The organism is Candidatus Avelusimicrobium fimicolum (genome assembly GCF_021632165.1).
GTDB classification, from domain to species: domain Bacteria; phylum Elusimicrobiota; class Elusimicrobia; order Elusimicrobiales; family Elusimicrobiaceae; genus Avelusimicrobium; species Avelusimicrobium fimicola.
The window spans coordinates 1-57,671 of sequence record NZ_JAJWTS010000007.1 but is presented as its reverse complement, the minus strand read 5'-3'; the positions used below and the strand labels follow the sequence as shown (position 1 = coordinate 57,671).

Here is a 57,671-nt window from a genome sequence, read left to right as displayed (position 1 = left end):
GCGGCGGCAGGCGTATAAGCAACGTGTAAACCATCCGGCAAGGTAATATCGCCCAAGTTTACATCCACTTTCGGTGCAGGCGTATTGCCCGCAGGTTTAGCGGCAGGTTCGGACACTGGGCTCGCAACGACTTGGCCTTTTTTGGCATTTAACGCCACCCAATCCGCCGTACCTTTGGCGGATGCATCCAAGTGGCGCGCGTTCAAACGGTTCCAATACGTAAGTGCCTTACTGGCATTGGGAGCAATTTTGGCGGAACTCATTTGTGCGGCCGTTACGGTAGGAAGCGTTACGGGCAAATTATTCGCTTTTACATATTGGCTAACACCAGCCCAGAAATCGCCATACAGTTTGCCATTAATCGTGGAGAGTTGGGCCAATTTTTCAAGCCCTTCGTAAGCCTGCAACGTCAAGAGAGAGCGGCCGATAACCACCTCACTGAACGTCTTTAATGCTTGGGGAGTTTTATTATAAGTATCTAATAACAGGGAAGCATCCTGGACCGTGCCGTAGAAACCCAAATCTGCCGCAGCGGCCATAGTCTGCCCCCAAGCGGACAAATCTTTAAGACCCTCGGAATCAGCAGACAAGCGGCTGATATCGGCCATCGTTACGTCCCTATTTAAAGCAGAGGAAGAACGGTAATTGCGCAAAAGACGCACATAAGTATCTTTGGCAAGAGACGCTTGTTTAGAGGTCGTAGCAAAGCCTTTTTCCACGGTTACGCGCGTATAGGCGTCTAAAATCAGTTGGTCGTGTGCAGAGGGGGTGCGCTGAACATCAAAAATTTGCCTCATTACTTCGCCCGCGTCTTTGGAGGAAAATTCCTTTGAGGCTAAAAGCGTATCTACTTCCGTTATAGTTTTAGAAGAAAGGGAAGCGGCGTGGGCGGCATCAATGCTTTGGTCCAAAGCGGCCGACAACTGCGGGTTTACGACCCCCGCAGGAGTAACAATTCCGTTGGGAGAAACAGAACCCGGCACATTAGGCACGGAAACAGTAGGAACATTTCCTTTTACATTAATCTGCGGTATATTCGGTCCTTTGACTTTTACGCCCACAGCCCCACGGGCAGTACCCGCCACTTTGCCGGCTTGTTTTCCGGCGGCTTCGGCAGCTCTTTCTGCAGACTTTACCACTTTGCCAGCATTTTTTGGTAGTCTATACAATTGGGCAAAAGAAGGGGCAAAACTCCCGAAAATAAGAGTGAAACTTAAAACTAACGATATTAATTTATTCATATACTTGTCTCCCACGAAGTACACTTCTATACCTTCATACTATCACAAAACCCGACGGATAACAAGGGCCAAAGGACCCATTTTTTATATGGGTCCTTTGGCCTATCTTCGTCGGATAAGGTCTTTCATTTATTATTGTAACACAAATTCTCCGCCGTGTCAGCCCCCTATAACGCAAAAACCCCGCCTTGTGGGCGGGGTTTTGATAAAAGGCAATGCTATTTGGCTTTACCTTTGTTGTGGATGATAAACATCCAGTCCTCAGTAGCCGTAACCGACGGGTCCAAATGCAACTCGTTTAAGGCTCCGCGGGAAAGCAAGATTTTGCGCACTGCATCAGGCAGCGCCACTACATCCAGCCCCTTAGAATTATTTATAATATAGGAACGCTCAAATGGGATATTATGTGCCGTCGCATATTCTTGGATTCCCTGCCAAAAATCTTTATACAAAGTATCATTTAAAGCCACCGTAAAAAAGAAACCACCTAATTTGTCCACAGCCCCCATACTGAGTAATGCCCGGCCTATGATTACTTGGCTAATGGGTTTGAGAACGGCTGGGGCCTCATAATAAGCAGAAGACAAAGCATTTACGTTGTCCCTGGTGGCACTGCCAAACATACCCATAGTCGTAGCGGCGGCCATTTTATTGGCCCAAACATAAACCTGCGTGGACGGTAAGTTTTCTTCGCCAATCTTTATGCTGGTGGAAGATTCGTAAGAATAATAACGCGTCAATATCTCTTCCGCCTTTTTTACAATGGCTTCTGCATCCTTAGCCAAATAGGGTTTATGGCTGGCCACGAGCAACGGAAAATTATTAAAAGCAAATTCATATTCTTTGTCAAACGAAAGGTCTTTGTCCATATGGGCCATTCTGTTTTCGTAATACTTAAACAGGTCCGCCTCGGACAGCGGGAGTTCTTCGTTAAACAAGTAATACTGTTCCGAAGTGCCCTTTTCTGCCACAGTAGCCCGAATATCTTTAAGTTTCTCCATCGGGCGCATTACGTTTGTCTCTATTTCCTGTAAACGGGCCTTAGAAAGCGTGGGGGCATTCACCGCCGGTACCGCCGGAGCAAAAGCCGTTGTATTTATTCTAGGCGCGGCCGGAACAGCCACGTGCGGCACAGCCGTAGGAAGTTTAGGCGCAACCGGGACAGACGCCTTGGGTAATTTAGCCGCGGGAACTTTCACTTTGGGCACGGCAATAGGCTTAACGGCCGCAGCAACTTTTCCCGCCGCCTGCACCGCACCAGTGCCGGACTTAATCAAATTTTGCGCAAAAGTCGTTACAGCATTTACGCCAAGCAGAGCAACAACACTAAAAGAAACCAACCAAACGCGTTTCATATTTCCTCCCGGAATAATTCAATAACTCCTATATTTTATAGGATAGGCAAAAAAACCGTTTGTGTCAAGGCATAATTCAGTTTTTTGCTACCAATCGGCATCTTTTTCCATTGAGGAAACAGGTAATTCGTTCCCAAAGGTAAAAGAGCGGGGTAGTTCGTGTACGGTCAGCCGCTGGCCCAAATAAGTGCGGATAATGCCCAAATGCTCCGGAGAGTAGCCGTCGTTTAACACGATAAACGCCTTTAAGCGTTCGCCCTCCTCGGGGCGCATTAAGCGCACGCGGCAAGCCTTTACCGCCGGATGTGCGGACAAAACCGTTTCCACCCGTTTAGGAAACACATTGACACCTGCCACCTGTACGCAGGCATCACTGCGTTTTAACGGAATTAACAATCGTCCCTGCGTAGCCTCTACCTCGTCGGGCAGGGTAAGCCAAGCATTTTGACTTTTGCGCTTAATTTGCGGCTGTTCGTCAGTGAAAGAAAGATCCCAAAACGGGAATAATTCAAAGGCCTCTGTGCTCTGGTGGCGGCGGGCAATTGCACCCGTCTCACTGGCGCCATAAATTTCGGTAAACTGTGAGGCCCCCAATTTATAGAGCGCATCTATAATTTCTTTTTTGCAGGGTGCGGTGGAGGACATTGCGTGCACCCCCTTTGGAAAGGGTATTTCCAAGTGGACCCAATAGTTCCAAAACAGCGGAAACCCGACTATTAAATCGCCCTCTTGTAAAATATCTCTCCACGGTTGGGTGGGTAACGCCGGAAGCGCAAGCACAGGCACATTTAGCGCGTACGGCAGCGTAACAGTAAAGGAAAAGCCGTACATATGGTTAGAGGGTACGAGCGACACGACGCGCTTAACGTCTTTAAAATCGGAAGCCAAGCCGTTGGCTTCTTCTTCAATCATATTAAGTGTATGAATACAGGGCTTAGGCGTACCTGTACTGCCCGAGGTTAAAAAAGTCAACTTCCGCCCGTGCAAAAACGCGGCATAAGAATAATCTGTCATTAAATTTAAAGACGAAAATACGCGCGGCTCGTACCCGAAAAAGAGTGCCGCCTTGTCGGACACTGCCTTTAAAATTTGCTGCGGCAACCGTTCAAAAAAATCCTCTCCGCCTTTTTCGTCCAACAGAGCCAAAGAATCCACCTTTTTACGGGCCAATTCCGTGCGAAACATATCCGTCAATATGCGTTTTATATCCTTTAACAATAACATAAATTTCCGTCTCCCCGGCCGTTCCCGGCTGTCATAGTGCCCCTAATAAGCCCTTATTTCTGCCGGTTTTTTTCCACATATTCAGCCAAAGTACCAAAATCTTTAAAAATAGTGCGGCCTTGCTGCATATTTTCAACCGTAATTCCATATTTCTTTTTCAACAGCATAATAAGTTCCATCGCCTCTATGCTATCTAACCCCTGTTCGCCGAAAATCGGGTCGCTTTCGCCAAAGTTGGACAAATCGGCCCCGCCTAAATCAAGCCCCGAAGCAATCATCTCTTTAATTTCATCAATCATTTTCCGCATAGCAACTCCACGAATTAAAATAATTTTAAAATGGATTATGGATATTTTATACAAATTTTTTTCTTTTAGCACCCATTTCTTATAACTATAAACAACAATTAACCCTAAGGATAAAACGTATTTTTTCAACGCTCCGTCCGGCAAAATGGAGGAAACGGAGCCAATAACTAATGCAATTTCCGGAGGGTAGGCTCGTTGTAAACTCACTTCAAATTAACTAAAATAAGAATATAGGTATCTGGGCGCTTTATCATATACCCCGGACAATAAACTGTTTTCCAACAGTTAAAACTATCCTAATAATATTATGAAATTAAAAACACCCCACATTGCATACAAATGGCTGATTTTTTCCGTAACGGCTATTGGAGTCTTTATGTCCACGCTGGACGGGGGCATTATTAATGTGGCCCTGCCTGTTATGGCGAAGGACTTAAATGCCAGTTTGGAGCGTATCCAATGGGTTGTCAGTATTTATCTGCTAACCACAACCTGCTTTTTACCTGTATTTGGCAAATTGTCCGATATGTATAGCCGGAAATACCTGTATTTGACAGGTTTTTTGCTCTTTGGTATCGGTTCTTTTGCGGCTACATTTTCACAAAATTTAAGTTGGATGATTTTTTCGCGCGCCCTGCAAGGATTAGGGGCCAGCGCGATGATTTCCAACTGCCAGGCCATTATTGCCAAAGCCTTTAAAGGCAAAGACCGGGGCCGCGCCTTGGGCGGTATCGGGGCAATGGTGGCGGCTGGTTTTTTGGCAGGCCCGGCGGTGGGAGGATTTTTAATCCAACATTGGGGTTGGCAGTCGGTCTTTTGGATAAATGTACCTATCAGTATGCTGGGCATTTGGCGCGGCATACAAATTATTCCGCATTTTAAGCCCGTAACCCAAGTAAAACTGGACTGGAAGGGCGCGGTTTGCTTTATCCTGTTTTGTTTTTCCTTTCTCTATGCGTTGGACGAGGGGGAAAACCAACACTGGACGTCCTTTCTCATTTTAGGCTCGTTTACAGCCGCCTTTATCTTTTTTGCCGGGTTTTATTGGCGCGAAAGAACCAGCAAAACACCGTTTATCGGCTTGTCCCTTTTCAAAATACAGGCTATTTCGTACGGGTGCATAGTATCTTTGCTGGGATTTATTGCATTAAGTTGCAACAGTATTTTATTTCCGTTCTATATGGCAAACATTTTGCATTTATCTCCGGTACATATGAGTTTGCTGTTGATGCCGTTTCCGGTAGCGTTGGCCATATCATCGCCGTTTTCGGGGTGGCTGTCGGAAAAACACTCTGCAAGGCTTATCACCACCATAGGATTTGGGTTTATCATTATCGGTGCCGCTATGTTTGTGGGAATTGGCAAAAACCCCTCTTACACCTATATTGTAATTGCCCAAATGATTATGGGATGCGGTTCGGGTACATTTCAGGCCCCTAATAATAACACCATCGTCAGCGCCGCCCCCGCAAACCGCCTGGGTATGGTGGTTAGTTTAAGTGCCTTGGCGCGCAATATGGGGGCTGTAATGGGAATTGCGCTCTCTGTGCTTATCTTTTCCGCCGCGCGCCGCCATTATGTAAATCTTGGCGCGGACTATGCAACCGCTTTTATGAACGCATACCAATATTCAATGATTTTCTGCATTGTGGTTTCGTTGGCGGCGGCATACTTTTCCGCCGCGCGCGAAAAGCGCAAGAAACGCCAAGCACAGCCGAGGGGATTCTATGAAACAACGATGGCTTAACCTCTCACGCAAATGGCTTATTTTTACAGTAACCTCCACGGGAACCTTTATGGCTACGCTGGACGGCGGAGTGGTAAATATTGCCTTGCCCTCTATGGCGGGGGAATTTAACGCCGGTATTGAAAGCATACAATCGGTTGTCAGCGTGTATTTGCTCGCGGTAACGTGCTTTTTGCCCGTATTCGGGAAATTATCCGATATGTTCAGTCGCAAAAAAATGTATTTAAGCGGCTTTTTGCTCTTTGGTATCGGCTCGCTGTTATGCTCTTTGGCGGGCAGTTTGCCTATAATGATTGTATCCCGCGCGGTACAGGGGTTAGGCGCAAGCGCAATGATGGCAAACACACAGGCGATTATCGCCAAAGCCTTTGTGGGCAAGGACCGGGGCCGCGCTTTGGGCGGAGTTGGCGCCGTGGTGGCATTAGGCTCTTTGACCGGACCGGCAGTCGGGGGGTTTTTAATTCAGCATTGGGGTTGGCAATCGGTCTTTTGGGTGAATATTCCCGTTAGTTTAATTGGTATTTGGCGCGGCATACAAATTATTCCGCGTTTTAAGCCCAAGACAAAAATCCGTATGGACATCAGCGGTGCGGCCTTTTTTATCTTATCCAGTTTAAGTTTCTTATATGCTATGAACGAAGGCTCAAATAAAGCCTGGACCTCACCTGTCATTTTAGGGGCATTTGCGGCGGCTGGGCTGTTCTTTTTGCTGTTTTATTACCGGGAACGGGTATCCAAAACGCCTTTTATTGGATTAGACATTTTTAAAATTCCAGCCATTTCCTACGGTTATGTAGTAGCGGTACTGGGTTTTATGTCTATTTTTACAAATGCCGTTTTATTCCCTTTCTATGCGGCTTACATTTTGCATATTGACCCGGTACAAACCGGTCTTTTGGTATTGCCGTTCCCGGTAGCATTGGCCGTTTCTTCCACCGTTAGCGGGATACTTTCCGAGCGGTACCCGGCCCGGATTATCACTACCGCCGGCTTGGGGTTTGCCTTTATGGGATCGGTAATGTTTGCCTTTGTGGGCGAAAACCCATCCTTTGCCTATATTGTGTTTGCACAAGTGATTTTCGGCTGCGGTTCGGGTACTTTCCAAATTCCCAACAATAATACCGTTATCAGCGCGGCACCCAAAAATAAATTAGGCATTGTGTCTAGCGTAAATGCCCTGGCGCGTAATGCCGGGATGATTATGGGGATTGCCTGCTCCGTGGCTGTGTATGCGGCGGTACAAGGGCATTTTGAACAAGCGGGCTTGGATAGTAAAAACGCTTTTTTACGCGGGTATCAGGCTGCTATGTTTTTGGGGGCGGCTTTGGCTGCGGTGGGGGGAATCATATCAGCCAAACGCGCCTGACGCGCCCTTATATTTACAGACAAAAAAAACCCGCCCAAAAGAGCGGGTTTTTTAGTAAATCCACGGAGAACTTAGAAGTTTTCCGGATGAATCATAAAGTAAGCCTGCGGGTGGGCGCACACGGGGCACACCTCGGGGGCTTTTTCGCCGATGTGAATATGACCGCAGTTGGCGCATTCCCACATTACGATACCCGCTTTTTTAAATACTTCATTGGTTTCCACATTGTGCAGGAGTTTGCGGTAGCGTTCCTCGTGCATTTTTTCAATTTTGCCGACGGCTTCAAACAAGAAGGCGAGTTTGTCAAAGCCTTCTTCTTTGGCTTCCTTAGCAAAAGTGGCATACATATCTGTCCACTCGTAGTGTTCGCCATTGGCGGCATCTACCAGGTTTTCAGCCGTGGCAGGAATATTGTTATCGTGCAAGGCTTTAAACCAAAGTTTAGCGTGTTCTTTTTCGTTATTGGCGGTTTCTTCAAAGATTTTAGAAATCTGCACAAAGCCTTCTTTTTTGGCTTTGGAAGCATAATAAGTATATTTGTTTCTGGCTTGCGATTCGCCCGCAAAAGCCGCCATTAAGTTCTTTTCCGTTTTTGTTCCTTTCAGTTCCATAAAGTCTCCTATTTTTACCTATTTATTGCCACGGCACTTGTTGCAAAGGCCGCGCACCTGCAAATTAATCTGTTTTACATCGCCCCAATGTGCCATACCGGCAGGCAAAGGCAAGGACTCGCCGTCCTTTAAAAAGACATCATACACTTCCCCGCAGTTAGTACATACAAAATGACAATGGGGACGCAAATCCCCGTCAAAGCGGGCCTTGGACGACAGCCCCACACGCATAAGCAAATCCATTTCTTCCAACGATGCCAACGTGCGGTACACCGTATCCAAAGACACGTTAGGCATATTTTTCCGTACCGCAAAAAATACTTTCTCCGCGCTTGGATGCTCACACGAGGCCGCCACCGCGCGGAAGATTTCCCGCCGTTGGTTGGTTACTCTTAACCCTCTGGCGCGGCATTGGTCTTCAAAAAAGGCCAAGCGTTTCTGCAATTCGTCGTTCTGTGTATTGGTCTGCATATGCTCGTATTTATTAATAATAATTCTTATTAAGAGTATAGCATATTTGAAAATAAAATCAAATTTTTTCTTTTTGTATAATATAAGAAACCTATCCTATGAATTATAATGAACTGAAAAATACTGTTTTTCATACCGCCATTATCGGCGCAGGAGCCGGCGGACTTTTCTGTGCGGGCAGTTTCAACAGCCCCAAAGTTTTAATAGAACACAATACGCACCCGGGTAAAAAAATAAGTATCTCGGGCGGCGGAAAATGTAATTTTTCAAACCGTTTTGCCAAGTCAACGGATTATGATTGCGCCCATAAACATTTTGTAAAAAATGCCTTGGCCGCTTTTAAGCCGCAAGATTTTGTTTCTTTGCTTGATGAAGCAGGCTTAAAATGGGAAGAACGACAAGACGGACAACTTTTTGCTATGGACGCGCGCGATATCGTGCGCTTTCTCATCCGCCGCGCACGCGAGGCCAACACCCAAATTTTAACGGACACGCTAGCATTGGACGTCCGTCAGGAAAACGGCCTGTTTACCGTAAATACTTCGGCAGGCCCCGTCCGCGCACAGCGCGTGGTATTGGCAACCGGGGGATTATCTTTCCCGGCCTTGGGCGCAAGCAACTTTGGAATTAAAATAGCGCGCCAATTCGGCCTAAATATTATACCCCAACGCCCCGCGCTAGTAGGCCTGACCTTTGATAAAGCCCTGCGCGAGCAATTTTTTAAACTGGCCGGAAACACCTTAAACGCCCATATAACGTGCGGGAAACACGATTTTGAAGGATCCCTGCTCTTTACGCACGAGGGAATCAGCGGCCCGGCTGTATTGTCGGCCTCACTCTTTTGGAAGGAAGGGGAAAAAGTAACCGTAGATTTTCTGCCCGGTGAAGATGCACACGCCCTGTTTAGCGCGCAAAAAAATTCCGCGCACACCTTTGCCGCCGCTTTACACGGCAAAATAAGCACTAAAATTGTAAAAGCCTTATTGGGGGAATTAGATGACAAATTGCCCAACGCCTCCCGCGCGGACATAGAAAAGGCCGCCCAGTCCATAAACCGCTTTGTTTGCCTGCCTGCGGGAACAGGCGGATTTTCCAAAGCCGAAGTAACGGCCGGAGGAATTGACGTGCGCGAAATCAATCCGTCCACTTTCGGGGTGCGCCGCGTGCCAGGTTTGTATGCCATAGGCGAATTACTGGACGTAACGGGCCGGCTGGGAGGCTTTAACTTACAATGGGCTTGGAGCAGTGGCTTTTCAGCCGCCAAAGCATTAGAAAAAATGTTTTAATTTCTTCCCGCAACGCGCGCGTGTTTTGCTATAATGTGGGTGTACACTTTGAATAAGGAGCGGTAATAATGGATATCCGCGAACAACAAAATATATTTTCTCTCTTTTTTAATAGTTTTCGCTTACTGAACCGGGCGGGAACTGCTATCTTTGTACTCATATTTTCGGCAATTTTGCTATACGCAATGATAGCGGGGTTGGCAAAGATGGATGTGCCGCTTTTTTTGGTTAAAATAATGATATGGCCGCTTACCATTTTTTTCTCGGCTGTTTTTTTACGGCAGTTAGGTTGCAAAGCGCAAAATGAAGGGGAGTCTATTGCTGCCTCCTGCTCGGCGTCTGTTTTTCCTACCATTTATAGCATTATTTTAATATTGTTACTGAGCGTGGCACTCGTTGCCTTATCAGTTTTAATGGCCGCATCGCGCTCGGCAATTCTCATAACAATCGCATTTTTATTGATTCTTTTTTTGTATTTCCGCTTGTGTTTTGTTCCCGCGGCCATTGTTTTAAGAGAGCAAGGCCCCATTGCTTCCATCATTTACAGTTGGCAGTTAACCGGCCACCGTTGGGGCATCACTTTGGGGATGTTTTTAATTTTATGCTTTGGCCCGTCTTTACTTATTTCCGCCATAATCCGCGCCCTTTATGTGGGGATTCCGCTCTTTTTTGCGGACAGTTTCAATATAACCGCCTTATCTGCCCCTTGGTATATTGCGGGAGCGGTATTATTGGTGTTAATTTTCTTATTTTGGATATTGCTTGCTTGCTTTTATGTGTTAGTATTTTTAAATGTGGACTTTGGTGAAAATCGCGGCTCCTATACGCCGACCCCCGAAGTGCACCTTACCGAAGAACCGACCCAAATTTTTGGAGCGGATAACAATGTTTTGCCGCCCGGAATCGGCAAGCCGGTTACCGAGCAGGACCTGCAAAACCAGGTAGGGGTGCAAGTAACCCACGCAGCCTTTCAATCTGCCGAACCGGAAACAATTAACCAACATTTAGATAAAGTTTACCAACCGCCCAAGAGCGAGGATATCGTTCAATACGCGGATGAAGACCGTATGCCCACCATTTTGTTTGACGACGAAATGGCCAAGCAAATTGAAGCCAACCAGCAAATGTGGTCCAAACAGACCAAGCACGAAAAAACGGACAACCCGGATGACAACCAAACTTCTATCAAAATGTCCAAGTAACGCTTGCGTTTCTTTATCTATCCCCGCTGTACTTGCGGCGGGTTTGTATGTTTTTGTTACGGAAGGAGCCGAATAAACGGCTCTTTCTTTTTATATAAATAAGGAGAACTCCCACAAATGTCAACCCTGCTTGAAATTTTAAACTTACTCGGCGGCCTGGCCGTATTCTTATTCGGTATGAAAATAATGAGCGACGGCCTGCAAAAGGTATCTGGCGATAAAATGCGCCAACTATTGGGTATCGCCACCACAAACCGCTTCGCGGCCACAACCTGCGGGGCCTTGGTAACCAGTATTATCCAATCGTCCAGCGCCACTACGGTAATGGTTGTCGGCTTTGCCAGCGCGGGTTTATTAAACCTGTACCAATCCTTAGGCGTTATCTTTGGGGCCAATATCGGTACCACAATGACGGCCTGGATTGTCAGTTTGTTCGGCTTTAAAATGCAAATTTCGCTCTTTGCCTTGCCCGTTATTGCTATTGGCTTTTTTGCCCAGTTTATTCCTAAATTTGCCATTGTCCGCCGCATTGGGGAAACATTAGTCGGGTTTGGGCTTCTCTTTTTGGGATTGGACCTGATGAAGAACGCTATCCCGGCCGATTTTGCACAAAATCCGCAGGTGGTGGCTTGGATTTCCCGCTTCCGCCCGGATAATTTATTTAATTTACTTACCCTTATTTTCAGCGGTACCATTTTAACTGTTATTCTCCAATCGTCCAGTGCCGTTATGGCAATGACACTCACCTGCGCCGCCGCCGGAATTATTGACTTTCAAACCTCGTGCGCGTTAGTATTGGGGGAAAATATCGGCACCACTATTACCGCCAATTTGGCCGCTATCGGTGCCAGCAAAACCGCCAAACGCGCCGCCCTCGGACACTTTTTATTTAACATTATCGGGGTATTCTGGGTCGTGTGCATTTTTAAACACTTTGTCAACTTGATAGATTGGCTTGTGCCCGGTTCCCCTTATACCCAAGATCCTGAACAATTAACCGCGGTGTTGCCTTACCACATTTCCGCGTTCCACACCGTATTCAATGTAATCAATACAATTTTAATGTTGCCGTTGCTTAAACAACTGGCGCAATTAACCTATCTTATTATCCCAAAATCTAAACGCGAGGATAAAAAGGAACACGAACTCATCTTCTTATCCACCCGCTTTACTAACACGCCGGAACTGGCCTTAATCGCCGTGCGCAAAGAAGTGGAACGTATGATGAGTTTTGTAACCAAGATGACGGATAAACTGATTCACGCCGTAAAAATTGATGACGACAAAATGTTCACCCGCCTGATTGATGACGTAAAAGCGGCCGAAAAAACGACTGACGTATTGGAGCATAAAATCAATATTTACTTAACCGCGCTGACGCACGGGAACTTATCCCGCCAGGCGGTAGCGCAGGCGTTCTCGCTCTTTGATGTGTTAAACAGCATTGAACATATGGGCGATTGCGGCGAAAAGATTGCCCGCATTTTGGAAAAATTCCACGATAAACAACCGTTTACCGAAGCCGATATTGATGATTTGGAAGAAATCGCCAAACTGACAAAGAACATCACCAAACGGACCCGCCGAATTTTGGTGGATATCCAGCAGCCCACCAGACAATGGCACCTGCAAGCGGAAAAAACTTTTGACGAAGCCCTCCAAGATGAGGAAAAATTAAACTCCTTGCGCAAACGCTTTCTGCACGATTTGCGCGAACGCATCAACGCGGGCCAAAGTTCCACCCCGGACGCCATTACCGCCTATGCCGATATTTTAAATAATTTTGAAAGAATCGGCGACTATGCGCTGCGCGTAAACGAAAACATTTTGGGTATGCGCGCCGAGGAGCGGGCAATGAACGATACTCCGGCCGCTGTGCAAAAATGACAGAGGGAAAAATGAAATTCAGCCCATTAGCGGTATTTAAAGATTTTGCCAGTTTCTTTCCTATGCTATGGGCTGTTTTACGCGGTAAATACAAAATGCCTTGGGCCACGCTTTTCTGGGCGCTGTTGTGTTTGGTATATATGATTTCGCCCATTGACCTGTTGCCCGACGTACTTCCCGTTTTAGGCATTACGGATGACGGAGCCTTTGTCCTTTTGGTACTGGCTATGCTTCATAAAGATTTAGAAGGCTTCCGCCGTTCCCGCACCAAACAGGAAAATGTGATAGAAGCCGAAATCGTCTCCGACGATACGCACCCGCAGAAATAACCCTTTTGCGCGCTTGCCGGACAAAAAATAAAAGAAATACAATATAGATATGAAAAAATTATTCAAATTACTTGTAAAAATTGCGGTCGTATGCGTAATTTTGCTGGCGGCGGGGTTAGTGGCCCTGCGCATAATGTTCCCGCCGGAAAAATTAAAAACAATGGCCGTGGATTATGCAAAAAACAATTTGCAACGGGAAATTTCCTTTGACAAAATTTCCTTTAACGTCATCGGGGTAACGCTGGATAACTTTGCCTTGTCCGAAAACACCTCCTTTCAAAACGGCACTTTTGTTAAAGCCGATAAGTTGGTAGTCAAATTGGCCTTAATGCCGCTACTTAAAAAGCGGGTGGAAATTGCCACCGTATCGGTGGACGGGCTGGACGTAAACGTCATTAAAAACAAAAACGGCTCCTTTAACTTTGACACCCTCATCCCGGCTTCGGACTCCGCCGCTACGTCCGCTGATAACAATAAAAATGACAGTTCCGGCCTGTCCTTTGTTCTGTTGGCGGACAGAATCGTACTCAATAATTGCAACTTTACTTATAAAGATTTGCAAACGGGTATGGACGCTTCGGTCAACAAATTACAGGTGGAAATCCGCGAGTTTGATTTGGATAGTCCCTTTGACATAAAAATCAAATTTACGACTGAATATTCTGCCGCCGGGCTGAATATGACGGTGCCTGTCAGCATTTCCTTGCGCACATTTCTGGCCAATTTAAATCTGCCCGAAGCGTATGTTACCGTCAATGATATTTCCGCCACTTACAAAACGGTAAAATTGCAATTAAAGGGCGGTATCAAAAACTTTGAAGCCCCGCAGGCCGACCTGTCGGGTACGTTAAGCGGTATTAGCAACACGACGGTTGCCGAAATTCTGCCGGACTTGCCGCAATTCTCGCTCCCGGTTATCCATATGGCGGTAAAGGCTGCGGCCGATTTGGAAAAATCTACTGCGGTTATTTCGCAAGCCAAACTCTCGGTAATGGACAGCGCGTTCTCGTTAGCCGGCACTGCCGGTTGGGCGGGGGCGGCCCCCACTTATTCCGTTCAGGCGGACCTTTCTACCAATCTGGGTCAAATCGTTCAAATGACCGATACGGTGGCAGACTTTCAACCCGGCGGGCTGATTACGGGCGCGTTTAAAGCCACTGACAAAAATGACGGTCAAGATATCAGCGGCCAAATCATATTAAAGAACGTAAGCGCAATGTATGCCCCTTTTACGGTAAAAGACTTGAACGGCACCGTCAAAATCGTCTCCATTAATGATATTGCCTGTCCGTCGCTTACCGGTCTGTTAAACGGAGAAAAATTTAGTTCCTCGTTCTCGTATAAAAACATTAAAGATGTACTGAATATTGTTTTTAATGCGGAACTGGATAAATTTACCTTAAAGGAATTTCCTTCCTATGCCACTGCCGAAACAGAAAATGACACGGCCACCTCTTCCGGCAACAAAACAGCCGGGCCTGAACTTTTAATGAACATTAAAAGCAACATTAAAGTCGGCCCTATCAGCGTGCCGTATTTCCGCGCGGACGGTTTTACCTTAAACGCCAACTTAACAGGCGTAAGCGAAACAATGAAAAAGGCTAACGGACAGGTTTTCTTTGTACTGCAACCCGGTGCGATTACGGATATTGATTCGTTTGTAAAAGGGAATAAATACGTTAAAATTTTGCTCCTGCCTATTACATTGGTACGAAATGTGGCAGGCAAGTTAAATGTGGATATTTTCCCGGCGGAGGCTAACGCGCAAAAAGGCGAAATTACCTTTACCAACGGCGAGGGGATTTATACCTTTACAAGCGGTGTTATGCAAGTGGATAAGACGACCTTTGCGTCCAAACTGACAAACATTAACGGAAGCGGCAATATCAATTTCCATACGCAGGCATTGGATATGAAAGTATCCGCCACCGTACTTACATCGCAAACTCCTGTTGTCATCAAAATCGGCGGAACAATGGATAACCCCTCCGGCAAATTAGATGTATTAAACACCGTAGGCTCCGTACTTGGCGGTATTTTAAATTACAAAACGCCCGGCAAGGTTGCCGCCAGCACGGCAAGTACCGCCGGAAACGTGGCCACCGGAGCCGTTAAAACCACGGGTCAAGTGGCGCAAACCGGAGTGGATACCGCCAAAAATGTTATCAAAGGTATCGGCGGCCTGTTTAAAAAGAAAAACACCGCAGACGCTGACTCCGCCAAATAAGCCAACAACTTCTTTACCGGCCCCGGCGCAAACCGGGGCTTTTTTATGCCCAAGTAGCCGACGGCCAGACAAATATCATATAATAAGATATATATGGGAAAACTCCTCTTATTTTTGACTAACCTCATTTTTCCTTTGGCCGCATTGGGTGTGGCACTGGGCTTTTTGTGCTCACCGCGGCGCGGCCTTTTAAAACACTTATACCAAGAATTAAAAGAACGCTTTGGCCTTGAAAAAGAGGGGGAAATACCCCAAGGGGCTTTATGGCTCCATTGTGCAAGTGTGGGGGAAGTAATGTCTATGAAAGAGGTTATCTCCCGCCTAAAAAAGTTTTATAAAAAAGAGGTTATCGTAACCACCACCACCGAAGCGGGAAAAGAAACGGCCTTAAAAAACCCCGACATTACCCAAGCCTTTTTGGCCCCGCTGGATTTTTATCCGTCCTGTAAGCGCTTTATCCGCTTGGCAAAACCGCACCGTCTGTTTGTGGTAGAGCGGGAAATTTGGCCCAATATGCTGGCGGCCGCCCACCAAGCGGGTGTGCCTGCGGCTATTATTAACGGGCGCATTTCTGCCAAATCAGCACGCGCGTATTCTTTTATCAAACCGCTTTTTAAAGAAATTTTTTCCACGCTTTCATTTGCCGCCTTACAAACGCAAGAGGCCGCTTGTCATTACGAGAAATTGGGTATGGATAAAACTAAAATATTTGTCTGCGGAAATGTAAAGTATGACACCTTAAACGATAACCCCGGCAAAGTGGGCGAAGTAGAAAAAATGCTGACGGAATTGGGGTGGAACGGACGTAAAATTTTGGTATTGGGCAGCACGCACCCGGCAGAAGAAACTATGCTCTTCCGCGCGGCACCGGATATTATTAAAACAGGGGCTAAAATTATTTTTGCACCGCGCCACTTGGAACGTAAACCGGAAATAGAAACCGCTCTGCGCCAAAGCGGCCTGCATTACGGATTTATCAGCACTGGGAAATTTGATAAAAACACCGATATTCTTTGCGCTGATGTAATGGGTCTGCTGCAATCTCTCTATGCCTGCGCTTCGCTTACTTTTGTGGGCGGCTCGGTCGTACCGAGGGGAGCGCATAACCTGTTAGAACCGGCGATTTTATCTAAAACCGTTTTGTTCGGCCGCTATTTTTACAATGCCCCCTTAACCGCCCAGTCTTTATTGGAAAGCGGCGGGGGAGTGTTGGTAAACGAGACCAATTTTAAAGAAACGGTGCTGCGGTTGCTGGCTGACCCGGCACAACTGGAAAATATGTCCGAAAAAGCGCGGAAAACGGCGCTTAGTTTTAAAGGAGCAACCAACCGTATAATGGAAGTGGTAAATAATTATGAACGAAAATAACCCGAATATTTTAGTTGTGCGTCTTTCTTCGCTGGGGGATATTGTTTTGTCCTCTCCGGTATATAAGAATATCAAGGCCCAATGGCCCAACGCGCGCATTACACTAATGGTAAAGCCGCAGTTTGCCCAAGTGCTCGCCGGACACCCGGATATTGACGAAATTATGGTCGCCAAAAAGGGGTTATGGGCCAATATCCGCCAAATCCGCGCGGGGCATTTTACGCACTATTTGGACCTTCACGCTACCTTAAAAAGTATTTTGATGGGCTTTTTCAGCCGTATTCCGCACCGCGTCCGCTACGACAAGAACTCCGTAGCGCGCCGTATGTTTGTAAAATTCCACAAAACTTCCCCGGTACTTGAAAAACACACCTTGGAAAAATACTTGGAAGCACTTAAACCGTGGGGCATTGAAATCAAATATAAAGAACCTAAACTGGGAGATTGGGCGTATGAAGATGCTAATCTGGCCGGTAAAAAAGTAAATAAAATCGGTATTTTCCAAACCTCGTTCATTGGTGACAGCGTACTGACGACTCCGCTTATCCAAAAGACGGCTAAACTCTTTCCCGAGGCTAAAATCGTGGTGATTACCCGCCCGCAGACGGAAGATATTTTTAGACCAATGAAAGAGGTTTCCGAGATTATTTTAAACGATAAACGCGGCTGGAATAAAATCGTCGGTGTGTGGAAAACGGCTAAGGCTATTAAAGCCTCCGGCATTGATATCCTGCTCGTGCCGCACCGCAGTTTTAGAAGTGCGCTCATCGCTTGGCTTTCCCGTGTGCCCGTGCGCATTGGATTTACGTCCAGCGAGGGGTGGTTTTTATACACTAAAACGGTACCGTTCTCTTGGATGATTCACGATGCGGAGCGCAATTTGTCGCTCTTGCAAGGCATTGTAAAGGAAAAATTCAAGGCCGAAAAACTCAATATGCGCTATGCGCCGTCTGCCGAGGAAAATGTCGCCCGCCTGATGAAAGATTTTAATTTAGAAGGCAAAACGCTTGTCGGTATCCACGCAGGGAGTGCCTGGCCGACAAAATGCTGGCCGATGGAATATTTTGTGCAACTTATCAGCCGCCTGCAAACAGAACTGGGTGTACAGGCCGTACTCGTAGGAGGGGGGAATAAAGATGCAGACCTCGGCGAAAAAATCTGCCAACTTTCCCAAGGGCACGCCGCCAACTTATGCGGCAAAACCAGTTTGGCTGATTTAATGGCTTTAATGAAGCACTTTAAACTCTTTATTACCAATGACTCCGGCCCGATGCACATTGCCACCGCCTTTGACGTGCCGACCTTGGCTATCTTTGGGCCGACCACACGCGAACTGGGCTTCTTCCCATATGGGGAAGGACACCGCGTAGTAGAGGTAAAAGATTTGCCTTGTCGCCCGTGTGCGTTGCACGGGGGGAAAAAATGTCCCTTGGGTCATTTTAAATGTATGCGGGATATTTTGCCGGACCGCGTATTTGAAAACGCCAAGGAAATGCTGGCGGAACATCACAATATCCCTGTTCCACACGAAGAATTACACAAATAGGCCTGTGAAAAAACCCCGCTTAAAAAGCGGGGTTTTTCTTGCACGGGAAAAAGTTAAAAATCATCCTCGGGTTTTTCGTCCAAGGCCTCACGGGTGGCCGCAAACAATTTTTTAATCTCCGGCAGTTTTTCCAGCGGCAGCCAAATGCCCTTTTTGGTAAAGCCCACATCCTCCTGCCATTGGCGCAAATCCAGCCCGCGGCGCCCCTTAAAGGTGCCGACAGAAGCCACAATGCAAATGCCCGGGCGTTTGGCAAACTTCCCAATCGTGCCGTCTTTTACCGCTTTAATATCATCAGGCAGAGCCTCTATCAGAGGGTCCAAGGCGCGCAGGATTTCCGGCGTCATAGTTACGCCGTCGCGAGTGGCCCCGCTGAAAGAATCTGTCAGCAGATACCGCCGCACAGACACATAGCGATACCCCCGGTAGGCATCAATACTAAAACGGACCTCCTCGTTATTTTCCAGCGGCAACGTGCCAATATCCCTAAGTAAAGTAAAACTGCTTTCGCTCATAAAATGCTCCCTGTAAAAAGCCTGTAACTATTCCCGTAAAATATGATAAGATTACTTATAACTATATTCTATTGCTTGGTTATCATAAAATCAAGCAGTTTTTGTAGCATCATTTAAAGATTTTTTAGTTGTAAAGGAACTTATGAATAATACTCCCTCGTTGGTTGGACAAGAAATTTCCGGTTGCGAAATTTTAAACAAAGTCGCCGAAGGCGGTATGGGTGCCGTTTATAAAGCACGCCACAAAGCCTTAAATCGCATTGTTTGCGTAAAAATTTTAAGCCCGGCCTTGGCTAATGATAAAAAGGCGGTGGAACTCTTTTTAACCGAGGCGCGCGCTATTGCGGAACTGGACCACCCAAACATTGTAAACGTATATAACGTAGGCAAGGAAAAAGGGTATTACTTTATTGTGATGTCTTATATTGAAGGCCAAACCCTTTCTATGATGCTAAAACGCAATAAGGTACTGCCTATCGGGATTATCTTGGATTTATTTGAAGGGGTCTTGCAAGGCTTATCCGCCGCACACGAAAAGGGAATTATTCACCGGGATATCAAGCCTTCCAACATTTTAATTAACCCGCAAATGCAGCCCAAGGTGGTGGACTTCGGTATCGCCAAAAAGGTGGATAAAAGCAAAGGCTCCACTAAAACAACCGAACTGGCCGGAACAGCGTATTTTATCGCGCCCGAACAGGCCTTAGGCAAGGATTTAGATACCCGCGCGGACCTCTATTCCGTAGGGGCCAGTATGTATTATGTGTTGACGGGGCAATTTCCGTACAATGGGAAAAACACCATTGACATCATCCAAAAACACATCAACGACCCGGTTCCCAATCCTGCCAAAATCCGTAAAGATATGCCGGGCTGGTTGGCGCTTGCGGTGCAAAAACTGATGAGCAAAAACCCGGACGACCGCTTTCAAACTGCCAAAGAAACCTATTTGTATTTCCAAAAAATGCGTGCCGAAGACCAACTGCGTGTAAAGATGGGCAACTCCGGCCGCGCGATTGATTTGGGCGAAGAAGGCCCGTTAAAAATAGCCAAAGAGGAACTGCCTACTACGCAAAGCATTACCAAGGCCCGCGCACAGGAAGTCGCCGCACGGCCCAAAACAACCTCTTCGGCCCGCCTGCCGTCGCTTATGCCCAGTATAAACGCCGCGGCGGATATTCCGAATACTCCTAAGGTTCCCCAAAGAGAACCCGCCCCGCAAATGTTGGCGGCACAGGACGTAAAACCCGTCAATGTATTTGTGCCTGCCAAACAGGTGCGCAAGCCGCGTGCCGCAGACCAAGGGTTAGATATAAAAGGAACCGCAACGGATATGGTTAAATTTATCCTCTTTGTGCCGCTCTTTATGGCATTTGCGGCGGGGATTATTTACGTCTTTTATTCTTTGGGTAAAATCTGCTCCGTACATACAGACTTAACAGCAGGATTTTTATCCAACCTGATACACCCCTTCTTTACCGCTCAGTACGAGCCAAACCAAGCCATGATGACGGGTGTAGCGGTCATTACCCTACTGCTCATCTTTGCCTCGTCTGCGTTAAAGGCTTTTTCGCGCTCTACCACGCTGTTAATAGCGTTGGCGGCAGTGTCGTATATGACGGGCTTATTCACGCCCGAAGCGGCCTTTATGGACTTATCCCAAGTCGGGCAATACCTCTTTACGCCGGAATATTACCTGTGCTACTTGGTACTGGCGGCCGCGTGGGGGCTTTCGCTCTGCTGGCGCATTAACCGAACCATAGGCCAAGGCGTTCTGGGTACGGCCCTGCTCATTTTTTCTATGAGCACCGCATTTTTGGCGGCGCATTTGTCTATTCCGCCAGCCAGCCAAAATATTACTGTACAGGTTATTTTTTATGCGGCACTATTCTGTGGCTTCTTATCGGCCTATTACCTCCTTGCCAGGCGGGAAAACAGCATTATCTTCCCGTTTGTGCTAATGGTGCTCGGCATTGGCGGAATGTGGGTATATGCGGTGTCCGGTCTGACGGTAACAACCAATAATACCTTAACCGCGTTAACCGATCATATCAAGGTGGCGGGAAATGGCAACACCGAATCCAATGCCCGTATGGAAAAACTGGTAGGTATTAAAACGCAACGCCAGACCTTTGCCGAACTTGATCACACTAACGAACTTTCCGGAAAGAACGCAGAGGAAACCTATACGTTCCTGGAAACCCGCATCAACCGTGTGGTACCCGGCGTGTTTGACGAGCAATCAATGCCGTTGTTTATCCATTTCTTGCAGCAATATTACCACGGCGGAGAAAACAAAATGGACCTCTCTGTATGGGATTATGCCATCAGTTTGCCGCTCTACAACTTCAACCGAAACGCGCAAGATAACAACGCTTACGGTTTCCTGATTTTGCTGTTATATATATTCGGCACGCTTTCGTGTGTGGGAACCCTTTTGTTTAAGGAGGAGTTATGAGCAGTTTTGACATAGAATTTGCTGCCGTAACCGACATTGGTAAAATTCGTGAAAAAAACGAAGACAATGTGCTCATCTCTTCCGACTTGGGGCTTGGTGTTGTAGCCGACGGTATGGGGGGGCACAGCGCGGGTGAAATTGCCAGCAACATTGCCGTTTCGGTACTGGCGGAAACTATCCGCAAGATAAACACGAACCAACTCAAAATTCCAGAGAACTTTCTTCCTAAATTAGACCTGACCGAACGCAAACTGTTAATGGCCGCCAATTTGGCTAATGCCGCTATTTATTCTACGGCGCAATCTTCCGATATTTACCGTATGATGGGCACCACCTTAACAGGCATACTCTTTGACGGAGATTTTGCAACCGCCGTACACGTGGGCGATTCGCGCCTTTACTTGTTTAGAGATAAAAAGATTGTCCAAATCACCACGGACCACTCTTTGGCAATGGAACACGTCCGCCGCGGTCTTTTAACCCGTGCAGAAGCCGACCACTCTAAAATCCAAAACGTTCTCACCCGCGCTATGGGCATTAAAAAGAACATTGAATTTGACCTGTTAAAATTCCCTGTTAAAATCGGCGATACGCTTTTGCTCTGTTCGGACGGTCTGTATAAGGGGCTTTCCGAAAACGATATGGGCGATATTCTGCGCAAGGGTAACCAGTTACCAATTGTTAAATTATGCAAGCAATTAGTGCGGGTATCTAACGATAAAGACGGGCAGGATAATATTTCTGCGGTACTTATCAAAATTCTTCCGGCTCACAAACCGACCTTTAAACAAAGGCTCAAAACTTTCTTTTCCAGAAAGTAATTTCCGCCTGAAAAAGCCTTATTTTAGCAACCCCTTTATTAGCACTCTAATAAGGGGGTTGACAATTTTAAACAGAAATGCTAAATTAGCATTAAGCCAAAGTGAGTGCTAACAACCTCACGGGCGTTATATTTGCAATATCTTCATAAGGAGTGAGTGAAAATGGCAGAAGTAAAAATTAAACCGTTGGGCGACCGTGTTATCGTAAAGCCCATTGAAAGAGAAACGATGAAAGGGGGAATCATCATTCCTGACACCGCCAAGGAAAAACCGATGGAAGGCGAAGTTTTGGCCGTCGGCGCAGGTAAATTAAATGAAAAAGGCGAACGCGCCCCGATGGATGTTAAAAAAGGTGACCGCGTGCTGTATGGCAAATATTCCGGCACCGAAGTAAAATTGGAAGATGAAACGTATTTAATCATCCACCAAGACGAAATCTTGGGTATTTTAGGGTAATAGGGGGAAATAAATAGTATGGCTAAACAAATTATGTATGGCGACGACGCCCGCGCCAAAATGAAATCGGGTATTGAAAAAGTTGCAAACGCTGTAAAAGTTACGCTCGGCCCCAAGGGCAGAAGCGTAGTATTGGAAAAGAAATTCGGCTCTCCTCTTATTATTGATGACGGTGTAACCATCGCCAAAGATATTGAATTGGAAGATAAATTTGAAAATATGGGCGCGCAGTTAATCCGCGAAGTTGCCTCTAAAACTAACGACGTCGCCGGCGACGGGACCACTACCGCCACCGTACTCGCCAACGCGATGCTGACCGAAGGGATTAAAAACATTACCGCCGGTGCCAACCCGACCCTCGTCAAAAAGGGTATTGAAATGGCCGTAGAAGCCACCAAAGCGGAACTGTCCAAAATGCACAAACCCGTAAAGACCAAAGAAGAAAAAGCCCAAATCGCTACCATTTCTTCCAACGACCGCGAAATCGGTAATATGATTGCCGAAGCGATTGAAAAAGTCGGCGCGGAAGGCGTAATTACCGTAGAAGAAGGCAAAACCGCCACCACCCAACTGGATATTGTGGAAGGTATGCAGTTTGACCGCGGCTACATTTCTCCTTACTTTGTAACCGATTCCGAACGGATGGAATGCGTATTGGAAAACCCGTATATCATTATTACGGATAAAAAGATTTCCTCTATGAACGAACTCTTGCCGGTTTTGGAAAAAATCGTACAAAGCGGCAAACAGTTCCTCATCATTGCCGAAGATGTGGACGGCGAAGCGTTGGCTACCTTGGTAGTGAACAAACTCCGCGGTACCTTGAAAGGCTGCGCGGTCAAAGCCCCCGGCTTTGGCGACAGACGCAAAGAAATGCTGGAAGATATCGCCATTTTGACGGGCGGTGAAGTGCTCAGCGAAGAACGCGGCATTAAGTTGGACAAAGCCGAACTCGCTATGCTCGGCCAATGCGCCCGCGTAGTAGTGGATAAAGAAAACACTACTATCGTCAGCGGTAAAGGCAGCAAAGAAGCCATCGCGGCACGTGCCGAACAAATCCGCAAACAGATTGAAAACTCCAAGAGCGAATACGACAAAGAAAAACTCCAAGAACGCTTGGCTAAACTTTCCGGCGGTGTAGCCGTTATCAGCGTAGGGGCTGCAACGGAAACCGAATTGAAAGCCAAAAAAGCCAAAGTGGAAGATGCCAAAAACGCGACCAAAGCCGGCGTGGAAGAAGGCCTTGTGCCCGGCGGCGGTGTGGCGTTGGCCCGCAGCCAAAGCGCTTTGGAATCTTTGAAAGCCGACAATGACGATATCCGCACGGGTATCAATATTGTAAAAAAAGCCTTGACGGCTCCCTTGAAACAAATTGCCGCCAACGCAGGTTTAGACGGTGCCGTAGTGGTGGATAAGGTGCTTAGTATGAAAGGCGCCGCTGACGGCTACGATGCCGAAAACAACACATACTGCGACCTCTTGAAAGCGGGCGTAGTGGACCCGGCAAAAGTGGTCCGCACCGCGCTTGAAAATGCGGCCTCTATCACCGGCACGGTACTTTTGACCGAAGCCCTGGTGGCAGATGCCCCCGAAAAAGAAGGCGCTCACGCCCCCGCGATGCCCGGTATGGGCGGAATGGGCGGTATGATGTAATTTAACAGCCTGTACACTGACCGGGGTACTTTAAGTGCCCCGGTTTTTTTATGTTAGCGGGCTAAAATGGGAGCGGGCTACGCTATTTTTTAGGTCCTTTGGCCCTGGGGGAAAGTAGGTCTTTTGGGAACTGGAAAAAATTTAAATAGTTGTATAAAATATATATAAAGAATCATTTAGGAGGATGTATGAAGAAACTTTTAGCAGTTGCTTTAATGCTCGGCGTATTAACCGCGGTGGTTTCGGCACAACCGTATAAACCTGCCGTAAATTCCACTTTTCCCCAATGGGTTCAACGCAATCAAAAGATTTTGTCGTATTTGGATTGGAAAAAAGCAACCGACAAACAAGCCGCCCGCAATCAGGCCGCCGCTAAAAAGGCTTACAACTCTATCCCGGCCAAAGCCAGAGCGCAGGCTAAAATTTCCTGGACTAACTATTATCAAAATCTTCGCACCAATAATACGGAAGTTTGGACCGAAAGTTATACTTGCAGCGTAATTTTAATGGATTACAATGAAAAAAACGGCTTGGGTACGGTCAATGTGGCGTTTAAAAACGACTGCTTTAAAGATATGCAAAAAAACGCCTTGCAAGACTGGTTTACCTTCCGCATTAACTTATATAAATTTGATGCGCCCAACCAAGAAGAAAGTTTTGAATATGAATACAACAACAATGGCGACGGTGCCGTAAGCAAAAATTTAAAGGCGTTCAAACACATTAAAATCGCCAATACCGATTATTACCAGTTTGCTATGCCGGTGCGCACTCCTGCCTTAAAAAACGGCTTCAAAGCACTCTTCCCAACGCACAAAAGTTTTATCACCGCGGAGAAAGCCGCACTGGCATTAAAATTACTGCCGAAACACTCCGCCATCTCAACGTATGAACAAAGATAACATCTTTATCTTTGGTATAGAAAAAATAATTTAAAAATATCCCTGGCTGATGCCGGGGATATTTTTTTGGTCCTATATGCGTCTAGGCCCTTTGACCCTGGAAATTTGATACTAAAAATCATATGATTAATAAAGAAGGATATTTTCAACACGAGGAAAACCTATGAAAAAATTATTAGTTTTACTGTTGGCTTTTTGCGGTTGTGCGGCTGTTTTAAATGCACAAACCCCAAATGTCTCCCAAAAACTTAACACCGCACTGAAAAAGAAATTAGCGGCATCTTCTTCTACCAATGCCCACGAAAAGGGTGTTATTATGATTAAAATGACGGTAGAAGCGCGCTTTACCGACGTGTACGCAAACAATGATCCCATTGTTAAAGAATGTCCCGCCGTCCGCATTGCCCCCAATACACTGTTGGCTTCCCGTGCGTGCATTGATTTAAGCGGAAAAGGCGAACACATTAAATATATGGGTGCGGGCGAAGCCCCCGAAGTTACCATCCAAAACGTACAACGCTGGATTTCTAATGTACGCGTGGCAGGGGTAACAATCCAGCCCAAAGATTTCCGCCAAAATGACAAATTACTGCTTATTGCCATTGACGGCACCAACGCCAAGTTAAAAGCCGCCGTTGAAAAATTGCCGATTTCTGACCTGTTTGTTGCGAAAAATGCAAAAAGATTGCAAGATACGTTTCCGGAAATGATTCTTAACCGCGACGATATGGTTTTCAGCAGCCGTGAGTGCGCAGAGGTGGACATCGTAAATGTCTGCACGGGCACGCAATGCTTTCAAGTCTGCTGGAAAGTTATTGACGGCGATACCGGGGATCCGGTCTTTGGCAGAAACCCCGACAAAAGCAATTTGGACTTTTTGTTAGGTTTTAACGCAACGAACTCCAAAAAAGACAAACGCAAATCTGGACGTTGGTATCATTTCTTGACACAAGGTTCATTGAATTTCTTAAAAACTAGTTTGCCCTCTACGGAATGGAATTACGTTGCTTCTCACGTTAAAGACGAAAGAATCTACAAATAAAGTTGTTTTTAATCAAAAACTTTAAACACCCGCTAATTTAGCGGGTGTTTTTCATTTATATTACCCATTTTTGCCCGATATTTTATAGAATAAAAGTAACTTAAAAAAGGGGGAAAATATGGCTAATAATCCTATGTTTAACGAAGCCGCTTTTGAACACGCGCAAGAATCTGCCCGTGCCGTGCAGCCAATGACGCTGCAAGGCACTATTAACAAAACCTTCTGCCTGCTGTTTTTATGTGTGGTGGGAGCAATGTTTACTTGGACAAACCCGCAAATTTCCGGTTTGGCAATGGGCCTATCTGCCATTGGTGCGTTTGTGCTGGCGATGGTAACATTCTTTAAACCGTCTATATCGGCCTTTACCGCGCCAATTTACGCATTGTTGGAGGGGGTCTTGCTGGGAGCAATTTCCGCCCAATACAATGCCCAATTTAAAGGCATTGTGTTTAATGCCGTGGCGATTACATTTCTCGTGTTTTTTGCGATGCTTTTTATCTACCGCACAAAAATTATTAAAGTATCAAGAGGGCTGATGATTGGCATTTTTTCGGCTACGCTTGCTATTTGTGTGTTATATATCGGTTCGTTTATTTTATCGCTTTTTGGCGTAAGCACGGCTTATTTAACGTCTAACTCGCCGTTGTCTATCGGCATTAGCGTAGTGGTGTGCATTGTGGCGGCCTTAAACTTTTTACTGGATTTTCATTTCATTGACGAAATGACCTCCCGCTTTGCCGCACCTAAATATATGGAGTGGTACGCCGCGTTTAGTTTAATGGTTACGCTCGTTTGGCTGTATATTGAAATTTTACAGTTACTGGCCAAATCGCAAAAACGCTAATCGTGCCGGAACCGTCCAAATTTTGTAAAATTAAAGAGTAAAGAAACCCCGCTGTCAGGGCGGGGGGAATTATTAAAGGAGCCAAAAGAAACTATGAATTTTGACAGCATCAAAAAAATTCAGGATATGGACCTGAAAAATAAAAAAGTATTGGTGCGCGTGGATTACAACGTACCCTTGAAAGACGGTAAAGTAGATAACAATAAACGTATCGTCGCTACCGAAAAAACCATCAAATATTTGCTTGAAAACAACTGCCGCATCGTGTTAATTGCCCACTTGGGCCGCCCGAAAGGCAAGGTAGTACCGGAATTTAGTTTGGCTCCCGTGGCCGCCGAAGTGGAAAAATTGTTCGGTGTACCGGTGCATTTCGCCAAAGATTGCGTAGGCCCGGAAGCCGATAAAGTAGTAGCCGAAACCAAAAACGGCGAAATCGCCCTTTTGGAAAACCTCCGCTACCACCCCGAAGAAGAAAAGAACGATGCCGAATTTGCCAAACAGTTGGCTAAACACGGTGAAATCTTTGTACAGGAAGCCTTTGGTACGGTTCACCGCGCCCACGCTTCCACCAGCGCCATTGCGGACTATTTGCCCGGCTGCGCGGGTTTCCTCGTACAGAAAGAAGTGGAATTTTTAGGTAAAGCCCTTGAAAACCCTGCCCGCCCGTTTGCGGCTGTGGTCGGCGGTGCCAAAGTATCCGATAAAATTATGCTCCTCAACAATTTGATGGACAAAGTAAACGTCCTCGTTATCGGCGGCGGTATGGCTTATACCTTCCTCAAAGTGCAGGGGCACGAAATTGGCAAATCTTTGTTTGATGCCGAAAAAGAAAACGAAGCCAAAGCCGTTTTGGCCAAAGCCCAAGAAAAAGGCGTTAAAATCTTGCTGCCCGTGGACCACGTTTGCGGTAAAGAATTTGCCGAAACCACCGAACCCGTATCCGTGGAAGATATCAATATTCCGGCTGATTTAATGGGCTTGGATATTGGGCCGAAAACGATTGCCTTGTTCCGCGAAGAATTGCTCAAATGCAAAACGATTTTCTGGAACGGCCCGATGGGCGTTTTTGAATTCCCGAATTTCGCCAAAGGCAGTTTTGCCGTGGCCCAGGCGATGATTGATGCCACCAAAGCCGGTGCGACCACCATTATCGGCGGCGGCGACAGCGTTAACGTGCTTAAAAAAGGCAAATTTAACCAAAAAGAACTTTCCCACGTTTCCACCGGCGGTGGTGCCAGTATGGAATTTGTGGAAGGTAAGGAACTGCCTGGATTGGTGGCGTTAGCCAAATAAGCCGGGCAAGTCTTTTTGTCCAACAGGAACAAAATCAACACAAACCGGGCCTGCTGTTTAGGCCCGGTCTATTTTTGCCAAAAAGGAACTGCCCGGATTAGTGGCGTTAGCCAAATAAGCCGGCAAGACTTTGCCAACTGAAAAAACTATCTACACAAACCGGGCCTGTTGTTTAGGCCCGGTCTATTTTTGCCAAAAAGGAACTGCCCGGATTGGTGGCGTTAGCCAAATAAGCCGGCAAGACTTTTTGCCAACTGAAAAAACTAGCTACACAAAAGAGGGGCTGTTGTTTAAGCCAGGTTTTAGCAAAAAGTTATAAGGACCGCGGGCACAAGTCGCCTCGTTGACCCTCGGCGCTCACGGCCCCGCCTCGCCATACTCGCCTTTCGGATTTCAGCCTCAAACTCGTATAAGGCTCCGGCTTTCTCGTCCCTACGCAGGCAAAGCGGTTTGCCTGCTCCATGCGTATAAATTAAAAAAACCGGACTTTCGTCCGGTTTTTAAATTTATTGCGCAGAGAGGGACTCGAACCCTCAAGCCTTGCGGCATGCGCCCCTCAAACGCACGCGTATACCAATTCCGCCACCTGCGCGAAAATCTTACTAATGAGGGTTTTAAAGAACATCTTTGCGACTACATATATATTTTACTAAAAAAATATGCACCGCGCAACTAAAATCACCGCCGAAAAAGGCGACAACCTAATTATTTGCCGGGTACCGCCGGGGCTGTAGCCGCCGGAACTTTTACCGAGTCCAATACCGAGACGGACGATTTTTTGTTGGAAGCAATCGTCAGCACGACGGAGGTGCACATCAAAATAAGGGCCAAAATAGCAGTAAATTTGTTAATAGCATTAAAGGCAGTAGGGCTGGCAAATAAGTTATCCGCTCCCGACGCGCCGAAAATACCCGCGGCGGAACCTTTGCCACTCTGCAAGAGGACGAGTAAAATCAAAAGAATACAAACAATAAAGTGCAAAATCAAGGTTAAGGTGTACATTTGTAAATCTCCTATAAAAAATAACACTTTTATTATACAATTTTTTTTTATTTTTAGCAGAAGTTCTTGGAGTTGTAAAAATAGGATATTTCTATTAGAATATAAATAGCCATATTTAAAGGAGGACCTTATGAACAAAGGGTTTACATTAATTGAACTGTTGGTTGTCGTTTTAATTATCGGTATTTTGGCATCGGTTGCGTTGCCGCAATACCAAAAAGCGGTAATGAAAGCGCGCTTGATGAAATGGATTCCTGTGGTGCGCAACATTGCCGATAATGTGGCGGTGTGCAAACTGGCAACGGGCAATAAACTGTGCACATTGGATGAAATGGGTATTGAAATAAAGGATAAAAACGGTAATATCATTACCACAGGTGGAGATAATACAATGTTAGATGAGTTCTTTTATTTCAAGCGCGAAGGCGATGCCTGGTATGCGGTAGGCACTTATCCCTATGCGGGGGAGTATATGATTCAGTTACTGGCAAGAGCAAACGGGGAGTTTAGAGTTCGCGCCAATTCCAACCACCCTAAGGGATATAAACTAGTTAGAAGTATGTGGAGCGATTGTCAGCAAGATGGCGGTTGGGTATATTGCCACTAATATTTAAGTTGTTTTAGACACCCCGGGATATTCAATATCCCGGGGTTTTTAGCATATTCTTACGGCAGTTCGTACATACGGTAACCCCAATTTGTCGCCACATAACGCCCCTGCATAACGCGCTCGCAAAAATCGCCCGGTTTGGCCGTATAATTGCTGCCCGTCCATTCCCAGCAATACATTTTGTCCGCACTCACCCCAGTTGCCACCGTATTCGGGTGCACATAAGTAAACCCGCCGCATTTATAGGGCCCTTTTAAAAACATAGAAGAAGATAAAAAGTGTCTGCTGCCCCAATTATTATTTACAATCAGTTCATAAGTATCATTTCCGCGGCTGTCCTGTGTGGCTAAACCGCATTGGGAAGACCTCCCGTGATTGGGTAAGTTAATGTCCAAATCCACTTCGTCAAACTGATGCGGATAATCGTTAGCGGCCAAATAAAAGGCTTCTTGCGCCGTCGCCAATGTACGCGTACTCGTCCGCAGTTCCGCCGCCCGGCTCTTCCAAACCGCCTTTTCGTATTGCGGTACAGCCACCGCCGCCAAAATACCGATAATTAAAACCACCACTAATAACTCAATAAGCGTAAAGCCGCCTAATCGGCCCGTAAACAAATTTTTCACACGACACCTCATTTTTGATAAATTTTACTACAACTCAAAATTTATCAAAAAAAAAAACAATAACAACCCTTTTAAAAAACGGCAGCCAACAAAACCAAAATTCAATATCTAAAATGGTATAATATAGTATCTTAATTTCCGTCGGAGTCTTACAAAAATGAAACCTTTACTGGCCGCCTGGGTCTGCTGGGCCATTGTGGGCCTTTCTCCCGTAGCGGGAAAATTTGCCGTAGGGGTAATCAGCCCCGCCTTGCTCGTGTTTTTAGGCACGCTTATCGGTGTACTTTATTTCACCCCGTGGATTACAAAAAACCACAAATGGGGAGAACTCTTAGCCAAAGAAACTTTATGGAAATTCCTGTTTATCGGCACCTTTGGCACGGCCCTGCCGTTTACCATTTCGCTTATCGCACTCCACTACACTACGCCGGGCAACGCGGCTATTTTACAGCAGAGCGAACTCTTTTATTCCCTTTTATTTGCCTGTATTTTTCTGCGCGAATTTCCCAGCCGCCAGCAACTGGCCGGAAGCGCATTAATTGTACTGGGTGTGCTGATTATCCTTATGAAAGAGCAATACACCCCGCGTTGGACGGGCGATTTGCTGATTGTCGGCAGTACCTGGATGTTGCAGGCCGGCTCCACCTTAGCCAAAAAACTTCCTAAAACGTTGGACCACCGCGTAATTGGTATGGCGCGCAATCTGTTTGCCCTGCCTGCGCTTGTGGTCATTTTGGCAGTTATGTGGATGATGAAGGAATCCTTTGTATTAAAACCCAATGTGCAAATGTTTTCCGTTTTAGCCTATACGGGTATTTTAAAATACGGCCTTGCGATGGTGGTATGGTACAAGGCTATCCGCGCACTTGATTTAAGCAAAGTAACCGCAATTTATCTTTCTTACCCCGTACTGGCACTGCTGATTTCCGCCTTGGTCGGGTTTGAAAACATTACCCTCCACCAAGTAATCGGCCTTACCGTAACGTGTGCGGGGGCATATTGGGTCAGCCTTACTGTTAAAAAAGAGGGCCATTAACCCTATAAATTAGGTAAAATATAATATATGTTTAATGTATCCCCGGTAGCCGCCATTTGGCTGGCTTGGTTTTTTGTTGCATCTAATGTCGTGGTAACCAAATTTGCCACGCCCTATGCGGCTTCGGCCTTGTATATGCTGGTCAGTTGTGTGGCGGCAACGGTGCTTTTTTTGCCGTATCTGCTCAAAACAGGCGGGCATAAAGTATTATTTAAAAAGGGTGTTTGGCAACAATGTTTGCTAATGGCTACCTTCGGCACGGCCTTGCCAATGACGATTTTTATGTTGGCCCTGAATTACACCACACCGACAAATGCCGCCGTTTTAAACCAGTTTGAAATGGTCTATTCCCTCATTATGGCTTACTTTTTACTGGGGGAAAAACCGACCGGCAAGCAGTTTTTCGGCTCTGCGCTCATCATTTTCGGTGTCGGCATTTTGCTGTGGCATACCGGGATGTCAGTCCAATTAAAGGGCGATTTGCTGATTTTGGGCAGTTTGTGGATGTTCCAATTAAGCCATATTTTCGCAAAAAAACTGCCCGCCGATATGCCGCCCGCGTTAATTGCGGCGGCGCGCGCTATTTTTGCTATTCCGGCGCTCGCGCTGCTGACGGGTGTGCTATGGGCCATACAGGGGCCGCAGTTGTTTGTTACGTCCTCGGGTATTTTGTGGGGGACCTTGGCGTTTAGCGCGGTGTGCAATTATTTTATCGGCAATACGTTTTGGTACACGGCTATCCGTAATATGCACTTGGGCAAGGCAACGGCGATTATTTTGTCTTACCCGGTGTTGACGTTTATTTTGTCCGTTTTGCTTAAACAGGATACAATTACGATTTACAAAGTGCTGGGTATGGTGCTTGCTATGACGGGCGCCTATATCGTTACCGGCATTATCAAAGGAGAAAAGAAATGAAAAAACTCGTTTTATTTGACTTGGACGGCACGCTCGTAAACGCGGGCGGTGCGGGACGCACCTCTTTGCGCAAAGCCATTAAGGAACTCTACGGAGTGGAGCCGGAGTTTGACCACAGTTTAATTTCGGGCCGGACGGATTTAGATAATTTCTCCATTGTCTATTCCCTTATCAAAAAAGGCAAAAAACCTACTGCCGCCGAAATGAAAAAAATGAAAGCCAAATATTTGGAAATTTTGCCTACCGAAGTACACGCCGTCGTCCGTTGCAAAAAATACGATTTAGTACCCGGTGTGGAAAAATTTTTAAAGATGCTCGCCAAGGATAAAGATGTTATCTTGGGGTTGGGAACCGGCAACTTGGAAGAAGGCGCCAAAATCAAATTGGAACCCAGCAAATTAGCCTCTTATTTTACCGTGGGCGGATACGGCGAAGACGGCCAAACCCGCGAAGAAATGCTCCAAGCGGCCGTTAAACGCGCTGAAAAGAAATTCAAAACTAAATTGGAACCCGACCAAGTGTACGTCATCGGCGATACGCACCGCGATATTTGCGCCGCCAAGAACTGCGGTTTCCATAGCGCGGTGCTGACCAACGGATTTGGAGATGCGCAAAAAATCCAACGCGCCGCCGCCGAACTGGAAACCAAAGATTTTAACGACCTTACCACGTTCTGCGTGTGGCTCGGTTTAAAAACCGACCCGAAGGGAGTAAAACGCGGCAGTTACATTATGCCCGCCAGCGCGATTGAACACGTTTTTTTCAGCCGCACAGGCATTGACGAAGACCGCCTGAAAATGCTGCGCATTAAAAAATATTCCGACCTTGAATCCGGAACCATTATGTAAGGGCGACCTATGGAATGGTACACCGCCGCTGACAGATTTACAGAAGCATTAGCCTCCCCGGACCCGACCCCGGGAGGGGGGGCTGCCGCCGCTATGGCGGGCGCGATGGGTTGTGCGCTTGCGATAATGGCGGTAGGCACGACGCTTAAACGCAAAGCCACGCCCGAAGATATCCGCCCAAAACTTACCCAAAGTTTAAAACGCTTGGCCGCCTTTAAAACGGAACTGAAATCTTATGTTCAAAAAGACGGAGAAGCATACGCCGCTTATTTAACCGCTAAAAAACTGCCCAAAGAAGCACCCGAAAGAGAGCAAGCCGTACAAGATGCCCTCTTGTTTGCGGCACGCGTTCCGGCCTCGGCGGCGAGTGCGGCACTGCATTGTTTAAAAGAAGTGGAAACCATTAAAGGCAATATTGCCGAAATTATTTTGTCGGACATTGCCTGTGCGCGCCATTTATTGCAAGCCTGCATTAAATGTTCGGTAGAGAGCATACAGGCCAACCTGGCATTTATCAAAAATGAAGACCGGGTAAACGAATTAAATAAGCAGATAACCACCTTGTTGAAAGCCTGCTGAAAGGATACGTTATGAGCGAAAAAGCCAACAAAAGAAGCGGTATGCTGGGTACTATTTACAATATGCTACCCGGTATTGATGACGACTATGCCGCCAAACTCGTCTATACGCTGGAAAACAAAAAATCACTGCCCCGCTTGCAGCAGGACATTGCCGATATTGCCGCCCAGTTAAGTTCCGATTCGCCAATGACGGATACGACGATTGCCAAAATTTTGTTGGACGAAATCACTATTCCGGCGGCCTTACGCCAACTGCGTATTTACAACAACGCAACTTCTATGACCGAACTTTGCGCCGCGTTGGAAACACCCGCCAAAGATACGGCTAAACTGCTGGAAGTGTATTCCTCTTTTTCCTCGCGTAAGTATTTTGACGAGGAATTTGCCGCCGCCTTGAAAGATGTGCAAGACTCCGATTTAAAAGACGAGGAAAAAGCCCAGCACGCCGTAAATAAACTTTTAGAACAGGCCAACGCGGTTTTGCAAAATTCGCCCAAAACCACCCGCCAGAATAAAAAAGATATTTTTAAAATGGCAGACAAATACCATTTAACCGTTAAATTAACAGCGGAGTTGCAACTCCTATATACGCAGCCGGCCAGCATTTTATTTAAACCGGAATTTGACCGTCTGCACAAACAGTTGCTCGCCATCAATCCGGACGGTCCGCTCTGCGCTTCTCTGGCGGCCCACACAATGCTCTGCCAAATTACACCCAAAGATGCACAAGATGTTGCCGAGTTATCCAAACGGTTAAACGGGCAATTATTAGAAGAAGATTTGCTGATTATCGCTTGCCGTTATTTAAAGGTAAAATCCCCGCGCGATATTGCCGCCACCTTTGAGGCCGTACTTAAAAAGTTGCCGCACGTTTCCAGCCCCGAAGAAAATCTGGGCCTTGCCGTGCGCGTACTTTTGGACGGTACCGCCGACAGTTTTGACAAAGCCTGCCGCCAAGCCTCTTTGGTGCGGGAAAAGGAAATTTTGCGCCAAAATTTGGCCAAAAAAGATTTATACAGCGGCTACGAATACGACCTGGCAGACCGCTTCGCCGGGAAAAAGACCTTCGTCCAGTTGGAACGCGAAATGGCTGATTTGCTAAAAGCCTTGCCCCATTGTTCCGACGAAAAAGACAACAAGGAACTTGCCTGCAAGGTGCTTTTGGGCACTATGAGCCAAGAAGAAGCCGCCAAACAGGCACAGTACCTGCGCGATATCAAAGCCAAAACTATCACGCAAGGTCTTGCACCGGAACTGATGAAAAGTTACCTCGGCACAAAACCCGCCGAAGAATTGCTCCAATTTTTTGATAAGTCGCTCGCGCCGTTTACCTTTTGGAAATCAGACCGGGAAAAACATATGTTCGCCCTGCGTACTTTGGTGGGGGAATTAAACGGCACTTACAACCGCCGTATTTCTCTATTTATATTGGAAATGTTGGAAAACGGCTCGTCGGTGGAACTCTTAACGGATATGTTAAGTAACATCCAACAGCGCAAAACTAGCCGTGCGGAATTAGAGGAACTGTTGGAAAGTTACAAACAGGCACGGGCCGCGTCAAAATAAAAAGATAAAAAAATACTGTTAAATTGTGCGATAATTTGCTATGCTTTTATCGTACCGTGTTATATTTATTTTATATAGGGTGATTACACAATGAGATATTGGGTCTATATCAATGATAAAGTAGAAGGTCCTTACGACGAGAATAAACTGGTAACGCTTAACGGCTTTACCCCTGATACGCTGATTTGCGCAGAAAATGCCGCTTCCGGCGGAAGCCAAGAGTGGGTAAAGGCTTCCAGCGTGTTTGAATTTGACGCCGTTACCGAGCCACAGCCGGCTCAAACGCCTGCGGCTGCCGAAACGGCCACAACTGCCGCGGCTACTGCCACCGCCGCACCTGCGGACGGACAAATTGCCATCTTACTGGAAAAGTTGGAACAATTAACCACCCAAATTACAGGGTTGCAATCCAAACTGGACAATGTACAATCCAAATTGGACGAAGCGATCGCCACGCAAAACGCCCGCAATTTTGAAACCAGCGACCACCCGGCCTATATTCCGCCGCAAGACGACGGGCGCGCAAACACCATCACCCTTACGCGCAAACCGATAGAAGAAGAACATTTAGAATCGGACTCCATTGAAAACACGGAAAACTTAGTTTCCCAAGCGGAAAATATTGTCGCGGCGGCCAACAAAGAGGAAAAACCGCTTGATATGTTGGGCCCCGTGGACTTGGGCGAAACCAAGCACGACACCCCGACCGAAGTATCCTTGGGTTCAAAAGCCGAAGAAGCCGTGGTACTCCGCTCCGCCTTGGATTCCTTATACGGTCAAAAACCGGTTCAGACCCAGGAAGAAAAAGAAAGCACTTTCCAAGATTTGCTGACTCCTCAGCAAGCCAAAATGTTAGCTGACCAAGCCGATGCTAACAAAAAAGTCCAAGAGGAAACTACCAAAGAAGTTTCCGGCCTTACCGCCGGGACCGTAGAAACAGCCCCCAAAGCGGACGAAGCCGCCAAAGAGGCGTTCCTGTCTGAAATCGGCGCCGCCCCCAAAGAAGACGTTTTAGACCAGGTTATTAAAGAAAAAGAAGAAGAAAAGAAAGAAAACACCTTTAAAATGGCCGCTGCGGCTGCTGCTGGTGCGGTAGCCGGCTTGGCCGCCGCCGAAGGGCTTAAACAAAAAGAGGAACAGCCCGCACAAGGCTTTGAAACGGTAGAACAAGCCGCCGCAGAACCTTTGCCGGAAAATAAAACATTAGATTTTACCAACGAAGAGCCCGCTCTCTCTATCGCGGCAGATAAAGAAGAACCTGCCAAGGAAGAGCCTGTGCTTCCGGCCAACCAGTTGCCAGCGGATATGCCTGCTGACACTCCGGCGCAACAACCGAAAGAACAGCCCGCTGCGGCCCCTGCGTTTAACGGCGATTTGCCGTCCTTAAATGAAGCAGGAGTAAAACCTGCTACACAAACGGAAGATACCGACGAAAAAGAAGAAACGATGCAGGAACTTGTGCCTGGTGCCAAGGCCGAAAAACCCGAAGGTGTACTGATTACCGACGACGACTTGAACGAAGCCTTTGCCGAGAGAGATAACCAACCCGAGCAATCGGTAGAACAGATGTTTGGCTTGGATAACCAACAAGCCCAAACAGAAACCCCTGCGGCACAAGAAGAACCGGTCCAAGATAATTCAGCGTCGCAGGAAGTACCGCAATTTAGCGACCAGACAGCGGATAAGCCTCTCCCGGTGGGCAACCCCAATGATTTGACCGAAATTGAACTTAAAGAAGGTTCTACCTATTTGATTTCGGACTTTGTTCCTCCGGCCCAGGCTTCTAACGAACTGCCTAAGGAACTGACGAATTTAAACACCAAAAAACAGGAACAAGATACTAGTGAGGGCAAAACCGAATTGCAGGAAATGGTGGCCCCGCTCAAACAGACCGAAAAAGAGGCCGAACCTGCCGCCGACGCGCCGAAAGACGTTACGGTTTCCCAAGTGATTTTGGAAAACACCATTAAAACCAAACGCGGTGCGAAACTGGACATCAAAACGGTGCCTATGGTACCGGAACCGGCCCAAACGGAACGATTGCATTTTGAAGGATTAGATGACGACATCAACACCCAGCACGACATAAAAAATGCTGATGTGAAGTCTTCCGGCAGTATGACAAAGGCCGTCGTGGGTATCCTGATTACTCTGTTGTTGGCTGCGCTTATTTATGTAATGCTCGCGTTTATGAACTTAATCCCGGCACAGTTTAACCTGTTGGCTGATAAGCACCAGCCGGCACAAACGGTAACGCAAAGCGCCGAAATGGACGAAATGTTGGGCAATCAGCCCCAACAACCCGCCCCTGTAACGGCTGCCCAACCTGCCCCGAATCCGCTTGATACGGTATTAAACGAGGTAAAAAACTACCGCTTGATGAACGGCTATACGTTACAACAGTTTATTGAAGCCAAGCACCCGGCTGCCAAAAACTTAATTACCTGGGATATTTCCACGGCCGTGGACCCGGACAATTATTCCATTTTGGTAAAAGTTCCGCCGGAGAATCCGCAGAGTTTCAAAATCTCTTACCGCTTTAATTACAATGCGGTAAGCCAAGCATTGGACCCGACAATTTCCGACGCTAAAAACCTGTTAGATTCCGCCAACCAAGGTACTATGCCCGCCCAACAACAGGCGGCCCAGCCGTACCAAGGCGCAAAATAAGTAACATTTAAAAGAAAAGTACCCCTGCTGTTAAGGCGGGGGTATTTTTTTATGTACTTTTTATAGTTTTCGGCAGACTAAAAAGGGGGATTTTCTCCATCAAAAAGCCCCGGAAAAATATCCCCGGGGCTGTACAATCAAAAGCACTACAAGTTATCTGGCCGCATCCTTAATCACGCTTTCTAATATGTGAAAGGCCTTTTCCGCCCAATTCATACTCACCCACTCATACGGACCGTGCGGATTTTCGTAACCCGCAAAAATATTAGGCGTAGGCAAGCCGCGCAAGGAAAGTTGGGAGCCGTCAGTCCCGCCGCGCGCCTGCGTCAGGCGGTAGGAAACCTGATTTTCCTTTAAGGCTTTTTCCAACAACTCCATAGATTGCGGATTTTTCTTTAAAATTTCACGCATATTGCGGTATTGTTCTTTAAATTCAATCTCAATTTTGGCCGCGGGATATTTTTTTCTTTTTTCTTCCACAAGAGCGCACAAGTCTTTTTTAAACTGCTCAAATTTAGCCAAATCGTGTTCGCGGACGATACCTTGCACGCAAGCGGTATCCAAGGCCCCGGTAATGTCTTTAAACAGTACAAATCCGTCCTCGCCGTCCGTGGTTTCGGGCAATTTATCTTCCGGCCAGGAAGAAATAATATCCGCCGCAATGCGCACCGGGTTTGCCATAAAACCCTTGGCGGAACCGGGGTGGCAGGACTTACCTGTAATGTTAATGGTTACGGTATCGGCATTAAAATTGCCGCAGTCAATGTCGCCCAAGGTCGCACCGTCAATGGTATAGGCAAAGTCAGCCGCAAATTTCTTTACATCAAAATAGGCAATGCCCGTGCCGGTTTCTTCGTCAATGGTAAAGGCGGCCTTTACCGGGCCGTGCTTAATTTCGGGATGTTGCAGCAGATATTCACCCAAGGACATAATGACAGCAATTCCCATTTTATCGTCTCCGCCAAGCAAAGAATTGCCGTCTGCGGTAATAATAGTATCACCCTTGCAAAGTTTCAAATTAGGGGCTGTTTCTGGCGATAAAAACATCTTTTTATCTGCATTGATGGTCAGCGTACCGCCGTCATAATTTTCGTGGATAACGGGGCGGATGTTGGCGCCGTTATAATCGCACACCGTATCCATATGGGCAAAAAGGCCAATCGTGGGGGCCTTTTTATCGGTATTAGCCGGGATAAGCCCGGTTACAAAGCCGTATTCGTCCACCTCTACCTCGGAAAACCCGATTTTACGCATTTCGTCAGCCAGTTTATGTGCAAAGGAAATCTGGCTAGACGTGGTGGGGGTTACGTTGCTGGTGGGGTCGCTAGTGGTCTCCACTGCAATATAACGGGCAAAGCGGTTGTAAATGATTTGTTGCAAAGGATTCATAAAATTCTCCATAAAAGGGTTAATTTATTATACAATTTATTATCTTGTAATTTGGGAGGATTAAGTGAAGAAACTCTTTTTATTTATTTTTTGCGCGGGTATGCTCGCCGCGTGCGCCTCGGTAAAGGAAGCGCAAAATGTAGCCAACTGCCAGTTCGCCTTAAAAAGTGTGGAACTGACGGATTACAATTTAACCTCGTTCGGCTTTGATGTGGTGGTAGCCATTACCAACCCCAATAAAACCGAAGCCGCCACGGTGAAACGCTTTGAAGGCGTATTAACTGCCAACGACGATAAAATGGCCGATGTTACGCTAAAAGACGTGCGCATTGAACCGCGCGCCACCAAGAACGCCAAGGCCAAAATCACGGTGCCGATGTCTGCCTTTAACAGCAAGTTACTGGGGCTTATCAGTATGGGCAGCGGTACATTGGACTATCATTTAACGGGCACGATGTATTTTGACGGCCCGCTGGGAACGGAAATTCCGGTGCCTGTGGATATCGGCCGTTACGGCAGTTACAATATTACGGATTAAGAGGATTTTGTAAGAAGGACCCGGGGAGGAATATCCCCGGTAAAAATTTATCTGTTTTTGGAACCGTATGCAGAATACGGAGAGCCGCTGAAAAACGGCACAGAAACGCTCCAAAAACAGCCGATTAAAGAGTGAAGCAAGCGGCCTAATTACCCGCGCGTTTCACTCTTAGTGTTTGCCGCCCGAAAGGGTGGCAAACCACGGCTGTTATATACTTGGGTTAGCGTTTCTGGCTCAAATATAGCAGCCGTTTTTTTTGCGTAAATTTTCCAAAAGCAGTTTAAAAAAGGAGAAACTTATGCAAAACAAAAATTCCGGCTTCACGCTGATAGAATTATTAGTGGTGGTACTGATTATCGGAATTTTAGCCGCCGTCGCCTTACCGCAGTATGAAACCGCCGTTTTAAAGGCCCGCTTGGCCCGCTTAATGCCCAATGTACGCACTATCAAAAATGCCGTAGAGGCTAATTATATGGCTACGGGTACTTACACACAAGATTTGGAATCGCTGGATGTGGGGGGAATAAACGGGTGCAATTACAATACGGCAGGGCATATGCATTGCAACGATTACTGGGTGGATATCTCTTCGGGCGTAATCAGCAGGGCCGGAAGCGCGGTAGTAGGGTTTGCTGGGAAATACGGTACTAGCAATATTCCGCTGGCATACGCAATGTATTATGATAATTCAGCCTACCCCGGGCGCATTGAGTGCTGGGCACACGCCACCAATGCGGCGGCTGTATCGGCCTGCAAAAGTATGGGGGGGACACCCGCCGAGCAAAATCTATCCCACTCCCAGCCTGGTGAAATGGGTACTCCTATGGATATTTTTATTTTGCAACAGTAATGAAAACCCCCGGTAAAAATGTTTGCCGGGGGTTTCTCATATCTTTTATCTGACAATTTTTATTACATCAAAATCAGCCGTAACACCCACGCCGATAAAAATGCCATACAAAGTGTTAAGGCAATCACTCTAAATGTGTCCTTCCAACCGCTTTCGCGCAACATTACAAAGAACGTCGCCACGCACGGCAAGTACATCGCCATAAACACGCACGACACCACCAACTCAGCCGGCGGCAGGTTAAACGGCTGTAACAAAGCGATAGACACGTCTTTACGCAGGCAGCCCAAAATCAGCAAAGGCGTCGTGTCCGCAGGCAGACCCAAAATATGCTCCACCGGGTAACGCGCAATCTGGGCTATCCAATTCGTCAACCCGGAAAGTTGCATTAAATCTACAAACAGCACGCCCACCAAAATAAGCGGCAGGGCATCCCCCAAATATTCCTTCATACGAATCCACAACTTGCGCAGTAAAGGCCGCCATTGGGGAATCTGCCAAGAGGGAATTTCCATAAACAATTCGGGCGTTTCGCCTTTCATCAGTTTGTTTAAAATCGTACCCGCCAAAATACCGTTTACAAACAGGGCGAAAAATACAATCAGCATATATTTTAAGCCGTAGGGGGACAAAATGGAAATAATCATCGCGGTTTGGGAAATGCACGGCGCCAACACCAAAATAAGCGCCAAGGCAATAATGCGCTCACGGCGGGTTTCCAACACGCGGATACCCATTACCGCAGGCACCTTACAACCAAAGCCCAACATAATAGGCAACGAACCGTATCCGTGCAAGCCTACCTTGTGGAGCAGGGAGTCCAAAAGTACAGCCAGGCGCGGCAGATAGCCCAAATCGCCTAAAAATCCCAACAGCGCATAAAACGCCAACACATAGGACATTACGTCTATCAGCGCAATATGCAAACCGTCGGTCAGCACGCCGAAATAGTTTTCGCCGCCATCGCCAAGCAACAGCATCCCCAAAGCATTGTCTTTTATCCCGCCGAAAATATGCTCCAAGAACGGAACATAATAATTTTCATACAGCGGGTCTAGAAGATTGATGAGGTGCTCTCCCACAAAGCGGACCAAAAAGAACGATACAACCAACACACACAAGGCTATCGGCAGACCCGTTACGGGTGTGGTCGCCCAACCCTGCAAATGCTCCCAAAAAGAAGCGTGCTTGTGTTTAACCGTTTGCACTTTTTGTATGATACGGCCGATAACGTGCCATTTTTCTTCCGGGTCGGCGGGAATATTCAAAGTGCTCAAAACAGATTCGTGCGAGGCAATTTTTGCCGCCTGATAGGAAAGTTCTTTTAAGCCCTCACCCGTCGTAGCGACAGTCGGAATAACCGGGATACCCAGTTGCTTTTCCAATTCCTTTACATTAATTTGAATCCCTTTGCGCACCGCCTCGTCGTATTTATTTAAAAGCAAAATGACGGGCTTTTTAAGTTGCATAATTTCCAACAGAAAATACAGGTTGCGCTCCAAGTGCGAAGCATCCGCCACGCACACAATAAAGTCGTACTCCAATTCCTTAAACAAATTATGCTTTTTCCCTTCCAAAGTCCATTCTTCTTCCAAACGGTAAAGACCGGGGATATCAATAATATCGTAAGAATCGCCGTCAAATACGGTTTGCCCGTAGTTCAGGCCAACCGTCGTACCGGGGAAATTGGAGGAAATAATACCAATACCTGTCAAACGCGAGAAGATAAGGCTCTTGCCCACGTTGGGGTTTCCGGCTAAAAGAAAAGTATTCTTTTTGGCAGTAACGATAATTTTTTTAGCAGTTTCGCGGCCGAGAGCCACCTCGGTACCGGAAACGCTGACAACCACCGGGCTGGACCCGGGTTTGCGGGTAATAAATTGTCCACGGACAAGCCCCATAGCCGCCAATTTTTCGGCCATTTTAGCATCCGTTTGAATATCTTTAATTTTCGCGGTGTTGCCCGGTTTTAAAGAGTGTAAAGTGCGAGAAGTTTCTTTTTCCATAAAAGTTAGTTTTTCCTTACTTTTATATTTTACCAAAACCATTCTGTTAATACAAGAGGACCGCGCCGACGGACTGGGGGCAGCCCATACCCGCCGCCAAACAATTTTGGTATAATTTATATACAAACTTAACCTAATAGGAGACTTATTTTATGGCTTATAAAGTAAACCCGGATGTTTGCATTAACTGCGGTGCTTGCGAATCTTCTTGCCCCGTAGCCGCTATTAGCGAAGTGGACGGCAAAAGAAGCATTGATGCTTCTAAATGCATTGAATGCGGTTCTTGCGCCGGCACCTGCCCGGTGAGCGCAATCGCTCTGTAAGAGCGACCGCGAACAGGGCAGCATTGCTCCCGCCGTCCGCAGGACCCCGGTGAGCGTAATCGCTCTGTAATTTAGTTGCATAGACCACTTGTGTTTTAAAAGCCCGCACTTTTACGAGTGCGGGTTTTTATATTAAGAAATTTTCGCTTGTAGTTGTTCTGCGGGTCTTGCCCGTTGGGGAGTGCGTATAATGCGGAGGAGTATTTTTATTTGTTTGAGCCTGTAAGGCGAGTTGTAAAAATACCCGCCGTTACTGCCTTTTATGAGTATTGACCCGCCACTCTTTTTCTTGTGCAAGAAAAAGAACAAGATATTTTTGCTTGGTTTTTCTGTTTAGAAAACCAAAAATAAAGAGCCGGGGGATGTGCCCGGCCCTTTTGTTCAGAACCGTTCGGGGGGTAAATCGAAGGGTTCTGGGGGATAAATCCGTCGGCCTTTACCGGCCTTTATACTAACTATAATACAACCTAGTTAAAAAAAATGCAAGCCCTATATCAAAAATTTAGAATTATTTAAACATAATTCTTTCAGATTACAAAAAAGCCCCACCACAAAAAATTTAAAACTTTTCCCGCCGCATTGGTTATAATATAATTGGAGGGAGAATACTTATATGAAAAAACTAGGACTCATTTTTGTCTTCACACTAGCCGTCAGTCCGCTTGTGGCGCAAAACGCCGACAGCCAAGACGACTACTACACAGGGTATGAAGGCGTAGTGTTGGGCGAACGCGCTCCGCGTTCTGCCACAGATGCCATTGCCCAACAAGCCACGCAAATCCCCGGCGACATTTACCGCGGAACCTTGTTTGGCGCCGAACAAAAGAAATACGAGGGCGACACGTTAGGCAATCGCCCGCGCGCCAAGACCAAATATGTGTATGATACATCTTTGGTGCGTGCCGTAAAAATCAGTGATGTGGACCGCGTGCGTACATTAATGTATGCTAACGTAAACGTAAATGAAAAAAACTACGCGGGTATCACTCCGCTCACGATTGCCGCCGAAAAAGGCAATATGGAAATTATCAAAATGCTGGTGGAGGACGGGAAAGCCGTCGTCAATGACGCGTCCAGTTACGGTGTAACACCGATTATTTCCGCCGCGGCCGCCGGCAATACGGATGTGGTAGCCTACTTGGTTAAACACGGTGCCGACGTAACCGCCAAGGACGATTTGGGCAAAACCGCCCTCATTTATGCCTCGGGTACAGATAACTCCAAATTAATTTCCAACTTAATCGCACTTGATAACACGGCCGTCAATCTGCCGGATAACTCGGGCAATACGCCACTTATTTACGCGGCGCAAAAGGGACTTGTTAATAATATTAAAGTCCTCTTGGCGCACGGTGCTATGGTAAACTACCGCAACCCAGCCACAGGCCTTTCCGCCCTGTCCGCCGCCGCGGCCGAAGGGCACAGCGATACCGTCCGCCTGCTCATCCGCTCGGGTAAGGCCGATGTAAATATTGCAGACCTTTCCGGTCGCACGCCGATTTTTTACGCCGTAGAACAAGGGCAAACCGACACCTTGCGCAATTTACTTTCCTTAGGCGCGGATGTAAACGCCAAGGACAATAACGGTGTAACCGCATTAATGCGTGCCTCTTCTAAAAAACAGCAAGAGTGCTTGAACGTACTCCTCAAACAAAAGAATATTAACGTCAACGAAAAGGATTTTCAAGACCGCACCGCTATCGTTTATAGCGTTTACGCTACGGACGTGGCCCCCGCGCAGGCGCTGTTAAAGGCGGGTGCGGACATCAATTCGCGCGACCGAGACAACAACACCCCGCTTTTAGCGGCTATCAAGGCCAAAAACGACAAAGCGGCCCTGCTCCTTATCCAACAAGGGGCCGAAGTCAGCGCCGCTAATAACAACGGCGACAACGCCTTCACGCTTACCGAGCAATATCTGCCGAACTCTTTAACGTCCAATGTACTGGGCGTTAAAAAGGCTGAGGTGGTTCAGCAAGCCTTGCAAATTCAGGCACAGAAACAAGCCGAAGTACAAGAACTGGAAAACCAACTCGCGCAAGATGAAGCCCGCGTTCAACAGATAAAAGAGGAAGAATTGGCCCAAGCCAAGGCCGCCCAAGAAGCCAAAGCCGCCGAGGTCCGCGCGCAAGTAGAGCAAGAATACCAAAACGACCCGGAATTAGAACGCTTGCAAAAACAGTTAGAAGAAGCCAGAGCGCAAAAAGAAGCGGCTATGGAAGATGAAATTAACCGCCGCTTATCCGCTGCTGACACGCAAGTAACCGAGGCCGCCAACGCGGTTAAGGCGCAGGGTGATAGTGCTGTACAAAAAGCACAAGACACCGCTTCCGCCGCCGAGGCCAAGGCCAAAGCCGATGCTGCCAAGGCACGCGCAACGGTTAATCAGGCCAAGGCAAAAACAACCGCCAACAGAAATACGGCCAAACGCCGCGCTGCGCAAGGCCGCAGAAAAGCGTCCGCCCGCAAAACGGCTGTAAAAAATTCCGCCGCCAAAACCAAGGCTGCTGCCAAGGCAACGGTGGAGGCCGCCACGGTCAAACCGCAAGAAGTAAAGATGGCGGATGTGCTGTAAAAAGTTTTAGATATGTGAAACTCCCTAGGCTTATGCCCAGGGAGTTTTTTTGTGTCTAAAAAACCCCGCTAAAAAGCGGGGGGAAAATCGGCAGGTAAAGGCTATTATTTTGGTTGCGCTTTGCACCAAGTTAAAAAGGCCTGCCACTTTTGGTGCAAGTTTTTTGCATCTTTCCCAGACAGGTTCGGCAAAAAGGAACAACTTTCCCCGTTTGTGCTGACTTGTAAGGACTCCTGTAAATAATCAGCAGCCAAATGCGCCGCACCCAAGGCTGTGCTTTCGCTTTCGCCGCGCAACACCAACGGCAACTGCAATAAACCGGCCTGAAACTGCATTAAATAATTTAAATGAGTAAGTCCGCCCGATACCGCCACCGGCCCGCTAACAGGCACCTTATTGGCCCGCAAGTAGGCCACAATATCCGCCAGCAAAAACGCAATTCCACGCACCGTTCCGGCCACCCAATCGGCCTTTTGCGTAAGGGGGGATAACCCCGCCACCACAGGTGACAAAGAAAAATCCCAATACGGCGCACCCAAGCCGCCCAAGGCCGGCAAAAACCATACAGGATTTTGCGAAAGAGCGCACAAACTATCTATTTTTTTAGCATCAAAAGAAATCCCCTGCGCACCCAACCATTGGAACGCGCTTCCCGCCGCATTGACGGGGGCTTCCAACAAATAATCGCTTTTTGGGGTTTTGCAAGAAGCAGAAAGGGAAGTTAATAACCCCGGCAGGCAAATATTTTTGCGGCCCGCATTATGCAGCAAGAACGCGCCCGTACCATAATTGATAAGCGTTTGCCCGTCCTTTAAACGGTTCCAAGCGGCGGCCTGTTGGTCTCCGACACACACGCAAAGAGGAATTTTTACCTGTTCAAATTCATACATTCCGTAATCTGCCGCACTCGGGCGGATTTCCGGCAAAGTTTCAGGCTCAACCCCAAAAGCCTTGCACAAGTCCGCGCTCCAAGTTTGCGTGCGGATATCCCATAACAGCATACGTTGGGCAAGTGTGGGGTCTGCGGCAAAGGTTTTACCGCCCGTTAAATGCCAAATAAAGTAAGAGGCCACTGGCCCGATAAGCAAATTGTTTTCGCCCAACGCTTGTTTTACCGGCGGGCAATTTTTAAGGCACCAGGCAATTTTAGGCGCGGAAAAATACGGCGTTTTATATAAGCCTGTTATCGTGTGAACTTCCGCCTGGCTGACGGGTGCGTTTTCCGCTTCCGCCGCCGCGCGGCCGTCCTCCCAGGTGAGCACCGGGGCCAACGGCTCGCCCGTTTTCCTATGCCACAACACAACAGTAGAGCGTTGGCAGGATACGGATATACTGCGGACATTTTGCGCGCCGACTTGCGTTAAAAGAGAATTTAAAACATTTTTTTGTGCGCGCAGGAGTTCGTTCCCGTCATAAAAAGAAAGACCGTTTTGGGGGCGTTTTGGCGCAAGAATCAGGCTTTTGCGCGCGAGGACTTCTCCGCTTTGGTTAAAGGCCAAAGCCCGGCAGGAGGATGTGCCCAAATCCAGCGCAACAAAAAGTTTCCCGCTCATTTTCCGGCCCCTGTTTCTTGTGGCTTATACCAACGGTTTTCTTTCAAAAGCGTATAGGCTGCCTTGTCCAAGGACAAGAGCGTTTCCTCTGCTTTTTCGGTATCCATACCGGGAGTAGCGGATAAAATTTTCCCGCCGCTATGGCGCATTTCTCCGTCTTGCGTAATAAGCCCGAGATTTACACCCTCCGATACCAGCGCCACGCGTTTAAAAGAAGTATCAAACATATCCCGCCCAAAGGCCGTATAAGCGGGCGTAAGGCCCGTCAAATGGTAGAGCGTGGGAATTAAATCTAATTGCGAAACGATTTGATTGGCTTCCTGCCCCTTAAAAAGTTTCGGCGCATAAATAACCAGCGGAATACGGAAGCGGTTTTTTAACGAATCATCTGCCGGACCGCCGGAGGTATGGTCCGCCACGAATACAAAAATGGTATTATCAAACCAACCGTCTTCTTTGGCGCGCTTTAAAAACTCGCCGATAGACCAATCGGCAAACGACAGCGTATTTAAAAAGCCGTGCTCCCAGGAATCGTACGGATATTTGTCAAACTGCGGCAAGGTGGAGGCAAACGGCTCGTGCGTAATACCCGTAAACACCATACCCATAAAATTTTTTTCTTGGCGGTTTTTAATTTTATCAGCCGCAAACATTAAGGCATCATAATCATAGCCAAAGGGAGCGCGGTCCTTGTATTTTAACCGTTCGGGAATATCCTCCCACCCGTAACTGTCTTTTACTCCCAAGTAGGAAGCCAATGCACACAGGCGGTAAGAATCGCGGTGCGAGGTCTGCGCAAAAAAAGTGTAATAACCCGCCTGGGCAAAGTGCTTAGGCATAGGGGAAAAGGCCGTCAGTTCAAGGCCATAGCCAAACATAGGCAGACCCGGTACAAGCGGCACACCCGCAAAAACTGCCGCAAAGCCAAAAATACTGCGCAGCCCCGCCGCATAGGCATTGGTAAAATTCACGCCGTTCTTTAAAATATCGTCAAATACCGGGGTTGCGCCAAAGTCTTGTCCGGATAAACCGTCCACATAATACGGGTGCCAGCCTTCCAAAAGAACAATCATTACGTTGTAACCTTTGGCTAGGGGATTTTTTTCCGGCTGGGCTTGGCGCATAAGCGGATAATTTTCGTCCGGCACCGTTTCGTCTGCGGCTACAAAGCGTTTTTGCGTTAGTTCCAGTGCTTTTTCCGCCGGGAACGTGTTGGAAATTTCCATTGCACCCTTTCTGCCCACCTGATAAGCCGTAAATGCGCCGTTTAGCGTAAGTGCCGCTCCGGCGGGGGAAGATGCGTAATTATATACGTCCGCCACGCCAATAGATTTGCCGCGCCCGATATGTCCGCGGATAGCTAAAAAAGTGAATAAAACAATCAAAAAAAGGATTTCTCCCGTACGGATTTTACCATAGCGGTTGGCCTGAAAGTGTTTATCCGTATAACAGCAAAACGCGCGCACCGCCCACGCAAAGCCGCCCAAAAGGATAATAAGCGGCAGCCAAACCTGCGTAAGCATATACTTTAACACATAGCCCCAATCGTTAGCCACCTGCACAATTTCCTCGGCAATATGGCGGTTTACTTTGGGAAAATAAATTAAATCGCCAATCAAAAAGCCCGTCGCAAAAATAAGTTCAGCAAATAGTACGACCGTCCAAAATTTCACCCAACCGCGCCCGCGCACAGGTAAATTTAATAAAAACAGTACCGGCCCCATAAAAAGGGCTATCACGGAAAAATCAAAGCGAAGGCCGTTTAAAAAGGCGGAAAAAATTTCCGCCCCGGACAAAACGCTAAAAAAATCCCGGTTGAGCACCAACAAGGCCAAGCGCGCCACCGTAAACAGCACCCCTGCCGCCAACACGGCTAAAAAAGACAGTTTTAAGCGAAAATCGGTTTTCCGTATCATAACTACTCCGCCTTGGTTAAATTAATTTGTATGTCCTCTTCTTTTTTGGCAAAGGCCCGCAACTTTGCTTTGGCTTCCGCCGGAACGGCTGCGTCCGTTAACAGCCCGGCCACCGTACTTTGCGTAGGTACCAGCACCTTGGCTAACAGTTTTAGCGTGCGCAAGAGTTCCACCACTTTTTCTTTATCGGTAAACTCCAACTTTTCCACGCGGGAAAGTTCAGCCTTGTACTGCTTGCCGAAATGGCGCTCAAAATTGTTTTTGCGCATTAGCGAAATAATTTCTTTTTGCAAAGATTTCGCTTCGTCCAAAAGCGCCCCGCAACGGTCAATTTTTTCGCTTAAAATTTCTTGCTCACTTTTGGGTTGTTCGGCAATAGCGGGAGCCGTCTTGCGCACTGAAAACCCCGTCGGGCCGGTGTATTCCTTACCCGTAAAAACAGGGCAGATGTTGCGGTAATCGCACCAGCGGCATTGGTTTTCGCCGGGGGTGGGGGTAAAATTGCCCGCGCGGATGTTGTCTGCTACCTTTAAAACGCCCTGCCAAAATTCAAAAATTTCCTTATCCTCTGCCCGTTCAAACGTCATTTCGTGCAAGGTGGGCAAATGGTAAAAACTCAGTTGCGCCACGCGGATTTCTTTTACGCCCGGGTCCTTTTGCTCAACAAGTGCGCGGATGGCGGGGGAGTTTTCGGCAACCTTTTGATACATATACAGTTGGTCCGGCTCACGCTGGACAGTTTTGCCCGTTTTATAGTCCAAAATTTTGATTTTTCCGTCGCCCAAATAGTCCATACGGTCCAAAATACTGATAAGGCTCAACCCGTCAATATCCAGTGTACTCTTCATTTCCACGGACAGCGGGTGCGCAAAAGTAGCCGCGTTTTTGGCATAATAGGACTCAATAATCCGCCGCCCCTCTGCATATCCGGCCAGTTCCTTTTCAAGCGACGCATAGCCTTTTTGTTCATAGGTTGTTTTGTTCCAATGGTTCTCAAAAAACACCAATGCTTCCGCCAAAGTGGGGAAAACCGGGTTTGCCGGGTTGTAAATGTATTCCATTACCTCGTGCAACGCAGAGCCAAACGCAAAGTAATACTTGGGTTGCTCGGGCAGCATATGGACATAGCGGAATTTGTACTTCTGCGGGCATTCCTTATACATACCCATTTTAGAATAGGAAAACGATAAATTTCTGGCCATAAAATACTCCCAAAATACAGTTAGTTTATTGTACCATTTTACAGAGCAACTCGCCGATAAAAACAAGCATCGTTAAAAAAGAGAGGGGAAAACCTAGCCCACAAAAAAAGCCCCGCCGTAAGCGGGGCTTTTTAAAACTATTCGGTTAGTTAAAACCAATTTTGCGGCGCGGGGCGTCTTCTTTCTTAATAGTAGAAGGCAAGCGCACTTTGCCACGCAAGTATTTTACAAAGTCCGTTTTAACCGGGTAGGTATCCAATTTGATAGCAACCAAAGCCAAGGCATCTTTGTACAAAGACGGATAAAGATTCATTAAATCCACCAAATCCGCCGCGGCTTGGGCTGCCTGCTTGGAAAGTTTCGCCAGTTCCCGGTCAGCCTTTTTTACTTGGTTGCGGTAGAAGCGTTTTTCCATTTCGGTTTCGCTCATTACAATCTTTTTGTTGGCAGCCAGTTTGACCTCTTTCAACTGGGTAATGGTTTGCTCCATAAAGCCCAATTTTTTACCCAAGGCCCCAGCAAGCATATTTACCTCTTCGGGAAGTTCTTCATATTCAGGCACCAAGGCGACCACTTCGCGGAAGAAAGCCGGAGACATGTCGGGATATTCCGTCGGCTTGGCCGATTCGGAGAGCATACCCGGAATGTCGGAATCTTTTTTAGGAAAGAAATTCGGATTGCGTTCTTGCAGCAAGCGTTCTCCCCATTGGGCTTGCGCCTTCATAGCGCGTTCGTTCAGGCTAGCCGTCAACTCAGCCGTTTCGGCATCCAATTTTTCCAAAACAGCCAAGCGATCTTTTGCGACGAGAGAAGCATCCGTCAGCACTTGGGCCACTTGTTGGCTATGCACTTGTTGGGCAATCGCCAAAGAACGGCTGACCAAAGCATATTGCTGTTTAAGCACTTTGCTGGACACATTCGGAACCGTAGGAACACGGGTTTTAAACGCGTTTGTAACAGTTTTTACTTGTTTTGCTGCAACGACAGGAGCTTTACCGGCTTGGGCAGAACCAGGGACCGCCAAACCCAGTAACAGCAGGGCTAATATGACTTGTTTCATTTTAAGTACTCCTTCTCTTGTTGTCATCAGTTTAATTCGGGTACCCTTTCAATATACAAAGTTATACCCAAAAAATCCACTATTTTTTATAACAAAATTCTAAATCATTTTTAATAATGTAGTCTTCTTATACAAAAATAAACAGGGCCAAAAGACCTAACCGCTTATAGGGCTTTGGGCCTATATTGAAAGAGAGATGGTATCGTTTCCGAAGAAAATAATAGAGAAATTTTTTTAATGAAACTCCCCGGGTTTACGCCCGGGGTTTATGGTGAGCAGTAGTTATAAAACGATTCCTACCGCCGCATAAAGCAGTTTATGCGGCTTTGGGGGCAAATAAAAAACCCGCTTCCGCGGGTTCTATATTTTCCTTTATTGTCATCGGCCACCAGTCGCCTCGTTGACCCTCGGCGCTCGCGGCCCCGCCTCGCCATACTCGCCTTTCGGCTTCCTGCCTCAAACTCGTATAAGGCTCCGGCTTTCAATTCCTACCGCCGCATAAAGCAGTTTATGCGGCTTTGGGCGCAAATAAAAAACCCGCTTCCGCGGGTTCTATATTTTCCTTTAAGGTCATCGGCCACTGGTCGCCTCGTTGACCCTCGGCGCTTGCGGCCCCGCCTCGCCATACTCGCCTTTCGGCTTCCTGCCTCAAACTCGTATAAGGCTCCGGCTTTCGATTCCTACCGCCGCATAAAGCAGTTTATGCGGCTTTGGGGGCAAATAAAAAACCCGCTTCCGCGGGTTCTATATTTACCCCCAATAGGAATCGAACCTATATCCCCTGCTTAGAAGGCAGATGCTCTATCCATTGAGCTATGGGGGCGCAAATCTTTTTATATAAATTATTTTACAAAAATTTCACGCAAGATTCAAAGTTTTCTTACAGGACGGGGAAACCTATATTCCGAACTTCTGTCAAACAATTCATTTCCCGGCTTATTGTAAATACGGATTTTTTCCAAAGAAAAGAGTCTCTTTGTCCAAATTAATATGGCATTTCCAAAAAATCGCCTGTACCCCCGCACGCAAAAACGCCCTCTAAAAGAGAGCGTTTTAAAAGGCTTGCACTAAAATTACTTCTTTTCTTCCGGAGCCGGGGAAGCCGTTTGGGTCGGCATCGGCATAAAGCCGGACGGGGTTCCGTAGGGTGTGCCCTGTTGGGGGGTAAACCAATTATATGTTTGCCCAAACGCCTGGCCGTAGGAACCAAAAACGCCCTTGGTTAACCCAAATGCACCCGTAGGAATTTGCTTGGGGAATAAGCCAATACTAGGCGCGGCTAATCCCATACTAAGCCCGATAGAGGTAAGCGGCATCCACAGCGAGGTCCTCGGCACATCTGCGCGGGTCTCAATTCCGGCTTTGATATGTCCGTCCGTATAATGGCTGACCATTAACGGCACGGCAGCCAAGCCCGTTTGGGAGAGTGAAAACACCGTCATTGCCGTAGTAGCAGCCTTATCGCGTACAACAGCGGCTTCGGCTGCGGCAAGGCCTTTTGTGCGGGCGGCCACATATCCGCCGCGAACCACGTTCATATTGGCCAATTTCTGCAAAGATTGCGTTACGTTGGCCGTACCCATACCAACCAAAGCAATACCCAAGAAACCGGGGCTTGTAAAACCGTCAAAGCCGAAGGTCATCATTGTAGCACCGCCCAAAATGTTCATTCCGTAAGAAAGTTTCAGCATACGCTGATATTCCAAACCGGGGCGGAGCGGGTCTTTTAACGCACCCAAGAGTGATTTGGCACGCAAGCGCACCAAAAGCGGGAAGGCTACTACCGTGCCGCTTGTAACCAAGGCTACCCAGTTATTGCGGTTATCCTCGTGAATATTATTGTTAATCCAGTCAAATCCTTTTACCGACGGACGGATTAACTGGTTGGCCGCTTTATTAAAGGTAGCGGCTTCAAAGCCTGTAAAGGTGAAAGCGGCAGCCGTCAGCGGCAGGAGTTCTTTACTGGCTAAAATCCGCAAGGAACCCCACGTTTCGCCCCATCCGTCACGCATAAGGGTACGGGTATTCTGCCAGGCATTTGTCAGGGCCGGATAGAAACCGCCGCGCAAAGCCACGGGTTTAAATTTCATAAACCCGGCCACCTTGCCGATATTGGGGTCAATGCGCGAGAAATACAAACTGCCGAAGGACAACGCGGAAATCGTGCCCAACACCGGGAACGCAAGCGAAAAGTCCGTCGCGCCCGGGGCAAAAGTATTGGCTAAAATGGGGGGCAGTAACATTACCATAGAACCCATATTTTTAAACGCCATACTGGTAAGCAGAGAACCGCCGCCGCCAATGCGGTCAATTAACAGGTTAAGCCCGGAGCGGTTTAAAGCGGAGGACAAACCAATGGCCGCACCGGAAACAAACAACGGCCAAATGGGGGGCAAATTATCCTCATTTACCTTACCGCCAAAGCCGGACACGCCCGCAAACAAGAGGCCGCCAAAGGCCGTTCCCAAGGCAATTTTAACGGTTTTTAACGCACCGATTTTCATTACCAGCGGAGAAAACACCGGCGTCAGCAAAGACGGGATATACGGCAATGCAAGAGAAATCATTGTTTTATCCGTCTCTGTAATACGGTCTCCGTAAATATTTTCAAGAGGGGCAATTAAACTGGACGAAGCGGAACTCAAACTAAGCCCGGTGGCGATATAGAGTGGCACCAGTTTGCTGGGTGTACCCTTGACGGTCAGGTCAAAGCGCATACCCGCAGGGGCTTGGCGAACAATGTCCATAAACGGCTTTAACTGCGTTTTGCGCACCCCATAAGAGAAAGGGGAAAGCCCCGTCAGCAACTGACCGCCACGGTAGAAATTTACCGAGCCGGACGGGCCTAACACCATTTGCGCATCTTTCAAGCCCAAATAGGTATCAGCCTTTAAGGTAAGCGGCACAGAAAGAAGTCCGCCCGCTTCCGTCTGGCGGAAAACCGGAATTGAGTGCGCATACATATCTTCTTTACTGCGTGTTAAAATGTTTTTAAACGACCATTTGCCCGTTTCTGCCTTTTGTGCCTGGAACAAATTCCAACGGTTTACAAAGGGGCTCTTTAAGGAATTAAAGAAGCCGGGTTTTCCGGTGGAGGTCAGTTTCAGTTCAAAGGGAGAAGTTAAATTGGCGCGTTCTGCGGCCGCCGCAAAAGCGGGAATTTGGGAATCCGCCAATGTCAATTTAAAGTTACCGGGAGTAGTTACGCTTGATAAATCGGTACCAAAACCAAACTTCACCCCCGACTTGCCTTGCGTAAATATCGCACGCTGATAACCTGCCTTCTTCGCACCGCCAAAGCCGGACGCCACATATACATTAAGCGGCAACTCCGCCGGAGCGGCTCCGTCCTCCACCAGCACACTTGTACCCAAGGAGGCTACCTTTTGTTTTTTGGCCGGAGCGGCTTTTTCCGCCACAATGCCTGCCAAAGAGGTGGGAGCCTTAACAGAAGCATCCCCATTAAGCGCGTGCATAAGGGCCTGGCCGATTTTGCCATAGGTTTCGTCGGTTAAAAAGAGTTTATCCGCATCCATAGTTTGGGCCAAATTGCTCATAAAGGCCTTTTTATAGGAACCGCGCGAAAACTTCCGTTTGAACCAACTCTTGGCGGCATATTGAGCGTTTGTTTTTTGAATCGTTTGGGTAAGCAAGTTTGTAACATAGGCCGTTTGTTGGGCAGTAGGCGCACTACCCAAAGTAGCGGATAATAAACTGTTAAGGGCCACTCCGTCCGGCTGTCCATTGGAAAGAAGCGGACGACGTTCAAAAGAGGCTATATTTTCGGGTACTTTTACCGTTTTTAAATTCTTTACTTCCGCCGCCAAAGAGGCCGTTTCGCCCGGCTTATAGCCCGGCAAAGAGCCCAACTGGGAAATTTCTTTGGCTAACATCTGGCGGTAGGCACCGTCCGCGCTTACCGTGGTTAATTTGGCTAATGTGCCACGGTTGGCAAACGCGGTATTGGCACGCTGGGTGGCTGCGGCTAACGAGGCGTTAAGGCTGGCCACTTCGCCCTCGTTTAACACCGTGGGGTGTACCGCTGCCGACTTCCCGACGGACAACACACCAACTTCGGCAGAAAATTTTAAATTGGAAGCCACTAATTTAGAGGCCGCCGGCACAAATCCGCCCGGAACTTTTAACAGTTCCGCCGTGGTGGGAACGGTAGCAAACTGCGGCAACTGCGCGAGCACAACCGGCTCCAACCCCTTGCGCAAGCGCACCGGGATATTGCGCATCGTGCGCAACGGTTTTACCACATTAAAGCGGCGGAGCATCATCGCGCGTTGGGTTACGGTAGCACCCGAACGGGCCATATTCATCGCCTTGTACATAGCACGGCCCAAGTTGGCTCCCTTTAAGGCAAGTTTGGAAATATCCACCAAACACCATACCAAAATGGCAATATCGGCATATTGCGCAGCCTTCAACCACCAGTTGGTGCGGTCCTGACGGACACGCTTGGCATTATAAGCGGCACTTCCGCGGCTGTAAGCGGAAATAGCATAGCCCGGTTTGGGAGCGCGCTTCTTGGCGGAAGAAGCATACACTTTATATAATTTTTGGTCTAAAAGCAGTTCACTTTCCGCGCTCAAATCGCCCATACTTTGCTTAAACAAATGCCGTGCCACGGCGGCAGAGGCGGAAAGACCTGTAATTGCAAGATATTGGTTAAAAAGGGCGCGGCGGGATTCCCAACCTTTACGGTTTTGAGAAGCCTGTTGGGGGGTAATCTGTACACTGCGTCCAAAGGAATCTAAATACGCACCAGGCTGTAAATAATTGCCTTGCGGGGTATAATTTTCCGCGCCGCTTTTACCACTATGCAAAGCACCCGCCAGGAACGGCACAATACCCGTGCAGGCCATTTTATATTCATTTTTAAGCGTTACGGTTTTGGAAACATATACAACGCAGCGGTCCACCCCAAATTCTTTAAGAATTGCCAAACTTTCTTTACTGCCCTCCGTTGCCAACAATAAGGCCAAATCTTCCCACGCGTTACCAAAAGCGGCGGTGTTGGATACGTCCTTTGTCAACGGATAAACGGCATATTTGGAAACCTCGCCCAAATACTGCCCGTTAATATTTTTAAGCACATCTACGGCAGTCGTTACGCTGAACAAATCTAAATGGGAAATATCCCGCTCTTTCTCGGTGGCGGAATGAATAAACCCGCGCAAAACGCCGTATTGCTTCATTGCCAAGAGAGCGCTTGCACCCGCCAGAAGCACCGGCACAGAGTATGCGCCCGCGCGCTGCTTCTCCATAAAGTTTTCCACTAATTGGGCATCGTGCACAGACGACCCCACCATACCAAGCCCCACTACCGCCGTCAGCGGGAAGGAACAGTCTTTATCACACTTGGCTGATTTTAAGGCATTCGTATATAAGGAGTGCAAGGTTTGCTTTTGTTGGGGGGTAAAAAAGGATTTTCCGTCGCGGGTGCGCAAGGGCAACACACGCAGGGACAAGGTCATTAACTTACGTTTGGCAAAGGGTGCTTTATCCTTTAAAACAAACAAATCTTTTACGGCTTGGAAAATTTGCTTTTCCAACTGCGCCAAAGAGTCCGCCTGCGCCTGGTTAAAAATCTTCTCGGCCTGTGCATTGCGTTTTTTGCTCCAAGCGTTTAATTGGGCAACGGAATCCTGCTGCCACTTATTAATGAGGGCTTCATTTCCTTTGCGCCACTCTTCCACTTGGGCCGTATCGTATTTGCCGGAGTCAATCATTTGGTTGGCTTGGGCCTTTAAATCCGCCTTGGCTTGGGCGGCGCGCTCGTTTACTTGGGCAAGTTGGGCTTTCTTCTGTGCGGCAGTATCTTTGGTCAGTTCCGTTTTAAAGGTGGCAAAAGCATCTTTGGCAGTTTTGGAGGAAAAGGTACTATTCGGATTTAATAAACCGTCTATCTGGATTAAACGGGCTTTGTCTTTATCACTTAGGCGGCCTTGGTCAATTTTATAGACTTGCTGTTGCAGGCGTTTTTCTTGTTCAATGCGGGGTAAAGAGGTGCTTTCTCGGGTGGAAACGGCTTCAAAAGTTCTTTGGTTTAGGGATTTATCTAATGCTTCTTTTTGCTTTTCGTTTAACTTAAAGCGGGGCTTTGATACTTGCGCCATTGCCGGGGAAGCAATATGGATAAAAAAACAAAAGGCAACAAACAAACAGGTAAAGCGTTTTAACAAATCAGCCAAAGCAGATAAATTATTCATAAATAGAAAATTCCCTTAATTAAGAAGATAAAAAT

The 57,671-nt window shown here is 47.3% G+C and carries 45 protein-coding genes and 2 tRNA genes (1 of these 47 running past the window's edge); 28 read left to right on the top strand and 19 right to left on the bottom strand.

Annotated elements, in window-relative coordinates; all coding sequences use genetic code 11:
- From ACQY2K_RS04175 to ACQY2K_RS04160, 4 genes are all read right to left on the bottom strand, one after another.
- Positions 1 to 1,241, bottom strand: partial view of a hypothetical protein gene (locus tag ACQY2K_RS04175; RefSeq protein WP_428040867.1) — the start only. The gene continues 3,349 nt to the left of window position 1, outside the view; the window shows 1,241 of its 4,590 coding nt (coding positions 1-1,241); it begins with the start codon at positions 1,239 to 1,241; its stop codon lies off the left edge, out of view.
- Between the two features lie 218 nt (positions 1,242 to 1,459).
- Entirely contained in the window at positions 1,460 to 2,596 is a 1,137-nt protein-coding gene (locus ACQY2K_RS04170) for a hypothetical protein (RefSeq protein WP_428040866.1), read from the bottom strand.
- Between the two features lie 87 nt (positions 2,597 to 2,683).
- A complete protein-coding gene (locus ACQY2K_RS04165) occupies positions 2,684 to 3,820 on the bottom strand; it encodes an AMP-binding protein (RefSeq protein WP_428040865.1) in 1,137 nt (378 codons plus the stop codon).
- A gap of 53 nt (positions 3,821 to 3,873) precedes the next feature.
- Positions 3,874 to 4,128, bottom strand: coding sequence for a phosphopantetheine-binding protein (locus ACQY2K_RS04160; RefSeq protein WP_428039868.1), 255 nt, complete (start codon positions 4,126 to 4,128; stop codon positions 3,874 to 3,876).
- Between the two features lie 307 nt (positions 4,129 to 4,435).
- Between ACQY2K_RS04160 and ACQY2K_RS04155 the strand changes: the two genes are divergently transcribed.
- Positions 4,436 to 5,875, top strand: a complete 1,440-nt coding sequence (locus ACQY2K_RS04155) for an MFS transporter (RefSeq protein WP_428040864.1) — start codon at positions 4,436 to 4,438, stop codon at positions 5,873 to 5,875.
- The gene (locus ACQY2K_RS04150) at positions 5,856 to 7,241 is read left to right on the top strand and encodes an MFS transporter (protein ID WP_428040863.1); all 1,386 of its coding nucleotides are present in this window, start codon (positions 5,856 to 5,858) and stop codon (positions 7,239 to 7,241) included. The genes ACQY2K_RS04155 and ACQY2K_RS04150 overlap by 20 nt, the downstream gene beginning before the upstream one ends.
- Before the next feature lie 71 nt (positions 7,242 to 7,312).
- On the opposite strand, the gene rbr is transcribed toward ACQY2K_RS04150, so the two are convergent.
- Together rbr and ACQY2K_RS04140 are read right to left on the bottom strand one after the other, a co-directional pair.
- Positions 7,313 to 7,852 carry a rubrerythrin gene (gene rbr / locus ACQY2K_RS04145; protein WP_177746892.1) on the bottom strand — a complete coding sequence of 180 codons (540 nt, stop codon included), beginning with the start codon at positions 7,850 to 7,852 and terminating at the stop codon, positions 7,313 to 7,315.
- 18 nt (positions 7,853 to 7,870) lie between these two features.
- On the bottom strand, positions 7,871 to 8,323 hold the full coding sequence (locus ACQY2K_RS04140) for a transcriptional repressor (protein WP_177746890.1): 453 nt from the start codon (positions 8,321 to 8,323) through the stop codon (positions 7,871 to 7,873).
- Positions 8,324 to 8,421: 98 nt separating this feature from the next.
- Between ACQY2K_RS04140 and ACQY2K_RS04135 the strand changes: the two genes are divergently transcribed.
- On the top strand, positions 8,422 to 9,609 hold the full coding sequence (locus tag ACQY2K_RS04135; protein WP_428040862.1) for an NAD(P)/FAD-dependent oxidoreductase: 1,188 nt from the start codon (positions 8,422 to 8,424) through the stop codon (positions 9,607 to 9,609).
- Positions 9,610 to 9,964: 355 nt separating this feature from the next.
- On the opposite strand, the gene ACQY2K_RS04130 is transcribed toward ACQY2K_RS04135, so the two are convergent.
- Positions 9,965 to 10,150 carry a hypothetical protein gene (locus tag ACQY2K_RS04130; RefSeq protein ID WP_428037569.1) on the bottom strand — a complete coding sequence of 62 codons (186 nt, stop codon included), beginning with the start codon at positions 10,148 to 10,150 and terminating at the stop codon, positions 9,965 to 9,967.
- Positions 10,151 to 10,196: 46 nt separating this feature from the next.
- On the opposite strand from ACQY2K_RS04130, the gene ACQY2K_RS04125 reads away from it, so the two are divergent.
- From ACQY2K_RS04125 to waaF, 6 genes are all read left to right on the top strand, one after another.
- Positions 10,197 to 10,811 carry a hypothetical protein gene (locus ACQY2K_RS04125; RefSeq protein ID WP_177746883.1) on the top strand — a complete coding sequence of 205 codons (615 nt, stop codon included), beginning with the start codon at positions 10,197 to 10,199 and terminating at the stop codon, positions 10,809 to 10,811.
- Between the two features lie 117 nt (positions 10,812 to 10,928).
- The gene (locus ACQY2K_RS04120) at positions 10,929 to 12,698 is read left to right on the top strand and encodes a Na/Pi cotransporter family protein (protein WP_428040861.1); all 1,770 of its coding nucleotides are present in this window, start codon (positions 10,929 to 10,931) and stop codon (positions 12,696 to 12,698) included.
- Positions 12,699 to 12,709: 11 nt separating this feature from the next.
- The gene (locus tag ACQY2K_RS04115; RefSeq protein ID WP_428040860.1) at positions 12,710 to 13,027 is read left to right on the top strand and encodes a YkvA family protein; all 318 of its coding nucleotides are present in this window, start codon (positions 12,710 to 12,712) and stop codon (positions 13,025 to 13,027) included.
- 49 nt (positions 13,028 to 13,076) lie between these two features.
- On the top strand, positions 13,077 to 15,254 hold the full coding sequence (locus ACQY2K_RS04110) for an AsmA family protein (protein ID WP_428040859.1): 2,178 nt from the start codon (positions 13,077 to 13,079) through the stop codon (positions 15,252 to 15,254).
- Positions 15,255 to 15,347: 93 nt separating this feature from the next.
- Positions 15,348 to 16,622 (top strand): 3-deoxy-D-manno-octulosonic acid transferase, encoded by a 1,275-nt coding sequence (locus tag ACQY2K_RS04105; protein WP_428040858.1) that lies wholly within the window; start codon positions 15,348 to 15,350, stop codon positions 16,620 to 16,622.
- A complete protein-coding gene (waaF, locus tag ACQY2K_RS04100) occupies positions 16,609 to 18,168 on the top strand; it encodes a lipopolysaccharide heptosyltransferase II (RefSeq protein ID WP_428037807.1) in 1,560 nt (519 codons plus the stop codon). The genes ACQY2K_RS04105 and waaF overlap by 14 nt, the downstream gene beginning before the upstream one ends.
- A gap of 53 nt (positions 18,169 to 18,221) precedes the next feature.
- Here waaF and ACQY2K_RS04095 read toward each other — a convergent pair whose 3' ends face one another.
- The gene (locus ACQY2K_RS04095) at positions 18,222 to 18,683 is read right to left on the bottom strand and encodes a transcriptional coactivator p15/PC4 family protein (protein WP_428040857.1); all 462 of its coding nucleotides are present in this window, start codon (positions 18,681 to 18,683) and stop codon (positions 18,222 to 18,224) included.
- Between the two features lie 142 nt (positions 18,684 to 18,825).
- Between ACQY2K_RS04095 and ACQY2K_RS04090 the strand changes: the two genes are divergently transcribed.
- The 8 genes from ACQY2K_RS04090 (at position 18,826) to ACQY2K_RS04055 (ending at position 28,152) form a co-directional block, all read left to right on the top strand.
- The gene (locus ACQY2K_RS04090; RefSeq protein WP_428040856.1) at positions 18,826 to 21,141 is read left to right on the top strand and encodes a serine/threonine protein kinase; all 2,316 of its coding nucleotides are present in this window, start codon (positions 18,826 to 18,828) and stop codon (positions 21,139 to 21,141) included.
- Positions 21,138 to 21,962 (top strand): protein phosphatase 2C domain-containing protein, encoded by an 825-nt coding sequence (locus ACQY2K_RS04085; RefSeq protein ID WP_177746867.1) that lies wholly within the window; start codon positions 21,138 to 21,140, stop codon positions 21,960 to 21,962. The genes ACQY2K_RS04090 and ACQY2K_RS04085 overlap by 4 nt, the downstream gene beginning before the upstream one ends.
- A 162-nt stretch (positions 21,963 to 22,124) precedes the next feature.
- Positions 22,125 to 22,418: a co-chaperone GroES gene (locus ACQY2K_RS04080; protein ID WP_177746865.1), complete on the top strand. Its 294-nt coding sequence runs from the start codon at positions 22,125 to 22,127 to the stop codon at positions 22,416 to 22,418.
- 18 nt (positions 22,419 to 22,436) lie between these two features.
- Positions 22,437 to 24,071, top strand: coding sequence for a chaperonin GroEL (gene groL, locus ACQY2K_RS04075; RefSeq protein WP_177746862.1), 1,635 nt, complete (start codon positions 22,437 to 22,439; stop codon positions 24,069 to 24,071).
- 188 nt (positions 24,072 to 24,259) lie between these two features.
- A complete protein-coding gene (locus tag ACQY2K_RS04070) occupies positions 24,260 to 24,973 on the top strand; it encodes a hypothetical protein (RefSeq protein WP_428040855.1) in 714 nt (237 codons plus the stop codon).
- Between the two features lie 163 nt (positions 24,974 to 25,136).
- Positions 25,137 to 26,015: a hypothetical protein gene (locus ACQY2K_RS04065; protein WP_177746859.1), complete on the top strand. Its 879-nt coding sequence runs from the start codon at positions 25,137 to 25,139 to the stop codon at positions 26,013 to 26,015.
- 118 nt (positions 26,016 to 26,133) lie between these two features.
- Positions 26,134 to 26,859, top strand: coding sequence for a Bax inhibitor-1/YccA family protein (locus ACQY2K_RS04060; protein WP_428040854.1), 726 nt, complete (start codon positions 26,134 to 26,136; stop codon positions 26,857 to 26,859).
- A 93-nt stretch (positions 26,860 to 26,952) separates the two neighbouring features.
- Positions 26,953 to 28,152 carry a phosphoglycerate kinase gene (locus ACQY2K_RS04055; protein ID WP_428040853.1) on the top strand — a complete coding sequence of 400 codons (1,200 nt, stop codon included), beginning with the start codon at positions 26,953 to 26,955 and terminating at the stop codon, positions 28,150 to 28,152.
- A 510-nt stretch (positions 28,153 to 28,662) separates the two neighbouring features.
- Here the strand turns inward: ACQY2K_RS04055 and ACQY2K_RS04050 are convergent.
- A tRNA-Leu gene (locus ACQY2K_RS04050) sits at positions 28,663 to 28,744 on the bottom strand.
- A 113-nt stretch (positions 28,745 to 28,857) separates the two neighbouring features.
- On the bottom strand, positions 28,858 to 29,154 hold the full coding sequence (gene secG, locus ACQY2K_RS04045; protein WP_428037813.1) for a preprotein translocase subunit SecG: 297 nt from the start codon (positions 29,152 to 29,154) through the stop codon (positions 28,858 to 28,860).
- Positions 29,155 to 29,284: 130 nt separating this feature from the next.
- Between secG and ACQY2K_RS04040 the strand changes: the two genes are divergently transcribed.
- Entirely contained in the window at positions 29,285 to 29,761 is a 477-nt protein-coding gene (locus tag ACQY2K_RS04040) for a pilin (RefSeq protein ID WP_428038361.1), read from the top strand.
- Between the two features lie 59 nt (positions 29,762 to 29,820).
- On the opposite strand, the gene ACQY2K_RS04035 is transcribed toward ACQY2K_RS04040, so the two are convergent.
- The gene (locus tag ACQY2K_RS04035) at positions 29,821 to 30,387 is read right to left on the bottom strand and encodes a type IV pilin protein (protein WP_428040852.1); all 567 of its coding nucleotides are present in this window, start codon (positions 30,385 to 30,387) and stop codon (positions 29,821 to 29,823) included.
- Between the two features lie 157 nt (positions 30,388 to 30,544).
- On the opposite strand from ACQY2K_RS04035, the gene ACQY2K_RS04030 reads away from it, so the two are divergent.
- The 6 genes from ACQY2K_RS04030 to ACQY2K_RS04005 all read left to right on the top strand — a co-directional run bounded on the left by ACQY2K_RS04030 (position 30,545) and on the right by ACQY2K_RS04005 (position 38,006).
- Positions 30,545 to 31,423: a DMT family transporter gene (locus ACQY2K_RS04030; RefSeq protein ID WP_428040851.1), complete on the top strand. Its 879-nt coding sequence runs from the start codon at positions 30,545 to 30,547 to the stop codon at positions 31,421 to 31,423.
- Between the two features lie 27 nt (positions 31,424 to 31,450).
- Positions 31,451 to 32,341, top strand: coding sequence for a DMT family transporter (locus ACQY2K_RS04025; RefSeq protein ID WP_428040850.1), 891 nt, complete (start codon positions 31,451 to 31,453; stop codon positions 32,339 to 32,341).
- Positions 32,338 to 33,189: an HAD family hydrolase gene (locus tag ACQY2K_RS04020; RefSeq protein WP_428040849.1), complete on the top strand. Its 852-nt coding sequence runs from the start codon at positions 32,338 to 32,340 to the stop codon at positions 33,187 to 33,189. Before ACQY2K_RS04025 ends, ACQY2K_RS04020 begins: the two co-directional genes overlap by 4 nt.
- A 9-nt stretch (positions 33,190 to 33,198) precedes the next feature.
- Positions 33,199 to 33,768, top strand: a complete 570-nt coding sequence (locus ACQY2K_RS04015) for a cyclodeaminase/cyclohydrolase family protein (RefSeq protein WP_177746845.1) — start codon at positions 33,199 to 33,201, stop codon at positions 33,766 to 33,768.
- An 11-nt stretch (positions 33,769 to 33,779) separates the two neighbouring features.
- The gene (locus ACQY2K_RS04010; RefSeq protein ID WP_428040848.1) at positions 33,780 to 35,336 is read left to right on the top strand and encodes a hypothetical protein; all 1,557 of its coding nucleotides are present in this window, start codon (positions 33,780 to 33,782) and stop codon (positions 35,334 to 35,336) included.
- Positions 35,337 to 35,426: 90 nt separating this feature from the next.
- Positions 35,427 to 38,006, top strand: coding sequence for a hypothetical protein (locus ACQY2K_RS04005; RefSeq protein ID WP_428040847.1), 2,580 nt, complete (start codon positions 35,427 to 35,429; stop codon positions 38,004 to 38,006).
- 153 nt (positions 38,007 to 38,159) lie between these two features.
- Here the strand turns inward: ACQY2K_RS04005 and pepT are convergent, their stop codons facing one another.
- Entirely contained in the window at positions 38,160 to 39,395 is a 1,236-nt protein-coding gene (gene pepT / locus ACQY2K_RS04000; protein WP_428040846.1) for a peptidase T, read from the bottom strand.
- A gap of 64 nt (positions 39,396 to 39,459) precedes the next feature.
- Between pepT and ACQY2K_RS03995 the strand changes: the two genes are divergently transcribed.
- Together ACQY2K_RS03995 and ACQY2K_RS03990 are read left to right on the top strand one after the other, a co-directional pair.
- Positions 39,460 to 39,933 (top strand): LEA type 2 family protein, encoded by a 474-nt coding sequence (locus tag ACQY2K_RS03995; RefSeq protein ID WP_428040845.1) that lies wholly within the window; start codon positions 39,460 to 39,462, stop codon positions 39,931 to 39,933.
- Between the two features lie 298 nt (positions 39,934 to 40,231).
- Positions 40,232 to 40,783 carry a type IV pilin protein gene (locus ACQY2K_RS03990; RefSeq protein WP_428040844.1) on the top strand — a complete coding sequence of 184 codons (552 nt, stop codon included), beginning with the start codon at positions 40,232 to 40,234 and terminating at the stop codon, positions 40,781 to 40,783.
- Between the two features lie 62 nt (positions 40,784 to 40,845).
- Here the strand turns inward: ACQY2K_RS03990 and ACQY2K_RS03985 are convergent, their stop codons facing one another.
- Complete coding sequence (locus ACQY2K_RS03985) at positions 40,846 to 42,789, bottom strand: FeoB small GTPase domain-containing protein (protein WP_428040843.1); 1,944 nt, start codon at positions 42,787 to 42,789, stop codon at positions 40,846 to 40,848.
- 152 nt (positions 42,790 to 42,941) lie between these two features.
- Between ACQY2K_RS03985 and ACQY2K_RS03980 the strand changes: the two genes are divergently transcribed.
- On the top strand, positions 42,942 to 43,112 hold the full coding sequence (locus ACQY2K_RS03980) for a 4Fe-4S binding protein (protein WP_177746833.1): 171 nt from the start codon (positions 42,942 to 42,944) through the stop codon (positions 43,110 to 43,112).
- A gap of 613 nt (positions 43,113 to 43,725) precedes the next feature.
- Positions 43,726 to 45,687: an ankyrin repeat domain-containing protein gene (locus ACQY2K_RS03975; protein ID WP_428040842.1), complete on the top strand. Its 1,962-nt coding sequence runs from the start codon at positions 43,726 to 43,728 to the stop codon at positions 45,685 to 45,687.
- 104 nt (positions 45,688 to 45,791) lie between these two features.
- Here the strand turns inward: ACQY2K_RS03975 and ACQY2K_RS03970 are convergent, their stop codons facing one another.
- From ACQY2K_RS03970 to ACQY2K_RS03945, 6 genes are all read right to left on the bottom strand, one after another.
- Complete coding sequence (locus tag ACQY2K_RS03970) at positions 45,792 to 47,240, bottom strand: FGGY family carbohydrate kinase (RefSeq protein WP_428040841.1); 1,449 nt, start codon at positions 47,238 to 47,240, stop codon at positions 45,792 to 45,794.
- A complete protein-coding gene (locus ACQY2K_RS03965) occupies positions 47,237 to 49,156 on the bottom strand; it encodes an LTA synthase family protein (protein WP_428040840.1) in 1,920 nt (639 codons plus the stop codon). The genes ACQY2K_RS03970 and ACQY2K_RS03965 overlap by 4 nt, the downstream gene beginning before the upstream one ends.
- Positions 49,157 to 49,158: 2 nt before the next feature.
- Positions 49,159 to 50,358: a RecB family exonuclease gene (locus tag ACQY2K_RS03960; protein WP_428040839.1), complete on the bottom strand. Its 1,200-nt coding sequence runs from the start codon at positions 50,356 to 50,358 to the stop codon at positions 49,159 to 49,161.
- 145 nt (positions 50,359 to 50,503) lie between these two features.
- The gene (locus ACQY2K_RS03955; RefSeq protein WP_428040838.1) at positions 50,504 to 51,418 is read right to left on the bottom strand and encodes a hypothetical protein; all 915 of its coding nucleotides are present in this window, start codon (positions 51,416 to 51,418) and stop codon (positions 50,504 to 50,506) included.
- 751 nt (positions 51,419 to 52,169) lie between these two features.
- A tRNA-Arg gene (locus tag ACQY2K_RS03950) sits at positions 52,170 to 52,241 on the bottom strand.
- A 250-nt stretch (positions 52,242 to 52,491) separates the two neighbouring features.
- The gene (locus tag ACQY2K_RS03945; protein WP_428040837.1) at positions 52,492 to 57,636 is read right to left on the bottom strand and encodes a hypothetical protein; all 5,145 of its coding nucleotides are present in this window, start codon (positions 57,634 to 57,636) and stop codon (positions 52,492 to 52,494) included.
- Positions 57,637 to 57,671: the final 35 nt, after the last annotated feature.

Coding starts and splice junctions, on each gene's coding strand:
- ACQY2K_RS04170 (WP_428040866.1), bottom strand. CDS start 2,596: ATGAAACGCGTTTGGTTGGTTTCTTTTAGTGTTGTTGCTCTGCTTGGC.
- ACQY2K_RS04165 (WP_428040865.1), bottom strand. CDS start 3,820: ATGTTATTGTTAAAGGATATAAAACGCATATTGACGGATATGTTTCGC.
- ACQY2K_RS04160 (WP_428039868.1), bottom strand. CDS start 4,128: ATGCGGAAAATGATTGATGAAATTAAAGAGATGATTGCTTCGGGGCTT.
- ACQY2K_RS04155 (WP_428040864.1), top strand. CDS start 4,436: ATGAAATTAAAAACACCCCACATTGCATACAAATGGCTGATTTTTTCC.
- ACQY2K_RS04150 (WP_428040863.1), top strand. CDS start 5,856: ATGAAACAACGATGGCTTAACCTCTCACGCAAATGGCTTATTTTTACA.
- rbr (WP_177746892.1), bottom strand. CDS start 7,852: ATGGAACTGAAAGGAACAAAAACGGAAAAGAACTTAATGGCGGCTTTT.
- ACQY2K_RS04140 (WP_177746890.1), bottom strand. CDS start 8,323: ATGCAGACCAATACACAGAACGACGAATTGCAGAAACGCTTGGCCTTT.
- ACQY2K_RS04135 (WP_428040862.1), top strand. CDS start 8,422: ATGAATTATAATGAACTGAAAAATACTGTTTTTCATACCGCCATTATC.
- ACQY2K_RS04130 (WP_428037569.1), bottom strand. CDS start 10,150: ATGATGGAAGCAATGGGGCCTTGCTCTCTTAAAACAATGGCCGCGGGA.
- ACQY2K_RS04125 (WP_177746883.1), top strand. CDS start 10,197: ATGTTTTTAATTTTATGCTTTGGCCCGTCTTTACTTATTTCCGCCATA.
- ACQY2K_RS04120 (WP_428040861.1), top strand. CDS start 10,929: ATGTCAACCCTGCTTGAAATTTTAAACTTACTCGGCGGCCTGGCCGTA.
- ACQY2K_RS04115 (WP_428040860.1), top strand. CDS start 12,710: ATGAAATTCAGCCCATTAGCGGTATTTAAAGATTTTGCCAGTTTCTTT.
- ACQY2K_RS04110 (WP_428040859.1), top strand. CDS start 13,077: ATGAAAAAATTATTCAAATTACTTGTAAAAATTGCGGTCGTATGCGTA.
- ACQY2K_RS04105 (WP_428040858.1), top strand. CDS start 15,348: ATGGGAAAACTCCTCTTATTTTTGACTAACCTCATTTTTCCTTTGGCC.
- waaF (WP_428037807.1), top strand. CDS start 16,609: ATGAACGAAAATAACCCGAATATTTTAGTTGTGCGTCTTTCTTCGCTG.
- ACQY2K_RS04095 (WP_428040857.1), bottom strand. CDS start 18,683: ATGAGCGAAAGCAGTTTTACTTTACTTAGGGATATTGGCACGTTGCCG.
- ACQY2K_RS04090 (WP_428040856.1), top strand. CDS start 18,826: ATGAATAATACTCCCTCGTTGGTTGGACAAGAAATTTCCGGTTGCGAA.
- ACQY2K_RS04085 (WP_177746867.1), top strand. CDS start 21,138: ATGAGCAGTTTTGACATAGAATTTGCTGCCGTAACCGACATTGGTAAA.
- ACQY2K_RS04080 (WP_177746865.1), top strand. CDS start 22,125: ATGGCAGAAGTAAAAATTAAACCGTTGGGCGACCGTGTTATCGTAAAG.
- groL (WP_177746862.1), top strand. CDS start 22,437: ATGGCTAAACAAATTATGTATGGCGACGACGCCCGCGCCAAAATGAAA.
- ACQY2K_RS04070 (WP_428040855.1), top strand. CDS start 24,260: ATGAAGAAACTTTTAGCAGTTGCTTTAATGCTCGGCGTATTAACCGCG.
- ACQY2K_RS04065 (WP_177746859.1), top strand. CDS start 25,137: ATGAAAAAATTATTAGTTTTACTGTTGGCTTTTTGCGGTTGTGCGGCT.
- ACQY2K_RS04060 (WP_428040854.1), top strand. CDS start 26,134: ATGGCTAATAATCCTATGTTTAACGAAGCCGCTTTTGAACACGCGCAA.
- ACQY2K_RS04055 (WP_428040853.1), top strand. CDS start 26,953: ATGAATTTTGACAGCATCAAAAAAATTCAGGATATGGACCTGAAAAAT.
- secG (WP_428037813.1), bottom strand. CDS start 29,154: ATGTACACCTTAACCTTGATTTTGCACTTTATTGTTTGTATTCTTTTG.
- ACQY2K_RS04040 (WP_428038361.1), top strand. CDS start 29,285: ATGAACAAAGGGTTTACATTAATTGAACTGTTGGTTGTCGTTTTAATT.
- ACQY2K_RS04030 (WP_428040851.1), top strand. CDS start 30,545: ATGAAACCTTTACTGGCCGCCTGGGTCTGCTGGGCCATTGTGGGCCTT.
- ACQY2K_RS04025 (WP_428040850.1), top strand. CDS start 31,451: ATGTTTAATGTATCCCCGGTAGCCGCCATTTGGCTGGCTTGGTTTTTT.
- ACQY2K_RS04020 (WP_428040849.1), top strand. CDS start 32,338: ATGAAAAAACTCGTTTTATTTGACTTGGACGGCACGCTCGTAAACGCG.
- ACQY2K_RS04015 (WP_177746845.1), top strand. CDS start 33,199: ATGGAATGGTACACCGCCGCTGACAGATTTACAGAAGCATTAGCCTCC.
- ACQY2K_RS04010 (WP_428040848.1), top strand. CDS start 33,780: ATGAGCGAAAAAGCCAACAAAAGAAGCGGTATGCTGGGTACTATTTAC.
- ACQY2K_RS04005 (WP_428040847.1), top strand. CDS start 35,427: ATGAGATATTGGGTCTATATCAATGATAAAGTAGAAGGTCCTTACGAC.
- pepT (WP_428040846.1), bottom strand. CDS start 39,395: ATGAATCCTTTGCAACAAATCATTTACAACCGCTTTGCCCGTTATATT.
- ACQY2K_RS03990 (WP_428040844.1), top strand. CDS start 40,232: ATGCAAAACAAAAATTCCGGCTTCACGCTGATAGAATTATTAGTGGTG.
- ACQY2K_RS03985 (WP_428040843.1), bottom strand. CDS start 42,789: ATGGAAAAAGAAACTTCTCGCACTTTACACTCTTTAAAACCGGGCAAC.
- ACQY2K_RS03980 (WP_177746833.1), top strand. CDS start 42,942: ATGGCTTATAAAGTAAACCCGGATGTTTGCATTAACTGCGGTGCTTGC.
- ACQY2K_RS03975 (WP_428040842.1), top strand. CDS start 43,726: ATGAAAAAACTAGGACTCATTTTTGTCTTCACACTAGCCGTCAGTCCG.
- ACQY2K_RS03970 (WP_428040841.1), bottom strand. CDS start 47,240: ATGAGCGGGAAACTTTTTGTTGCGCTGGATTTGGGCACATCCTCCTGC.
- ACQY2K_RS03965 (WP_428040840.1), bottom strand. CDS start 49,156: ATGATACGGAAAACCGATTTTCGCTTAAAACTGTCTTTTTTAGCCGTG.
- ACQY2K_RS03960 (WP_428040839.1), bottom strand. CDS start 50,358: ATGGCCAGAAATTTATCGTTTTCCTATTCTAAAATGGGTATGTATAAG.
- ACQY2K_RS03955 (WP_428040838.1), bottom strand. CDS start 51,418: ATGAAACAAGTCATATTAGCCCTGCTGTTACTGGGTTTGGCGGTCCCT.
- ACQY2K_RS03945 (WP_428040837.1), bottom strand. CDS start 57,636: ATGAATAATTTATCTGCTTTGGCTGATTTGTTAAAACGCTTTACCTGT.